Source organism: Lentzea alba (assembly GCF_011067745.1).
GTDB classification, from domain to species: domain Bacteria; phylum Actinomycetota; class Actinomycetes; order Mycobacteriales; family Pseudonocardiaceae; genus Lentzea; species Lentzea alba.
The window spans coordinates 287279-344949 of record NZ_JAAMPJ010000012.1 but is presented as its reverse complement, the minus strand read 5'-3'; the positions used below and the strand labels follow the sequence as shown (position 1 = coordinate 344949).

Annotated in this window: 45 protein-coding genes (2 of these 45 running past the window's edge); 34 read left to right on the top strand and 11 right to left on the bottom strand. The window is 69.6% G+C overall.

The genetic code is table 11. The features are described from left to right. Window positions 1-1429: the 3' portion of an MDR family MFS transporter gene (locus tag G7043_RS36410; RefSeq protein ID WP_166053203.1), read on the top strand. It extends 17 nt beyond the left edge of the window; the window shows 1429 of its 1446 coding nt (coding positions 18-1446); the start codon falls outside the window, past its left edge; the stop codon is at window positions 1427-1429. On the opposite strand, the gene G7043_RS48825 is transcribed toward G7043_RS36410, so the two are convergent. The 3 genes from G7043_RS48825 to G7043_RS36390 all read right to left on the bottom strand — a co-directional run bounded on the left by G7043_RS48825 (window position 1391) and on the right by G7043_RS36390 (window position 10578). Continuing rightward, a complete protein-coding gene (locus G7043_RS48825; RefSeq protein ID WP_313888242.1) occupies window positions 1391-7816 on the bottom strand; it encodes a polyketide synthase in 6426 nt (2141 codons plus the stop codon). The genes G7043_RS36410 and G7043_RS48825 overlap by 39 nt on opposite strands. Continuing rightward, on the bottom strand, window positions 7813-9531 hold the full coding sequence (locus G7043_RS36395) for a fatty acyl-AMP ligase (RefSeq protein ID WP_166053202.1): 1719 nt from the start codon (window positions 9529-9531) through the stop codon (window positions 7813-7815). Before G7043_RS36395 ends, G7043_RS48825 begins: the two co-directional genes overlap by 4 nt. 180 nt (window positions 9532-9711) lie before the next feature. Continuing rightward, window positions 9712-10578 (bottom strand): alpha/beta hydrolase, encoded by an 867-nt coding sequence (locus tag G7043_RS36390; protein ID WP_166053201.1) that lies wholly within the window; start codon window positions 10576-10578, stop codon window positions 9712-9714. 92 nt (window positions 10579-10670) lie between these two features. Between G7043_RS36390 and G7043_RS36385 the strand changes: the two genes are divergently transcribed. After that, window positions 10671-11942 (top strand): MFS transporter, encoded by a 1272-nt coding sequence (locus tag G7043_RS36385; RefSeq protein ID WP_313888241.1) that lies wholly within the window; start codon window positions 10671-10673, stop codon window positions 11940-11942. Here G7043_RS36385 and G7043_RS36380 read toward each other — a convergent pair. Further along, on the bottom strand, window positions 11862-13880 hold the full coding sequence (locus G7043_RS36380) for an MMPL family transporter (RefSeq protein WP_166053262.1): 2019 nt from the start codon (window positions 13878-13880) through the stop codon (window positions 11862-11864). The two genes, G7043_RS36385 and G7043_RS36380, sit on opposite strands and share 81 nt — an antisense overlap. A 349-nt stretch (window positions 13881-14229) precedes the next feature. Here G7043_RS36380 and G7043_RS36375 point away from each other — a divergent pair, with 349 nt between their 5' ends. The 6 genes from G7043_RS36375 (at window position 14230) to G7043_RS50125 (ending at window position 20642) form a co-directional block, all read left to right on the top strand. Next, complete coding sequence (locus G7043_RS36375; protein ID WP_166053199.1) at window positions 14230-14886, top strand: cutinase family protein; 657 nt, start codon at window positions 14230-14232, stop codon at window positions 14884-14886. Window positions 14887-15165: 279 nt separating this feature from the next. Further along, window positions 15166-16311 (top strand): PucR family transcriptional regulator, encoded by a 1146-nt coding sequence (locus tag G7043_RS36370; RefSeq protein ID WP_166053198.1) that lies wholly within the window; start codon window positions 15166-15168, stop codon window positions 16309-16311. 34 nt (window positions 16312-16345) lie between these two features. Next, on the top strand, window positions 16346-17050 hold the full coding sequence (locus tag G7043_RS36365) for a response regulator transcription factor (RefSeq protein WP_166053197.1): 705 nt from the start codon (window positions 16346-16348) through the stop codon (window positions 17048-17050). Then, entirely contained in the window at window positions 17040-18764 is a 1725-nt protein-coding gene (locus tag G7043_RS50130) for a sensor histidine kinase (protein ID WP_166053196.1), read from the top strand. Before G7043_RS36365 ends, G7043_RS50130 begins: the two co-directional genes overlap by 11 nt. 124 nt (window positions 18765-18888) lie before the next feature. Next, window positions 18889-19623 (top strand): M23 family metallopeptidase, encoded by a 735-nt coding sequence (locus G7043_RS36355; protein WP_207312188.1) that lies wholly within the window; start codon window positions 18889-18891, stop codon window positions 19621-19623. A gap of 32 nt (window positions 19624-19655) precedes the next feature. Next, a complete protein-coding gene (locus G7043_RS50125; protein WP_166053195.1) occupies window positions 19656-20642 on the top strand; it encodes a C40 family peptidase in 987 nt (328 codons plus the stop codon). A gap of 65 nt (window positions 20643-20707) precedes the next feature. On the opposite strand, the gene G7043_RS36345 is transcribed toward G7043_RS50125, so the two are convergent. Together G7043_RS36345 and G7043_RS36340 are read right to left on the bottom strand one after the other, a co-directional pair. Further along, complete coding sequence (locus G7043_RS36345) at window positions 20708-21160, bottom strand: hypothetical protein (RefSeq protein ID WP_207312187.1); 453 nt, start codon at window positions 21158-21160, stop codon at window positions 20708-20710. Window positions 21161-21245: 85 nt separating this feature from the next. Then, complete coding sequence (locus tag G7043_RS36340; RefSeq protein WP_166053194.1) at window positions 21246-24680, bottom strand: nSTAND1 domain-containing NTPase; 3435 nt, start codon at window positions 24678-24680, stop codon at window positions 21246-21248. 85 nt (window positions 24681-24765) lie between these two features. On the opposite strand from G7043_RS36340, the gene G7043_RS36335 reads away from it, so the two are divergent. The 3 genes from G7043_RS36335 to G7043_RS36325 all read left to right on the top strand — a co-directional run bounded on the left by G7043_RS36335 (window position 24766) and on the right by G7043_RS36325 (window position 28794). Beyond that, complete coding sequence (locus G7043_RS36335) at window positions 24766-26019, top strand: hypothetical protein (RefSeq protein ID WP_166053193.1); 1254 nt, start codon at window positions 24766-24768, stop codon at window positions 26017-26019. Between the two features lie 223 nt (window positions 26020-26242). After that, window positions 26243-26833: a TetR/AcrR family transcriptional regulator gene (locus G7043_RS36330; RefSeq protein WP_166053192.1), complete on the top strand. Its 591-nt coding sequence runs from the start codon at window positions 26243-26245 to the stop codon at window positions 26831-26833. A 14-nt stretch (window positions 26834-26847) separates the two neighbouring features. Then, window positions 26848-28794, top strand: a complete 1947-nt coding sequence (locus tag G7043_RS36325) for an ABC transporter ATP-binding protein (RefSeq protein WP_166053259.1) — start codon at window positions 26848-26850, stop codon at window positions 28792-28794. A gap of 169 nt (window positions 28795-28963) precedes the next feature. On the opposite strand, the gene G7043_RS36320 is transcribed toward G7043_RS36325, so the two are convergent. After that, window positions 28964-29737: a FadR/GntR family transcriptional regulator gene (locus tag G7043_RS36320; protein ID WP_166053191.1), complete on the bottom strand. Its 774-nt coding sequence runs from the start codon at window positions 29735-29737 to the stop codon at window positions 28964-28966. Between the two features lie 156 nt (window positions 29738-29893). Here G7043_RS36320 and G7043_RS36315 point away from each other — a divergent pair, with 156 nt between their 5' ends. The 5 genes from G7043_RS36315 to G7043_RS36295 all read left to right on the top strand — a co-directional run bounded on the left by G7043_RS36315 (window position 29894) and on the right by G7043_RS36295 (window position 34446). Further along, window positions 29894-31165 carry an ABC transporter substrate-binding protein gene (locus G7043_RS36315; RefSeq protein ID WP_166053190.1) on the top strand — a complete coding sequence of 424 codons (1272 nt, stop codon included), beginning with the start codon at window positions 29894-29896 and terminating at the stop codon, window positions 31163-31165. 5 nt (window positions 31166-31170) lie between these two features. Then, window positions 31171-32130, top strand: coding sequence for a carbohydrate ABC transporter permease (locus G7043_RS36310; RefSeq protein WP_166053189.1), 960 nt, complete (start codon window positions 31171-31173; stop codon window positions 32128-32130). Continuing rightward, window positions 32130-32957, top strand: a complete 828-nt coding sequence (locus G7043_RS36305; RefSeq protein ID WP_166053188.1) for a carbohydrate ABC transporter permease — start codon at window positions 32130-32132, stop codon at window positions 32955-32957. The genes G7043_RS36310 and G7043_RS36305 overlap by 1 nt, the downstream gene beginning before the upstream one ends. Before the next feature lies 1 nt (window position 32958). After that, the gene (locus G7043_RS36300) at window positions 32959-34140 is read left to right on the top strand and encodes a mandelate racemase/muconate lactonizing enzyme family protein (protein ID WP_166053187.1); all 1182 of its coding nucleotides are present in this window, start codon (window positions 32959-32961) and stop codon (window positions 34138-34140) included. A 66-nt stretch (window positions 34141-34206) separates the two neighbouring features. Beyond that, the gene (locus tag G7043_RS36295) at window positions 34207-34446 is read left to right on the top strand and encodes an RICIN domain-containing protein (protein WP_166053186.1); all 240 of its coding nucleotides are present in this window, start codon (window positions 34207-34209) and stop codon (window positions 34444-34446) included. Between the two features lie 48 nt (window positions 34447-34494). On the opposite strand, the gene G7043_RS36290 is transcribed toward G7043_RS36295, so the two are convergent. Continuing rightward, on the bottom strand, window positions 34495-35766 hold the full coding sequence (locus G7043_RS36290) for a M14 family metallopeptidase (RefSeq protein WP_166053185.1): 1272 nt from the start codon (window positions 35764-35766) through the stop codon (window positions 34495-34497). A gap of 161 nt (window positions 35767-35927) precedes the next feature. On the opposite strand from G7043_RS36290, the gene G7043_RS36285 reads away from it, so the two are divergent. Continuing rightward, the gene (locus G7043_RS36285; RefSeq protein ID WP_166053184.1) at window positions 35928-36914 is read left to right on the top strand and encodes a hypothetical protein; all 987 of its coding nucleotides are present in this window, start codon (window positions 35928-35930) and stop codon (window positions 36912-36914) included. Between the two features lie 55 nt (window positions 36915-36969). Here the strand turns inward: G7043_RS36285 and G7043_RS36280 are convergent, their stop codons facing one another. Both G7043_RS36280 and G7043_RS36275 read right to left on the bottom strand, forming a co-directional pair. Then, window positions 36970-37812 carry a glycoside hydrolase family 16 protein gene (locus G7043_RS36280; protein ID WP_166053183.1) on the bottom strand — a complete coding sequence of 281 codons (843 nt, stop codon included), beginning with the start codon at window positions 37810-37812 and terminating at the stop codon, window positions 36970-36972. A 109-nt stretch (window positions 37813-37921) separates the two neighbouring features. After that, on the bottom strand, window positions 37922-38509 hold the full coding sequence (locus G7043_RS36275) for a TetR/AcrR family transcriptional regulator (RefSeq protein ID WP_166053182.1): 588 nt from the start codon (window positions 38507-38509) through the stop codon (window positions 37922-37924). Between the two features lie 162 nt (window positions 38510-38671). On the opposite strand from G7043_RS36275, the gene G7043_RS36270 reads away from it, so the two are divergent. From G7043_RS36270 to G7043_RS36225, 10 genes are all read left to right on the top strand, one after another. Next, window positions 38672-39493, top strand: coding sequence for an SDR family NAD(P)-dependent oxidoreductase (locus G7043_RS36270; RefSeq protein ID WP_166053181.1), 822 nt, complete (start codon window positions 38672-38674; stop codon window positions 39491-39493). Window positions 39494-39647: 154 nt separating this feature from the next. Then, window positions 39648-40322, top strand: a complete 675-nt coding sequence (locus G7043_RS36265) for a helix-turn-helix domain-containing protein (RefSeq protein ID WP_166053180.1) — start codon at window positions 39648-39650, stop codon at window positions 40320-40322. Window positions 40323-40421: 99 nt separating this feature from the next. Further along, entirely contained in the window at window positions 40422-41639 is a 1218-nt protein-coding gene (locus G7043_RS36260) for a hypothetical protein (protein WP_166053179.1), read from the top strand. A 98-nt stretch (window positions 41640-41737) separates the two neighbouring features. Beyond that, the gene (locus G7043_RS36255) at window positions 41738-42103 is read left to right on the top strand and encodes a hypothetical protein (protein ID WP_207312186.1); all 366 of its coding nucleotides are present in this window, start codon (window positions 41738-41740) and stop codon (window positions 42101-42103) included. Next, window positions 42100-42948 (top strand): WXG100 family type VII secretion target, encoded by an 849-nt coding sequence (locus G7043_RS36250; RefSeq protein ID WP_166053178.1) that lies wholly within the window; start codon window positions 42100-42102, stop codon window positions 42946-42948. Before G7043_RS36255 ends, G7043_RS36250 begins: the two co-directional genes overlap by 4 nt. A 36-nt stretch (window positions 42949-42984) precedes the next feature. Further along, complete coding sequence (locus G7043_RS36245) at window positions 42985-43428, top strand: hypothetical protein (protein ID WP_166053177.1); 444 nt, start codon at window positions 42985-42987, stop codon at window positions 43426-43428. A 120-nt stretch (window positions 43429-43548) separates the two neighbouring features. After that, on the top strand, window positions 43549-45174 hold the full coding sequence (locus tag G7043_RS36240; protein WP_166053176.1) for an NPCBM/NEW2 domain-containing protein: 1626 nt from the start codon (window positions 43549-43551) through the stop codon (window positions 45172-45174). A 170-nt stretch (window positions 45175-45344) separates the two neighbouring features. After that, window positions 45345-46664: a helix-turn-helix domain-containing protein gene (locus tag G7043_RS36235; RefSeq protein WP_166053175.1), complete on the top strand. Its 1320-nt coding sequence runs from the start codon at window positions 45345-45347 to the stop codon at window positions 46662-46664. 155 nt (window positions 46665-46819) lie between these two features. Then, entirely contained in the window at window positions 46820-48226 is a 1407-nt protein-coding gene (locus tag G7043_RS36230; RefSeq protein WP_166053174.1) for a glycoside hydrolase family 30 protein, read from the top strand. A 140-nt stretch (window positions 48227-48366) separates the two neighbouring features. Continuing rightward, on the top strand, window positions 48367-49344 hold the full coding sequence (locus G7043_RS36225) for a pectinesterase family protein (protein ID WP_166053173.1): 978 nt from the start codon (window positions 48367-48369) through the stop codon (window positions 49342-49344). Between the two features lie 72 nt (window positions 49345-49416). On the opposite strand, the gene G7043_RS36220 is transcribed toward G7043_RS36225, so the two are convergent. Then, complete coding sequence (locus G7043_RS36220) at window positions 49417-49914, bottom strand: hypothetical protein (protein ID WP_207312185.1); 498 nt, start codon at window positions 49912-49914, stop codon at window positions 49417-49419. 337 nt (window positions 49915-50251) lie between these two features. Here G7043_RS36220 and G7043_RS36215 point away from each other — a divergent pair, with 337 nt between their 5' ends. The 7 genes from G7043_RS36215 to G7043_RS36185 all read left to right on the top strand — a co-directional run. Continuing rightward, a complete protein-coding gene (locus tag G7043_RS36215) occupies window positions 50252-51262 on the top strand; it encodes a glycosyl hydrolase 53 family protein (RefSeq protein ID WP_166053172.1) in 1011 nt (336 codons plus the stop codon). Window positions 51263-51273: 11 nt separating this feature from the next. Then, window positions 51274-52305, top strand: coding sequence for a rhamnogalacturonan acetylesterase (locus tag G7043_RS36210; protein WP_166053171.1), 1032 nt, complete (start codon window positions 51274-51276; stop codon window positions 52303-52305). Between the two features lie 78 nt (window positions 52306-52383). Beyond that, window positions 52384-53382, top strand: a complete 999-nt coding sequence (locus G7043_RS36205; protein ID WP_166053170.1) for a family 43 glycosylhydrolase — start codon at window positions 52384-52386, stop codon at window positions 53380-53382. 181 nt (window positions 53383-53563) lie between these two features. After that, window positions 53564-54901, top strand: coding sequence for a glycoside hydrolase family 43 protein (locus G7043_RS36200; protein WP_166053169.1), 1338 nt, complete (start codon window positions 53564-53566; stop codon window positions 54899-54901). A gap of 74 nt (window positions 54902-54975) precedes the next feature. Further along, window positions 54976-55893, top strand: coding sequence for an arabinan endo-1,5-alpha-L-arabinosidase (locus tag G7043_RS36195; protein ID WP_166053258.1), 918 nt, complete (start codon window positions 54976-54978; stop codon window positions 55891-55893). A 78-nt stretch (window positions 55894-55971) separates the two neighbouring features. Further along, on the top strand, window positions 55972-57327 hold the full coding sequence (locus G7043_RS36190; RefSeq protein ID WP_166053168.1) for a family 43 glycosylhydrolase: 1356 nt from the start codon (window positions 55972-55974) through the stop codon (window positions 57325-57327). A 122-nt stretch (window positions 57328-57449) separates the two neighbouring features. Continuing rightward, window positions 57450-57671, top strand: the 5' end (the start) of a protein-coding gene (locus tag G7043_RS36185) for an alpha/beta hydrolase family protein (RefSeq protein ID WP_207312184.1). Its footprint extends 660 nt past the window's final position; only the first 222 of its 882 coding nucleotides appear in the window; the start codon lies at window positions 57450-57452; its stop codon lies off the right edge, out of view.

Genomic DNA, 57671 nt, shown 5'->3' with positions numbered 1-57671 from the left:
CCCGCCCAGCCGGGCGATCCTGAAGGCACTCACCGGCCTGCTGCTCGCGCTGTTCGTCTCCACGCTGAGCAGCACCGTGGTGGCGACCGCGCTGCCCAGGATGCTGGGTGACCTGCACGGCTCCCCCACCCAGTACACCTGGGTCGTCACGGCCACCCTGCTCGCCGCGACCGTCACCACCCCGATCTGGGGCAAACTCGCGGACCTCTACGACAAGAAGACCCTCGTCCAGGCCGCCGCCGTGGTCTTCATCGCCGGCTCGGTCGCCGCGGGCGTGGCCCAGGACGCCGGTCAGCTCATCGCCGCGCGCGGCCTGCAGGGCATCGGGGTCGGCGGCCTGCAAGCCCTCGTCCAGATCGCCATCGCGGCGATGATCCCGCCCCGCGAGCGGGGCCGCTACGCCGGTTACCAGAGCAGCGTCACCGCCCTGTCGACGATCGGCGGGCCGCTGCTGGGCGGGTTCATCGTCGACACCTCGTGGCTCGGCTGGCGCTGGTGCTTCTTCATCGGTGTCCCCGTCGCACTGGCCGCGCTGGTCCTGCTGCAGCTCACGTTGTGTCTTCCCGTCCTGCGCAGGGAGAACGTCCGCATCGACTACTGGGGCGCGACCCTGCTCACCGGCGGGGTCAGCCTGCTGCTGATCTGGATCTCGTTCGTCGACGACGCCTTCGCCTGGCTCTCCTGGCAGACCGCGGCCATGGTCGGGGGCAGCGTGCTCCTGCTCGTCCTCGCGGCGTGGGTGGAGACCAGGGTCGCGGAACCGATCGTGCCGCCCGGCATCATCACGCAACGCACCACCGCGCTCGCCGTCCTCGGCAGCCTCGCCGCGGGCACGGCCATGTTCGGCGCCGCCGTCTTCCTCAGCCAGTACTTCCAGGTCAGCCGCGGCCACACGCCGACGGAGGCGGGCGTGCTCACCATCCCCATGATGGCGGGCATCCTGATCTCGTCGATCGTGGCCGGCCGCCTGCTCAGCCGCACCGGCCGCGTCAAGCCGTTCCTCGTCATCGGCTCGCTGTGCCTCGCCGCCGGCTTCGCCTGCCTCGGGTTCCTCGACGAGTTCACCCCGCTGGTGCTCATCGCGGTGCCCATGCTGCTCATCGGCACGGGCGTCGGCATGACGCTGCAGAACTTCGTCCTCGTCGTGCAGAACGCCGTCCCGCTCGCCGACATCGGCGCCGCCAGCGCCACCGTGTCGTTCTTCCGCTCCCTCGGCGGCACCATCGGCGTCACCGTCCTCGGCGCCGTGCTCGCTCGTCAGGTCGCCCACCACACGGCCGCGGGCCTTCCGGTTCCGGCGGCCTACGGCGAGGCCACCGGAACCGTCTTCGCGCTCTCCGCCGGTGTCGCGCTGCTGGGCGTCCTCGCCGCTGTCCTGCTCAGGCCGGTCTCACTGCGCACCAGCCTCGACGTGACCAAGGACGACTGACCTCCGTGCGCTGAGCACGCCGGCCAGGTGCTCGGCGATCACGTCGACGTTGGGCGGGTCCAGCAGGGACAGGTGATGTCCGGGCACGGTCACGACTTCCAGGTCGTCGCACACCTCGTCCCAGCCGCGGGCCGGGTCCACGCGGTCGAACCGCGCGTCCCGCAGTCCGCCGGGAACAGCGGACTGCGCGCTGTAGAACACCACCGGGCCGTGGTACGGCTTCGGCTCGTACCGCTCCAGCAGCCGGGCGTCCAGGAAGGACGCTCGCTGGTGGGCCAGGATCGCACCGCTGACGTGCTCGTTGATCAACCCGGCCGAGAGGATCGTCGAGATGAGCAGATCCGCCTGTTCCTCTTCGCCCAGCGCGGCCAGTTCCTGGTAGGGCAGCGTGATCCGGCTGCCGTAGCTGCTTTCCAGGAACTCGCCGAACCGCTGGAACCGCGCTTCCAGCAGTTCGAGCTCGGTCAGCACTTCGTCGTGCGGCAACGGCAGGATCGGGTCGATCAGCGCGAGCACGTCGACGTCCTCGCCCGCGGCCGAAAGTCGTTGCGCCATCTCGTAAGCCAGAAAGCCGCCGAAGGACCAGCCCGCCAACCGGTAGGGACCGGCCGGCTGGATCGCCCGCAGCTCCGGCAGCAACCGCTCGACCCTCGCCTCGACGGTCCTGGTGTCGTCGATCCGGTCGAACCCGCAGGCAGGGACGCCGAGCAGGTCGACGAGTTGCCGGAACACCGCCGTGTCGCCACCGCCGGGGTGGAAGAAGAACAACGGGTCGGCACCGGCTCGGAGCACCCGGACCGGTCCGGTCACGCGATCCGCGGCGCGCACGAGGTTCGCCATCAGTTCGACGGTCGGTCGCGCGAACAGGACGGACTTGCTGAACTCCTGCCCGGCCCGCTCCGTCAACAGCGCCGCGACCTGCTCGGCCTGTCGTTCGTCACCGGGAAACTCGTGGGTCACGCCGACCGGAACGCCGAGCACGTCGCGCCACACCGAGGTGACCAGCCGCTCGGCCGCGTCCCGGGGCGGCACCAGGACCGCGGGCGCCGACGACGACCTCGTGACCTCCGCGATGCCGGCCTCGGTGCACGCACGGGCGCACAACTGCTCCAGCGTGACGCCGGTGAGCAGCACCGACACCGGCAGGCTGATCTCGAGGTCGTGCTGGAGCGCGTTGCGAATCCGCATGGCGAGCAACGAGTCCACGCCGAGGCTCGTCAGCGGCAGGTCGTCGGCGAGAGCGTCGCTCGCCAGGCCCGTGACCGATGCCACCCGGAACCGGACCTGGTCGTGCACGAATCGGCGCGCCCGCGTCGGATCGGCCGCGCGAACGGCGGCGATGCCCGGCCAGTCATCGGGTTGTGCGATGGTGATCTGGTGCCGCGCGAGCAGTTCCGCGAAGAACGGAACGCCGGCCAGGTAGGGGAACTCGGCCACCAGCCGGGGCACGTCCAGCCGAACGGCCGCGAGCTGGGCTCCGCCGGAGGCGAGCACGTCCTCGATCAGCTCCAGTCCTTCCGCCGGGCTGACCGGGTGGATCCACGGGACGTCGAGGTCCGCGGCGGCACCGACCTCGGCCCAGGTGCCCCAGTTGACGGCGGCCGCGGGCAGACCGCTCGCCTGTCGCAGCGCGACGAGCGCGTCCAGGTAGGCGTTGGCGGAGGCGTAGGCGGGTTGCCCGGGAAGTCCGTGCAGGGCGGTGGACGAGGAGAAGCCGAGCCACCAGTCCAGGTCGTGTCGCAGGCTCGCGGTGTGCAACCGCCAGGCGCCGTCCGCCTTGGCCCGCCACGTCTTTCGCAGCACCTCTTCGTCCACAAGGGACACCGGCCGGTCGTCGAACACCGCCGCGGCGTGCGCGACACCGCGGAGCGTTCCAGCCGCTTCGAGCAGACGTTCGGCCACGCCGGGGGTCGCGACGTCACCCAGCACGATCTCGACCGTCGTGCCGTGGGACCGCAGTTCGTCGATGATCGCGGTGGCGGCGGGACCCGGCGGCTTCCGTCCGTTGAGGACCAGCTTGGCCGCGCCGCGATCGGCCAGCCACCCCGCGAACAGCAGGCCGAGACCACCGAGGCCGCCGGTGATCACGTAGCCGCCGTCGGGACGGACCGGTGGCACGGCCGGCACCGGCCGTGCAGCTGTCGTCAGGCGGGCGACGTGACGACGCCCGTCGCGCCAGGCCACCTCGTCGTCGGGTGCGTCGGCCGTCAACTCGGTGGCCAGAGCCGCGGCGTTGCCCACGCCGGTGTCGAGGTCGAGCCAGCCGGCCCGGAGACCGGGGTGCTCGTAGGACAGGACCCGGACGAGGCCGCGCAGTGACGCGGGACCAGGCCGGCCTCGCTCGCCGGGCAGGACCGTCGCGGCCGACGTGGTGACCAGCCAGAGTCTCGGCGGTTTGCCCGGCAGATCGGCCACGGCCCGCGCCCACGCCACGCCGTCGAGCACGGCCCGCACACCGGCCTCCGGCTCCTCGGGCTCGGGATCGTCGGACTCGTACTCGTCGCGCTTGGGCGGTGGGCAGAGCAACGCCACCACCGAGGGCCGCTCGTCTGCGAGCACTGCTGTGTCCGTTGTGGACACGAGTCGGCACAGCGCGCCGGCGGCTTCGACCGCGGCGACGGCCGCTTCCGCGTGAGGATGACCAGGTTCGGCCACCAGCAGCACCGCGCTCGGATCGGCGGCGGCCGGTGGGTCGAGCGGCTGCCAGACGCGGGTGAGCAGAGCGTCCCGCAGTGGCGCGGGCGACGGCGACCGGCCGACCTTGCGCAGGAATACACCAGTGATCTCGAGCAGGACCTGGTCGTCGCGGTCGACCAGGCGAACCTCGCTGGTCGACCCTCCCTCCACCGGCGTCACCGAGACGTGCGCCCACACACCGGCCGTCGGATCACCGAGCAGCCGTATCTCGCGGAACTCCATCGGCAGGTGACGAACGTGCGGCTCGACCTCCCGCACGGCCGCGGCGATGCCCTGAAGGCACGCGTCCAGCAGCGCCGGATGGATGAGGTAACCCGCTCGGGGTGCGGCCGCGGGCACGGACACCGTCACGACCGCGTGGCCGTCGCCCCGATGCGCCTCGACCACACCGGAGAACGCCGGCCCGTACTCGACCCCGGACGAGCGCAGCCGGTCGTACAGGTCGTCGACCCGCTCGGGACAGTGCTCGCCAGGACGCCACTCGGTGCCGTCCGCCTCGGTGATCGAAACACTGCAGTGCAACGCCCATTGGCCGTCCGAACCCTTGGTGTGGAAGCGAACCTCCTGGTTGGTGCACGTGGTGGTGACCCAGGTGTGGTCGGACAGCGGTAAGGGCTGGTGCAGGGTGAGATCGCGCAGACCGAGTTTCTCGGCGGGCCGGTCGAGGGCCGTCGCCGCGGCGGCGAAGGCCATCTCGACGTAGCAGGCGCCCGGCAGGATCGGCTGACCGTCGATCCGGTGGTCCGCCAGCCAGGGATGCCGCTGCGTCCCGAGGTCGGCTCGCCACAGGTGGGTGTCCTGCTCGGGAAGCTCGCAGTGCTGCCCGAGCAGCGGGTGGTCCCCGGCCGGCGCCGCCGCGGCGACGGGCGGTGCCCAGTGCTCCACGTGGTGCCAGGCCGTCCCCGGCAGGTCGACGAGACGTCCGGACGTCCGCGGTGACCGGTCGCTGTGCGCGAGCAGTGCACCGAGACTGGCGTGGAAGCTGTCCGGCTCCTCACGCCGCAGCGTGCCGAGGACGGTGGCACCGGGAACGATCTCGTCGATCGCGTGCCGCAGCACCGGATGCGGCGAGATCTCCAGGAACGTGGCGTAGCCGTCCCGGTGCGCGGCCTCGACGGCCTGGGCGAACCGGACGGGACGGCGGACGTTCGCGACCCAGTAGCCGGCGTCGAAACAGGTGCCGTCGAGCGCTGTCGGGTAGATCGGCACGACCGGTGTCAGACCCTCCACATCGGACAGTTCCGCGCGCAGCTCGTCGGTGATCGGCTCCACCAGCCGGGAATGGCCGGCCACGGTGGACTTGACCAGGCCGGTCGGCACGCCGCGGAGGTCCGCCTCGGCGATCACCCGCCGCACCTGGTCGAGCGGACCGGCCACGACGGTCTGCCGGGGAGCGTTGAACACGGCCAGATCCACGTCGGGGTACCTGGACAGCAGCTGAGTGACGTCCGCCGCGGACATCTCGAGCACGGCCATCGCGCCCTGCCCCGCCGTGGTGGCGAGCAGGCGGGATCGGGTCGTCACGATCCGCACCCCGTCCGCGAGGGAGACCGCCCCCGCCACGACCGCGGCGGCCACCTCGCCGAGCGAGTGCCCGATCACCGCGTCGGGCCGCATCCCGTGGTGCTGCCACAACCGCGCGAGAGCCACCTGGAGACCGAACAACACCGGCTGCAGCTCCTCGAACGCCTCCGGCACGATCCCGTTCGCGAGAAAGTGGCGCAGAGGTATCCCGGCCTGGTCCAGCTCGGCCACCGCGTCGGCGAACGCGGGTTCCTCGGCGAGCAGCTGCTGCCCCATCCCCGCCCACTGGGCTCCTTGGCCGGAGAAGACCCACACGACACCGTTGCCCGTGCTCCGCCGGCCCACCGCGACGTCGGGAGCCGTCGTGCCCGCGGCGAGCGAGCGCAGTCCGGACACCAGTTCTCGCCGATCCCGCGCGGTGACGACACCCCGGATCCGGCCGCTCGCCCGGCGCGCGAGCGTGTGCTCGACGTCGGCGAGCACTTTGTGTGCTCCCGGCCCGGACAACCAGTCCGCGAGCCGCTCAGCCGCCTGCCGGACGCGTCCCTGCGTGTTCCCGGCGATGAGGAACTGGCCACGTCCAGGCCGTTGGCGTCCTCCACCGTGCGTGCTCGCGGGCGCCTGTTCGACGACGACGTGCGCGTTGGTCCCGCCGAAACCGAAGCCGGACACCCCGGCGACTCCCGGCCGCTTCCGGGTGGGCCAGGACCGTTGCCGCGCCGCCACCTCCAGTCGCAGCCGTTCGAACGGGATGTGCGGGTTGGGCTCGCTGAAGTGCAGGCTCTCCGGAATCCGCTGATGGCCGAGCGCCAGCACGACCTTGATCAACCCGGTGATCCCGGCGGCCGCCTCCAGGTGCCCCAGGTTGGTCTTGACCGACCCGATCACCAGCGGCCGCCGCCTGCCGGGTGCCTGCCCCAGCACCGCGCCGAGCGCGCCGGCCTCGATGGGGTCTCCGAGCAACGTGCCGGTGCCGTGCGCCTCCACGTAGTCCACGTCCGCGGGATCCACGCCCGCCGAGGCGTACGCCGCACGCAGCAAGGCCTGCTGTGCCTCGGGATTGGGCGCGGTCAGCCCGTTGGACCGGCCGTCGGAGTTCACCGCCGACCCGCGCAGGACGGCCAGCACCCGGTCCTGGTCCCGCAGCGCGGCCGACAACGGCTTCAGCACGACCACCGCCGCGCCCTCCGCCCGGCCGATGCCGTTCGCGGACGCGTCGAACGCCTTGCACAGGCCGTCCGGCGCGGACACGCCCATCTCGTCGAAGGTCGCCGTGACACCAGGCCCCAGCAGGAGGTTGGCACCCGCGGCGAGGGCGATCTCGCTTTCGCCGGTGCGCAGGCTCTGCACGGCCAGGTGGACCGCCACCAACGAGGACGAGCACGCGGTGTCCACCGCGACGCTGGGCCCGCGCAGGTCGAAGACGTACGACAGGCGGTTCGCCGCGACGCTCAACGCCGATCCCGTGGCGGTCCACGGGTCCACGCGGCTGACGTCGCCGAGGGTGAGCCGGCTGTACTCGTTGCCGCTGATCCCGGCGAACACACCGGTTCTGCTGCCGCGCAACCGGTCCGGCGCGATCCCGGCGTGCTCCAGCGCTTCCTGGGTCACCTCCAGCAACAACCGCTGCTGCGGGTCCATCACCACCGCCTCCCGCGGCGTGATCCCGAAGAAGTCCGCGTCGAACCCGGCGACGTCGGTCAGGAACCCGCCCCAGGACGTGGTCCGCGCCAGCCGCTCGGCCTCCTCGGGCGAGTCGTGGCCGAACTGCTCCCATCGCCCGTCCGGCACCTGGGTGATCGCACACCCGCCATCGAGCAACAGGTCCCACAACCGATCCGGGCCGGTGACGCCACCGGGCAGCCGGCAGCCGATGCCCACCACGGCGATCGGTTCGCCGACGACGGCCGGGGCCGCCGCCGGTACCTCGGTGGCTTCGCCCGTCAGCTCGGCGACCAGCGCGGAGATGCTCGAGTGCTGCCACACCAGGGTGGCCGGCAACTCTCGATCGAGCGCCTCCGCCAGCTCACTCGCGAGCTGGACCGCTTCCCTGGAGGTCAGGCCGTATTCCAGCAGCGGCCGGTCGGCGTCCACTTCGGACGGATCCAGGTGGCACGTCCTGGCGATCGCGTCGGTGAGCAGGTCTCGCAGTGCAGCCGTGTTCACCTCAGGTCTCCGTCCAGGTAACGACGGCGTGTCGCCGAACGCGCGATCTTCCCGCTGGACGTGCGCGACACCGTGCCGGGTGGCACCAGCACGACGTCCAGCAGTCTCAGGTCGTGTCGCCGCGAGACGGCCACCCGCACCACGCGGGTGATCTCGGCGGCCAGGTCGTCGTTCATCGTGATGTGCGCGGCGTGTTCCGCGACGACCACCGGTCCTTCCTGGCCGTCGCGCTCGACGCCGAACACCGCCAGCCGGTCGCGCCGCAGCGCCGGATGTGCCTCCTGCACGGTCACTTCGACGTCCTGCGGGTAGTGGTTCGTCCCGTCGACAATGATCAGGTCCTTCAGCCGCCCGGTGACGTACAGGTCGCCCTCGTGGAGCACGCCGAGGTCCCCGGTGCGCAGCCAGCCCGTGGCGGGCGTGCCCTCCTTCAGGCGCCCGCCGAATGTCTCCGCCGAACGATCCGGCTGCCGCCAGTAGCCGTGTGCCACGTTCGGGCCGTGCACCCAGATCTCCCCCACGACGCCGCTGGGCACCTCGTGGTGATCGGTCACGAGTCGCAGCTCCTGGCCGACCGGCTGACCGACTGCCACCAGCCTCACCGCCTGGTCGGAGTCGTCGGGCACCACGACGGCACGCTCGCCCGGTCCCAGCCGGGTCAGGTCGAACGTCGTGGTCCTCAGCGTCGTGCCCGCCTTGGTCGTGCTGACGAACACCGTCGCTTCGGCCAGCCCGTACGACGGGCGGTGCGCGGCCGCCGGGAAGCCCAGCGACCCGGCGACGGCCAGGAAGTTCTCCACCGTCTCGGCCCGGATCGGCTCAGCGCCGTTGATGACCACCTCGACCCGGCTGAGGTCCAGTCCCGCTCTGTCCTGTTCGGACAGAGCGGTGACCGCGTAGTCGAAGGCGAAGTTCGGCGCTGCGGTGATCACGTCGGGATGGTCGGACAGCATCCGCAGCCAGCGCACGGGTTTGCGGATGAACGCGAACGGCGTGGTGAACACCGAACGGCAGCCGACCGCGACCGGCAACGCCACCAGGTTGACCAGACCCATGTCGTGGAAGAACGGCAACCAGCCCGCGCAGGTCGACTCCTCGTCCGCGCCGAAGGCCGCCACCGCCTGCCGCACGTTGGCGGCGAGCGCGCCGTGGGTGATGACGGCTCCGGCCGGGTTCCTGGTCGATCCCGAGGTGTACTGCAGGTACGCGGGTTGCTCCGCGGACACCTCCAGCGGTTCGAAGTCGCTGTCCGGCAAGGAATCCACCGCGATCAGCTGCTTCGGCCGGGGCACCGGGAGCCGGTCCGGCAGCTCGTCGAGCGCCTCGACGGTGGCCTGGGACGTCAGCCACACCTCGGGATCGCAGTCGGCGAGCGCGCCGACCAGTCGATCGGCGTGCGAGCTCACCTCGGGGGCGAACAGCGGAACCGCGATCATGCCGGCGTAGAGGGCGCCGAAGAACCCGGCGACGTAGTCGAGGTTCTGCGGGCAGAGCAGCGCGACCCGTTCGCCCGGCGCACTGACCTCGGTGAGCCGGGCCGCGACCGCCCGCGCCCGGCGGTCGAGCTCGGACCAGCTGAGGGTGTGCTCGACCCCGTCCAGACCGTGGCGGTAGTCGACGAACGTGAAAGCAGGGCCGTTGTCGCCGGCACGCCGGGCGAGCGCCTCACTCAGTGACTCGAACCCGTTCGAGGGCGCATTACTTCGATCAGACATGGTGATCCCAACCGTGCGATCAGCCGCAGCGAAACCGGGAGCGGCGAAAGGATGCCAGGCAGGCTAGCCGGGGCGGAATTCCGCTCACAACAAATCATCCGGGTGACTCAGATCACGAGCCGATTCTTTGTCACGATTCTTCAGTCCCGGAGTGCGCGAATTGAACGATCGCACACATTTCTAACCCTCCGTGAGCGCCCCCGTCAGAAATACCCACGATCGGTCCAGCTCGCGCTGCCACGACGGCCAGTCGTGCGTGCCGGGCCGGAAACTCGTGCGTACGGGCGAACCGAGCGCGGCCATCCGCTCGGCGAAGTCGTGGCTCGTCGGCCCGATCAGCCGCTCCAGCAACCGGTCGCCCGGCGCCGGCGGATCCCCCGCCACCCTGGTGCCATCACCCGCCGCGACGTACAGGGGCGTGCCGATCAACCGCGGGGCCAGCCGGTACGGGTCGTTGCCGGCCCAGAGCGCGCGCCGCCACCACCGAGGCCCCCACATCGCGCTCATCCGTTCGCCGACACTGCGCAGGAAGTAGCGCAGCAGCAAGGGAACTCCCCGCCGGGTGGTGTGCAGAAGGCCGCTGTAGGAGGCCACGGCCAGGAACATCCCCGGGTTGCGCGCGGCGTACATGACGGCGCCGTAGCCGCCCATGGACACGCCCGCGATGGCCCGGGAAGAGCCTGCGCCGTAACGAGATTCGAGCAGGGACCTGAGCTCCACCGTGTGAAACCTGTGCCAGGCGGGCGAAAGCGGGTGCCGCCAATCGGTGTAGAACCCGGCGCGGCCACCCTCGGGGAGCACGACGAGCACACCACCCGGATGTGCCCGAGCCCGGTGCGCGACGTCGGTCCGGTCGAGCCAGCAGGACGGACCGTCGTCACCGCCGTGCAGCAGGTACAGCACCGGCCAGGTGCGCCGAGCACCCGGCGCCCAGCCGGGCGGAGTGATCAGCATGACCGTGGCCGACGCGTTCAACGCCGGCGAATGGACCTCCAGCTGATACACCCCCGGCCGGACAAAACGTTCCGAAACGACCTGAATGTCCATCGAACCTCGCTATTGATGTCCGCGCGTCCGCTCTATTACCGTCGACGCTCATCATGATGAGATTCAATCTGAGCCGGCCTTCTCTCACCCTGGTGACGGTATCGCTCGGCGGCGTGATGGTCGGTCTCGACGGCACCGCGCTCACCATTGCCGGGCCGGATGTCGCGCGCACGGCGAACGCTTCACTGGCCGAGCTGCAATGGATCGCCAACGCCTATCTGGTGGCACTGGCCGTCGCGCTGTTCCCGGCCGGCCGGCTGGCCGACCGGATCGGCAGGCGGCGCGTGTTCGTGGCCGGGGTGGCGGGCTTCGGGGTGATCTCGGTGCTCATCGCGGCGAGCTCGGCCGCCTGGCTGCTGATCGTGCTGCGCGCGGGCCAGGGAGTGTGCGGCGCGTTGCTGCAGCCCGCCGCGCTCGCCCTGCTGCGGGCGAGTTTCTCCGGCAAACGCCTCGACGTCGCCCTCGGTGTGTGGGGCGGGGCGGGAGCGCTGTCCATCGCGGCGGGACCGGTCGTCGCCGGACTGATCGTCCAGCACCTCGGGTGGCCGATGGTGTTCCTCGTCAACGGGCCGATCGCCGCCGTCACCGTCCTGCTCGCGTTGTCCGCCGTCGGCGAGTCACGCGCGGAGGGACCGCCCGGACGTCCACGAGACCTCATCCGCGCTCCCGGTGTCGCACTCGGCACTGTCCTCACTGGACTGAGCTACTTCTCCCTGTACGGCTTGCTGTTCTTCCTCACGCTGTACCTGCGCAACGTGCGCGGGCTCGATCCGGTCGGCGCGGCGGAATGGCTGCTGCCGCTCACCGCCGTCCTCGTGCTCAGCGCGCCGATCGGTGGCGCCCTCACCGCGCGGTTCGGGCCCCGCCTGCCGATCGTCGGCGGCCTGGTCCTGGTTCTGGTGGGAATGCTCGGGTTCCTGGCACTCGAACCGGCGAGCGCGCAAGCCAAGATCCTGCCGGCGGCGCTGGTGCTCGGGTGCGGCACCGGGGTGGCGTTGATCGCCGCGACCCAGGTCGTCATCGCGGGCGCCCCGGTGTCGATGTCGGCTCTCGCCTCCGCGCTGCAGCAGGTGGCCACCCAGGTCGGCGGGGTGGCCGGGATCCTCGTGCTCGGCCTGGTCATGTCGTGGCGGGTCGGCACGCTGGTCCCGGCCGGAACCGACGTGGGCGAGGCGGCGCAGGGCCTCGGTTCCGGCGCCGCCGCGTTCATCCCCGGCTTCCACGCGGCCATCGCCGCCGCCGCGGTCGTGATCGCGGCCGGGGCCGTGCTCGCCACCCGCACGTCACACCGCCTCCCGGCGCAGCCGGCCGGGCCACCAGATGCCGCGTCCGATGTGGACGGTGAGCGCCGGCACCAGCAGTGACCGCACCAGCAGGGTGTCCAGCAGCACTCCGAACGCCACCAGGAACGCGATCTGGACCATGAACAGGATCGGCAGCACGGCCAGCGCCGCGAAGGTCGCGGCCAGCACCACGCCGGCGGACGTGATCACGCCACCGGTCACCGTCAGCCCGCGGAGAGTTCCCGCCCTGGTCCCCTCCCGGCGCGCCTCCTCGCGCACCCGCGTCATCAGGAAGATGTTGTAGTCCACCCCGAGGGCGACCAGGAACACGAACGCGTAGAGCGGCACGGACGGATCCGAACCCGGGAACTTCCACACCTCGTTGAACATCAGCGCGCCGGCGCCGAGCGCGGCGACGAACGACAGCACGACCGTCCCGATCAGCACCAGGGGTGCCAGCACCGACCTCAGCAGCAGCGCCAGTACGAGGAACACGACCACCAGCACCGCCGGAATGATCACCCGCCGATCCCGTTCGGCCGCCGCGATGATCTCCTGCTGGATCGCCGTCTGCCCACCCACCCACACCTCCGCTCCAGGAACCTTGCGCACCGCGTTCCTGATGTCCGCCAAGGTCTTCCGCGCCTCTGGCGACTCGGCGGGCGCCGTGATGGTCGCGTCGATCTGCACCAGGCCGCCGCCCGGCTGGCCGACCTTCACCGCGGCCACCCCCTCGACCTTCGCCTCCTGCGCCACCTCGGCCGCGTACCGGGGTCTGGCGATGATCACCACCGGATCACCGGCACCGGCCGGGAAGTGCTCGGCCAGCACCTCCTGTCCGGTCACCGCCTCCACCCGGTCCAGGAAGACGTCGGACTGCTCCACGCCGTCCGAGCGCAGTGATGCGGCGAAGAGCGCGAACCAGGCCAGGACGAGCAGGCTGACCACCCAGACCGGTGTGTGGTAACGGCCGACGAGGTTCGCGACCCGGCCCCACAGCCGCGGCCGGGCTGCCGGGCGCGGCCGCAGCGGCCAGAAAGCCGTGCGCCCCAGCAGGATCAGGGCGGCGGGCAGGAACGTCAGCGACACCAGCAGCGACGCGCCGATCCCGATGGCCGCGACCGGGCCGAGGCCCTGGTTCGACGAGAGCTCGCTGAACAGCAGGCAGGTCAGGCCCAGGATCACGGTCCCGGCCGATGCCGCGATGGACTCGAACGACGCCCGCACCGCCGCCGTCACCGCCTGCCGCGGGCTCGCGGCGGTCGCCAGCTCTTCGCGATGCCGGGCGATCAGCAGCAACGCGTAGTCGGTGGACGCACCGAACACCAGGATGAACAGGATTCCCTGGCTCTGCCCGCTGAGCGTGAGCACGTCGTGCGCGGCCAGCGGACGGATCAGCAGCGCCGAGACGATCAGCGCCAGGCCCGCCGACACCAGCACCACCACGGGCAGCAACGGACTGCGGTAGACCAGCACCAGGACCAGTGCGACCACGAGAGCCGTGACGACCAGCAGCCGCCCGTCGATCCCGGCGAACGCCGCGCCGAAGTCCGCGGTGAACCCCGCCGGCCCGGTCACGTGCACCGACAGGCCGGCGGGAAGATCCGCGCGGACGACGTCGCGCATCCGCTGCACCGTCCGCCCGGCCTCGAACCCGTCCGCGCCGGACACCGGCACGCTGACCAGCACCGCTTTGCCGTCCTGAGCCGGCACGGGCGCCGAGAGCGGACCGGTCAGCCCGGTGAGCCGGGAAACCTCGGCCGATCGCGCCGTCACCGCCGCGAGATCGGTTTCGGTGACGCCGGACGGTCTGGTGAACACCACCAGCGCGGGCTGGATCTTGCCGCCCGCGATCTGTTCCTGCAGCCGCACGACTTCCGTGGCTTCGGACTCCGCCGGCAGGAACGACTCGCCGTCGTTGCGCTGCACCTCGGTCAGCCCGCCGGGTGCCGTGCCGCCGACCGCGCCCAGGACGAGCCACGCGATCAGCACCAGGGCGGGGAACAGACGTCCCTTCATCCCGCTGTGCCCGGAAACCGGCGGCAATCGGGCGGGGAGATCGACTCGCATCAGGCAATCCGCCTCTCGGGACAGGCCAATGTCCCGACACCTAACTCAAGGCGGAAACCTGCTGCAACACCTCGCGGAAAATCGAGAACCAGCACACATCGCCCGGCCCGGATTGCTCAACTTCGTGACAAACAGCGGCCCCGGCTTGCTCACGTTCGTGACTTCCACGCTCGATCACGGGCTCGTTATGGTGATGCACCTGCCAGTTCGCGACTTTCTGCGCGATTCCGCCGAATACGCGGCGCGGTATTTCCCTCGGAAGTCTTCTTCCACCGTCGATACGAAGAGGTGTCGAGACATGTTCAGATCTCCGTTCCGTTCACTCGCTCCCGTCGTGGCCGCCACGGCCACGCTGCTCACCAGTGGAGCGGTCGCCGCCGCCGCGCCCGCCGCCGCGGCTCCGTGCGCGGACATCGACGTGGTCTCCGCGCGTGGCACGTTCGAACCCGGCACGCTGGGCGTCATCGTCGGCGACCCGGTGTTCTCGTCCGTCCAGCGGAAGCTGACCGGCAGGTCGACGACCAGCTACGCGGTGAACTACCCGGCCAACCTCGACCTGATGTCGGCGACCAAGGGCAACATCGACGTGGTCAACCACGTCACCGCCCAGGCCAGGTCCTGTCCCAACCAGCGCTTCGTGCTCGTCGGCTACTCGCAGGGCGCCAACGTGATCGGCAACGCGATCGGCGTGAGCAGCGCCGGTGCCGCCGTCGGCGCCCCGATCGCGGCGACCATCCCGGCGTCGATCGAGCCGCGGGTCGCCGCCGTCGTGGTGTTCGGACCGCCCATCGGGGCGCAGGGCAGGCACATCACCGGCACGTACCAGAGCCGGACGAAGGAATACTGCGTGAAGACCGACCCGGTCTGCGTGAACGGCGCGACCGACGTCCTGTCGCACCTGAGCTACTTCCTCAACGCCGACGACGCCGCGACGTTCATCGCCGGAAAAGTCTGAGAATTCACCCCTGGGTGTGACCGATGCCGGACGTGTTCCGTGACGACAATTGTCCGTGGACGTCATCGCCGGCATCGGTCGCATCCCGGATCGGCGAGAAAGTGCCGGACCGACAACCGCCTGATGGAGGACAGCATGGAAGTCGCCGTCCAGCGGAATCCACCCCCGAACCCTTCGGCACCGGATGCATCGCTTCGAGTTCGATCCAGAGGCCGCGCGGCGCGCCAGCGGGTTGCTCACCACACATCAGTTCAGCGATGTCCGCGCGACAATGCCGCCATGACACCGATTCCTGCCGGTCTCGCCCAACGATTACGCGACGACCTCCCGTCCGTGGCCGACGAGGTGGAACGGGAAGTCCGCCGGCAGGTACCCGAGTTCGCCCAGCCCGACGGCGGCAACCTGCGCACCGGCGTGGTCCAGGCGTTGACCTTCTTCATCGAACACGTCGCCGACCCGAACCGCTCGGGGGAGGCGATCACGGCGACGTACTACGAGCTGGGCTGGAACACGGCACTCGCGGGTCGCAGCCTGGAGACGCTGCAGTCCGCGTTGCGGGTCGGAGGTCTGCAGGCCTGGCGCCTGCTGGGCCGGACGGTGGAGAAACTCGGGCTGGACTCAGCCGTCATGTCGAAGCTGGGCGAGCTCTCGTTCCGAACCGTCCACGAGGTCGCGGAGGCCGCCGCGGCCGGGTACGCGGAAGCGCGGCTGCGCGACTCGCACGAGCTGGAGCGCCGGCGGCGGCGCCTGCTCGACCTGCTGCTCGGCGACCAGCCCGCGCCACCGGAGGCCGTGCGGGAACTGGCCCACCGAGCACAGTGGACCGTGCCGGACCAGGTCGCCGTCGTCGTGTTCGCGACCGCTTCGGACCACCCCGCCGAGGAGGACCCGCCGCCGACGCCGATGGGCGCCCTGGTCGACCTGGAGGCGCACCCGCCGCGGCTGCTCCTGCCCGCGCCCGACGGCTCCGGCCACTTCAGCGACCAGTCGCTCGCCCTCGCGTTGCGCGACCGCCCGGCGGCACTCGGCCCGACCGTCGCGCTGACCGAGGCCGGGCGATCCCTGCGCTGGGCCACTCGCGCCCTTCGCCTCGCGGAAAGCGGCGTCCTGCCCCGGCGCAAGCTGCTCCGGTGCGCCGACCACCTGCCCGTCCTCCTGCTGCACAGCGACCAGGAGCTCCTGGAGCACCTCCGCGCACGTGCCCTCGGCCCGCTGGAGGCCGTGCCGGAGAAGCAACGCGAACGACTCCGCGAGACGCTGCTGGCCTGGCTGCTCAGCGGAACCAACGTCCCGGACACGGCCGCGCGCCTGCACGTTCATCCGCAGACGGTGCGCTACCGGATGCGGCAGCTCGAAACGCTCTTCGGTGACGCCATGCACGACCCCGCCACCCGCCTGGAGCTCGTGCTGGCCCTGCACTCGTGATCACCGGAACTCCCCGGCTGGCATCATGGCCGCCATGTGCGCCTACGTCCTGGTGGCCGAAGACGAACCGAGACAGGCGGAGCTGATCGGGCGCTTTCTCGCTCGGGAGAACCACACGTTCCAGCTGGTCGACGACGGCCGCAAGGCGCTCGACGAGATCAGGGGCCGGCGCCCGGACCTGCTGGTGCTGGACCTGATGCTGCCGGGTGTGGACGGGTGGGACGTCTGCCGGGCGGTCCGGGCCGAGGACGCTGACCTGCCGGTGCTGATGATCAGCGCACGGGCGGAGGCCGACGACAAGCTGCTCGGGTTCGACCTCGGCGCGGACGACTACCTCGCCAAGCCCTACGACCCCCGTGAGCTGATGGCGCGGGTGCGGGTGTTGTTGCGGCGTTCCGGGGCGAACAGCGCACCGGCGCGGCGCGCACTGCGGGTCGGCGAGCTGGAACTGGAGCCGATGCGGCACGAGGTGCGGGTCGCCGGTCGGCTGGTCGCCTGCACGCCGGCCGAGTTCCGCATCCTCGCGGTGCTGGCCGCCGAGCCGGGGCGGGTGTTCAGCCGGGCGCAGCTGCTCGAAGGCGCGTACGGGCTGGACGGGTTCATCACCGAGCGCACGATCGACGTGCACGTGCGCAACCTGCGGCGCAAGCTGGAGTCCGACCCGGCCGCACCGGCGTATCTGCTCACCGTCTACGGGATCGGCTACAAGATCGCCGACGGGAGCGACCGTGGCCAGTAGGCCTCGCCGGCTGCGACTGCTGTTGTTGGCGGGCACGGTGCTGGTGTCCGCGTGTTCGATCGCGGCGACGGCGTGGCTGTCCGTGCAGAGCACGACGCGGACGTTGCGCGCCGAGCAAGGTCGCGAGCAGGCCGAACTGGCCCGCGTCTACGACGCCGTGCTCGGGTACGGGGCCGCCCACCCGAACTGGTCGGGCATCACGCCGCTGCTCGAGGACCTCAGCCGCGAGACCGGGTTGCACGTCCAGCTCACCACGACGGAGCGGACCCTGATCGGCGGCACGTTCGACGCGGACGACCAGCAGGCGGCCAACCAGCCGGCCGCGGTGGTCGATCCGCTCAACGTCGACCTCGATCTGCGACCGGACGCTCCGCAGGACCGCATCGACCCGCGCGCGGTGGGTCCGTTCCTGCTCACCGCCGAGGAACAGCGGTCGTCGCGCGCGGGAGCCGACGCCGACGCCGCCTGCGCCCGTCGTCAGGGGGTCGCGGCCGAGGTTCGGACGAGCGCGGCCGGGCGCTCGTACTCCTGGCCGTACACCGACGGCTGCCAGTCGCTGGCGTTGAACACGAGCACTGAGCAAAGTGCTCTCCGCCAGCTCAACCAGCACATGCTGCAGTGCCAGCTCGGCAACGGGGTGCCGTACAACCCGGCGTATCTCGGTGCGGACGGTGTGCTGAGGATGGTGGCGCCCACGCACACGAGGCCGGAGCACGAGAAGTGCCTGGAGTCTTCTCGGCGCGCGGTGCTCACGTCCTCCGTGGCGCCGGCCGCGTTCCTGTTCGTCGAGCAACCGGTGGTCCGCCACACCGTCGTGGGCCTGCCCGCCGCCGGGATCGCCCAGATCGCGTTGGCCGCCTCGCTGGTGCTGGTGCTCGCGATCGCCGTGAGCTTCCTGCTGGCGGGCCGCGTGCTGCGGCCGCTGACCGTGCTCACCGAGGCGGCCCGGCGGATGCGCGCGGGCGAAGTGTCGGCGCGGGCGGAGGTCACGGCGCGCTGGGAGGTCGCCGAGGTCGCGGCGGCGTTCAACGACATGTCCGAGCACCTCGCGCGGGCGGAGACGTTGCGCAAGAACATGGTCAACGACCTGTCGCACGAGCTGCGCACGCCGTTGGGCACGATGCGCGGCTGGGTGGTCGCCGCGCAGGAGGGCGTCGTCGATCTGGACGCGGATCTGCTGGACCTGCTGCTGCAGGAGACGCTGGTGTTGCAACAGCTGGTCGAGGACCTGCAGGAGCTGGCCGCCGCCGACGCGGGTGCGCTGACGCTGCGGCCGGAGCCGGTGGACGCAGCGGTTCTGCTGGCCGGGATCGCCGCCGCCCACCAGGTGGTCCTCGACGTACCCGCCGGGGAGGAGCTGCGGCTGGTCGCGGACCCGGCACGGCTGCGGCAGGTCGTGCGCAACCTCGTGGTCAACGCCGTGCAGCACACCCCCGCGGACGGACGGGTCGTGGTCAGCGGCCGCCGTGAGGGCGATGAGGTCGTGCTCACCGTCTCCGACACGGGGCACGGCATCGCGGCGGAGGACCTGCCACACGTGTTCGACCGGTTCTGGCGGGCCGACCGTTCCCGTGCGCGTGCCACCGGCGGACGTGGCCTCGGTCTGGCGATCGCGAAGCACTACGTCCTGGCGCACAAGGGAACGATCACCGCGACGAGCGAGCTGGGAGAGGGCACGACGTTCACGATCCGGCTGCCCCGCGAAGGAACCTGAACATCATCTACTCGAGTTCTTAACACGGTGCCCCGATCTTGGCGGCCATGCGAACCCCGCGCGCCATCGCGCTCAGGTGGGCGGCGACCGCCGATCAGACCCCTCGACAGCGGAGGGGCGGGTTTTGAACCACCACCGCACCACAACGCGCACGATCACCTCGCACCGCCTCCCTCCGCCTCCGTCTGCGCTGCGCGGACGCATCGTCGTCGCCGCCGTCGCGGTGGGCGCGTTCGCCACGGCGGGCGCGGGCCAGGCCCTGCAACCCGCCGCCGGCAACAACGTCCAGCTCGCGAACCGCACGGACGGCACCGCGACGTTCGACGGAACGGGCGGTGACACCGCCTCCGCCCCGCGGCTCCTCACGACCTCGCGGAAGACGGCGTCGGAAGGTGCCGTGGAAGCTGCCAAACTCCTGCGCAGTCAGCAGATCATGACGCGGCGCGAGGCGGCGGAGGCCGAGCAGAAGCGCCCGAAGTTCGCCCGCCCCGCCGTCGGGGACTTCACCTCCGCCTACGGCGCCCGCTGGGGCAGGGCGCACCTCGGCATCGACATCGCCGGTCCGATCGGCACCCCGATCCTCGCCGCCGCCGACGGTGTCGTGAAGGACGCGGGCCCCATTTCCGGCTTCGGCCAATGGGTCCGCCTGGTGCACCCCGACGGGACCATCACCGTCTACGGCCACGTCGACAGCTACAACGTCCGCGTGGGCCAACGGGTCCAGGCCGGCCAGCAGATCGCCCGCATGGGCAACCGCGGCGAGTCCACCGGCCCCCACCTCCACTTCGAGGTCTGGAACCCGGACGGCCAGAAGATCAACCCACTCTCCTGGCTCAACGATCGAGGCGTCACCGTCTGAGCGCGCCAGGCACACCGAAGGAGAACCGCGACGTGGTGTCGCACCCCTCACGCCGCGTCGTGCGTGGAGCATTCGCAACGACGGCGGCAGTCGTCGCGGCCGTGCTCCCCACGACGCCGGGCAACGCACAGCCTTCCGCCGCGGACGCGCTCACGAAGTACAACGAGCTGTCCCAGAAGGCCGCGCAGCTCAACCAGGACAAGCTGAAGGCGCAGGTCGACCTGGCTGCCAAGCAGGGTGAACTGGACAGGGCCAAGGGCGACCTGGCCACCGCGCGCAAGGCCGCGGAGTCCCAGCGCGACCAGGTGGACCTCCTCACCGAGGTCACCTACTCGGGCGCGCGCTTCAGCCAGCTCTCCGCACTGCTCGTGAGCGACTCGCAGCAGGACTTCCTCAACCGCATGTCGGCCATCAACATCCTCGCGGCCGACAACGCCGAGGCGCTGCAACGGCTCACCGACGCCGTCACCGCCGCGGACGCCGCCACCAGGACGGCCGACGAGGCGAGGGAGGCGTCGGGGAAGCTGCTCGCCGAGATCGATCAGAAGAGCGCCGACCTGCAGAAGCAGCTGAACGAAGCCCGCACCCAGTACAACTCGCTCAGCGCCTCGACCAGGAACGCCCTGAAGAACGCCGGCGACCTGTCGCCGATCCAGGCCCCGCCCGGAACCGCCGGCAAGGCGCTGCAGTTCGCGCTCGAGCAGCGCGGTGACAGGTACGTCCACGGCGCCAACGGCCCGGACGAGTGGGACTGCTCCTCGCTCGTCCAGGCCGCGTACCGCTACGCGAACGTGTCCATCGGCCGCACCAGCTACGCCCAGGCCAAGGAGGGGCGCGCGGTCAGCCGCGGCGAGGTCAAGGCCGGCGACATCATCGTCTACTACTCCGGCCAGTCCCACGTGGCCATGGCCGTGGACGGCGTGCGCGCCGTGCACGCGTCGACCGAGGGGGTGCCGGTGAAGATCGCCGACATCGACTCGATCGGCCCGATCAGCGTGATCCGCCGCATCTCCGACTGAACCCGCCGCTGCCCAACCCTCGTGAGTGTTCCCCGGTGAGGAGAACACTCACGAGGTGGTTCACATCAGGCGCTGCCCCTGACCCCCGGCGAGCAGACCGGGGAGCTGCCGGACTTCACCAGGCAGACCCGGATGGCGACCGGGGTGTTCTCCGCGATGTTGCCGCTCTTCCAGCCACTGCAGTACGGCGACGCGTGGCCGCGGGTGTTGACCGCGCGGTCGGTGTCCCAGCTGGAGCCCGGGTTGACGTCCAGCTGCGTCTCGATGCCCCAGCCGTCCGCGTCCCAGTCGCAGGCCTGGATCGAGTCGCCGGGGATGTCACCGGACGGGTCGGCCCTGAACGTGCCGGTGCCCACCAGCACGCCGCCGTCGTAGAGGTCGTACACGATGCCCTGCGACTGGATGCTGACCTCGACTCTCGGCTGGGGCTCCGGGGCGGCGGCGTTGGCCTGACCGCCCACGAGCACCAGGCCCAACGTGGTGGCGAGGCCCGCGAGTACCGCGAAGGTGCGCTTCATCCGTTTCCTTCCCTCGAATGGGTTGTGCGTTGCCATTCGTAGGGGGTCACGATGTTGTCCAGCAGCAGGTCAGCGCCCTGGACAATCAACACCGGCCAACCCGTGCGCCGCAGATGCGGGCGATCACGGCGTCCGGGTCGAGATCCCACCTGATCACGCGGGGGTCGGCGCCGGTGGACGCCAGTGTGCTGCCGTGGAAGGCCACGGCGTTGACCGGACCGGAGTGGCCGGCCAAAGTGGCGACCTGATCGCGGGTGCCGGTGTCCCACAACGTGATCACGGTGTCGCTGCCGGCAACGGCGAGCAGCGAACCGGCGCTGTTGAGCGCGAGTGCCCGCACGGCACCGCGTTGGCCGGGCAGGGTCGCGCTCTGGCGACGAGCGGCGACGTCCCAGAAGATCACCGCGCCGCTGGCGTCACCGGTGATCAGCGTCCGGCCGTCGGGGGTGAACGCGATGTCCCGCAACGCGTTCCCGAGCTCACCGAGCACCGCGAGCTGACGGGAGTGCTGGACGTCCCAGAGGATGATCCGCCCGTCGTTGCCTCCCGAGGCCAGGACGGCGCCGTCCGGGCTGAAGGCCAACGCCTCCACGGCGGCGGTGTGCGCGACGGGAAGATTGCGTTGCGGCGCATCGGAAGCCGGATCGAACAGTCTGATCGTGCGATCGGCACCGCCGGAGGCGACCACGCTGCCGGTCAGGGCCAGGCTGGTGACCGGACCGTCGTGTCCGGCGATGGCGCGCACCGGTCTGCGCGACGCCGGATCCCACACCGTGACCGCGCCGTCCTCCCCCGCGGCCAACAGGGTTCCGTTGGGGTGGAAGGCAACCGACTTCACCTTCGCCGGCGCGGCCAGCTCGGCGATCCGCGTCCCGGACGGGTCCCAGATCGTGATCGACCTGTCCGCGCCGCCGGTCGCGATCCGTCCATCGGGTGCCAGGGCGACGCCGAGCGGCGGAACGGCATGTCCGGTGAACGCGGGCAAAGCGACCTGCCACACGCTCACGCTGTCGTCGCCGCCCGCGGCCAGCTGGGTCCCGTCCGCGCTCAGCCCGGCCGCGAAGAACGCGCCGGTGCGGGAGATCAGCCCGGTCAGCCAGCCGCCGTCGGGCACCGACCACCACCGCACGGTGCCGTCGTCGGCCGCGGACATCAGCATCCGCCCGTCCGGGCTGAACTCGACGGACCTGATCCCCGCGGTGTGCCGCCGCAGGAAACCCGGCTCTCCCCCGGCCCGCAACACCACCTGGCTGTCCGCACCGCCGCTGGCCACCGAGCGGCCGTCCCGGCTCAGCGCCACCGTGAGCACCGGACCGCGATGGTCCTGGAACACCTGCTGCGCGCCGGTGACCCGGTTGTGCACCAGCACACCGTTCTGTCCGGCCAACGCGACCAGGTCACCGCCCAGCGACACGTCGTGGACCTCGCCGAGAGAATGCGGAACCCGCGACACCTCCCGAGCCCCGTCCCACAGGATGACCGTGCCGTCCTGCGAAGCGGACGCCATCAGACCGTCAGCGTTGTGGGAGATGCTGTTGATCCGGCCGTGCGGCACGGAAACGACCTGCGCGGCGGCGTGCGTGGTCAAGTCCCACAACACGATCTGCTCGTCGTCACCACCAGAAGCGAGCACCGGCGCGGAAGGGTGGAACGCCAGTGCACGCACCGGCTTCGCGTGATGGGTCAACGCGATCGGCGGAGCCGCCCCGGCGGGCGAGCGGACCAGCACGGACCGGTCGTCCCCGGCGGTGGCCAGCAGCGTGCCGTCCTGGCTGAACGCGACCGCCCGCACCGCGCCACGATGGTCCTTCAACAGCACCCGCGGCGGCTTGTAGGCGGCGGTGCTCAGCAACGCGCCGCGTGCCTCGGTCGTCGGTGACGTGCGGAAAGCCTGCACGGCAAGGACTTCGGCCGCGTCCGGCCAGGACGCGCTGAGGTCCTCGGCACGCAGGGCGAGCTGACGGGACAACGCGACCTGTTGCCCGGCAACGGCGGCACGGCGCTGAAACACGGCGACACCGGTGATCACCAGGCACGCCACCAGCAACACGGCCAGGGCTTTGACGAGGTGACGCAGCCGACGGGCGCCCCGTCGAGCGCCTGCCCGTTCGGCGGTGTCGTGCGCTTCACTCGCCGAGAGGAACTCCCGCTCCAACGGCGACAACGCGACCGGCGAGTCCGCGGCGAGCGACCGCGCGACCTCCAGCCGCACACCTCGGTACAACGCACCGGAATCGCGGTCGACCGTGTCCCAGGCGAGGGCGGCCGTGGTGAGGTCCTGGTGCTGCTGCAGGCGTTCGCGGTCCTCTTCGATCCACGCCCGCAGTCGCGGCCAAGCCCTGGTCAACGCCTCGTGCGCCAACTCCACGCTGCCGTCGGCGACCACCACGAGCCGCGCGGCGACCAGGGCGTTCAACTCCGAGCCCATCACCTCGTCCAGCGCGACCCGCCGCCGCAGGTCGTAGGCACCGTGGTCGGTCTGCACCAACCGGAGCAGCAGCGAACGAGCAGCGGCCTGACCGGTGGCGTCGAGCTCCGTGAACGCCTGCTCGGCGGTGGCGGCGATCGCGCCGGACACCCCGCCGCTGGCCTGGTAACCGGCCAGGGTGAGCTTGCTGTTCTCCCGTCTTCGCCACGTCTCCAGCAAGGCGTGCGACAGCAACGGCAAAGCGCCCGGCTGGCCGTGGGCGTCGAGCACCGCTGCCGCGACCATCTCCGGCTCGACCTTGAGACCGGCGGCGCAAGCAGGCTCGACGATCGCCCGGCGCAACTCGTCGGGTGCCATCGGCCCGACCAGCACCTGCGCGTCGCGCAGGGCGGTGAGCAGCGACGGTATCGCCGCGCACCGGTCCAGGAAGTCGATCCGGCAGCCGATGACGACCTTGGCGTCGGACGACAGCAAGGCGGCGACGAAACAGGCGCGCTCGTCCGGATCGGCGCACAGCGTGAACGTCTCCTCGAACTGGTCCACGACGATCAGCTCAGGCTGGTCCGCGGTCTTGGCCGTCAGCTCCCGCATCGGACGGGCGGTCGGCGTCAGCACGGCCGAGGACAGCGACATCGACGGCACCAGACCGGCCCGGAGCAGTGACGATTTTCCCGATCCGGACGCCCCGAACACCCCCAGGAACGACCGTTTCCCCACCTCCCCCACCAGATGCGCGACGAGCTCCTCGCGGCCTCGGAAGAGCGCCGCGTCCGAGGGCTGGAACGCCGCGAGCCCGAGATAGGGAGCGCTCTCGTCGCCGGGCGCGAGCACCGAGGCGACCACCTCCCGCCACTGCTGTTCCCAGAACGAGGTGTCGCCCTCGCAGGCCTCGACGTACCCGAGCGTCACGGCGAGCGTCGGCAACTGGCTGCCGCCCGCCGCCTCGGACAACGCCGTGGACGAGAAATGGGCCTTTCTGGACAACTCCCGGTAGCTCGGCGATCCGGCCTTCTCGCGCAGCCTGCGCAACTCCCAGGCGAAGCGCTGGACCGGGCCTTCCATCGGGTCGAGCGGACGTTCAGGACGTCCCACCACACCTCCCCAGATCGACAGCGGATGATTGTCCAGGCTGCTCAGGCGTTGCTGGACAACCCTCCACCGCATAGAAGTTGTTGCCGTGAAACAACTCGGGTTCATCATCGCGATGCTGCTGGCAACAGCCGCGCCGGCCACCGCAGCGCCCAACCAGATCACCGCACGGGACGGCTCCGCCTTCGCGCTGACCGCGGACTGGTCGCTCGACACGCAGGCCGCGGGGCTGGCGTCCACGCTCGGTTCGCGCCTGCCCGTGTCGGACGTGCTGGCCGCGGCGAACCGGTCCACCAACGACTGCTCCGCGAGCCGCGAGCAGGCCCAGCCGGAGTTCTACGACCGCACGGACATCCCGTTGCAGCCCAGCCAGATCCTGCACAGCAGCGCCCGGTTCTGCTGGGACGACGCCGACAGCACGGTGTCCTACTGGGTGCCGCAGGGCGTCACCGGATCATCCGACGCGGACGACGACGGCCAGTGGGGATCGAACAAGGTCATGGCCGTGAGCTGGCACTACGACACCGCCAAGGCCGGGACGTCGAAGGACCACGGCGCTCGGGTGTCCCTGGTCGACCGCGTCACCGGCAAGTACCGGCACGTGCTGCTGGTGGAACCGACCAGCTCGTCGAACTTCAAGGCGGTGCCGATCCACGCGGGCGGCATGGCCTGGCTGGGGCGCTATCTGTACGTCGCCGACACCTCCCGCGGCCTGCGCGTGTTCGACCTGGAGCGCGTGCTCGAGGTGGCCACCGACCAGGCCGACGAGATCGGCAAGATCGGTACCAGGTACCACGCCTACGGCTACCGCTATGTCGTGCCCCAGGTGGCCACCTACCGCCAAGCCACCACGCCACCCTCGCCGTGCGTGCCCCAGCCGAACGCGCTGTGCTTCTCGTCGCTGGCCCTCGACCGCAGCACGACCCCGGACACACTGGTCGTCGGCGAGTACCGGGACGGCCGCAGCACGGACCTGTCCATCGACGGCGGTCGCGTCGTGCACTACAACGTCGACGCCTCCACCCGCAAGCTCACGACCACTTCCGGCAAGGCCGTGCCGAGCAAGGCGGTGACCACGCCGAAGAGCAACGTCCAGGGCGCACAAACCTGGCAGGGCAACTACTACCTCGGCCGCAGTTCGGCGGACAAGCACAGCTTCCTGTTCGCCGGGGCCGCGGACATGAACACCTACAGCTGGGCGGTCGGCGGCGAGGACCTGTACTACGAGCACGGCAACGGTCTGTTGTGGACGGCCACCGAGCACGCCTTCAACGCCGCGGGCACGCTGATCGACAAGCGGATCGTGTTCGCGGTCCCGCTCGCCGGGATCACCCCGCGATGAGTCCGCCCGAGCGGCTGGACTGACCTGGGGCGGCGCATCCAGGAATTCTTCAACCTGACCTCCCGCACTTCACTCCGAGTGCATTGCCCGCACACCGTCCGTCACCGCGCTTCGGTTCCGCTTCGGTTCCGCTTCCACCGGAACTCATTTGACGGAGTGAGCACTCACTCCGCAATATGGGTAGGTGACACCAGCATCCGAAACCCGGCGGAGAGCGCCGAGCATGAGCGCCGAGGACCGGCGGGCCATGATCGTGCACGCGGTGCTGCCGCTCCTGATGGAGCACGGCGCGAACGTGACGAGCAGCCAGATCGCCCGTGCCGCCGGCATCGGCGAGGGCACCATCTTCCGCGCGTTCAAGGACAAGGACGAACTGTTCGACGCCTGCACGGCCGAGGCGTTGAGGCCTGATCACGTGCTCGACGCGATCGCCGAGATCGCCGTCGACCAGCCCTTGGCCGACCGGCTCGTCGAAGCCGCCGAAGCGCTCGGCGCGCACCTGGAGCGGATGGGCGCGCTGATGAGCGCGCTGCACGCGTCCGGCCGGGTCAAGCACCGCGACCCCGACCAGCGCCTCAAGGGCCAGAGCGGCACGTGGAAGGGCGGGCGCCGCGAGTCGATGGCCGCCATCCGAACAGCGATGGTCGAGCTGTTCACGCCGGAGAGGGATCGGCTGCGGCTGCCGCCCGAGCAGCTCGCCGCCCTGTTCCTGACCTTGTTGTTCGGCGGCCGCCGGCTGGCGCCGGACGTCGACCCGCCCAGCACGCGTCAGATGATCGACTTCTTCCTCCACGGCGCCGTGGAGGCCGGATGATCCCGGGCGGTGGCCTGGAGTTCGTGCTGGGCCGGCGCGGCCGTCGGCGGCGCGCCTCGACGGTGCCGGACAGCGGGCTCACCGGACCGGTCGACATTCCCGAACCGACGCAGGACGACGAACCGAAGGACCTGCGCTCCCGGCTGAAGCGCGCGAGGACGTCCGTGGCGGGCACCGTCCGCGGTCTGCCGAAGGTCGCGAAGCTGACGTGGCAGGCCAGCCCGGTCCTGACCGTCCTCCTGACGCTGATCACGGTCCTGTCGGGGCTCCTGCCGACCGCGACCGCGTACATCGCGAAGCTGCTGCTGGACTCCGTCGTCGCGGCGATCCAGCACACCGGCACCACGGGCGACATCGCGAGAGTCGCGTTGTTCCAGTTCGGCGTGCTCGCCGCGAGCGCGGTCAGCAGCGCGCTGACGTCGATCGCGCAGTCGCTGCTGCAGGAGCGCATGACGCTGACCATCCGCCACCAGGTGATGGCGCACGCCAGCGAACTACACCTCGCGTACTTCGAAGGCTCGACGTCGTACGACATGCTGCGTCAGGCCGCGCAGGAAGCGCCGACGCGGCCGCTGTCGATGATGAACTCCGCGCTCGGGCTCCTGCGGACGCTGATCACGTTCGGCAGCATGATCGCGCTGCTCGTCTCGATCAGCCCGCTGCTCGCCCTGGTCGCGCTGATGGCGCCGATCCCGGCGTTCATCTCGCAGTCGAAGTACGGCTCGCGCGCGTTCTGGCTGACCTTCATGATGTCGCCGATCAAGCGGCGGATGGACTATCTGTCCTCTTTGGTCACGACCGACACCTACGCCAAGGAGACGAAGCTGTTCGGGCTCGGCCCGTACTTCGTCGACCGGTTCCGCCGGCTCGGCACCGTCTCCTACGAACGCCAGCGGAAGCTGACGATCAACCGCAACATCAGCTCGACGTCCTGGGGGCTGCTGAGCACGCTCGCCGGTTCGGCGATCACGTTGTACATCGCGCTGGAAGCGGTCGGCGGCCGGCTCACGCTCGGAGACCTGGCGCTGTACACGGCCGCGGCGGCGTCCGTGCAAGCGTCGGTGTCCGGCCTGTTCACGGCGTTTTCGGGGATGTACGAGAACAACCTCTACCTCGACACGCTGTACCGGTTCCTGGACACGAAACCGGAGATCACGGCGCCGGCGTCACCGCGGCCGATGCCGTCCACAGTGGAGGGACACATCGAGTTCGACTCGGTGACCTTCACCTACCCCGGCGCCGAGGAACCCGCGCTGGACGACGTCAGCTTCGAGATCCGGCCCGGCGAGACGGTGGCGGTGGTCGGCCGCAACGGCGCGGGCAAGTCGACGTTGTTCAAGCTGCTCTGCCGGCTCTACGACCCGACCAGCGGCCGCATCCTGCTCGACGGCGTCGACCTCCGCGAGTACGACCCCGTCGAACTGCGCACGCGGATCAGCGCGATGTTCCAGGACTACGTGACGTACCAGGGCACGGCCGCGGAGAACATCGGCCTCGGCGACCTGGCGCGGCTCGAAGACCGGCCGCACATCGAGGACTCGGCCCGCCGCGCCGGCGCCGACGAGCGGATCGAACGACTGCCCCGCGGCTACGACAGCCCGCTCGGCCGCTGGTTCGACCAGGGGGTCAGCCTGTCCGGCGGTGAGTGGCAGAAGATCGCGCTGGCCAGGGCGTTCCAGCGGGAGGCGCCGATCCTGGTGCTCGACGAACCGACGTCGGCGCTGGACGCACGGGCCGAGCACGACCTGTTTTCGCGGCTGCGGGAGCTGTCGGAAGGCCGGACGACGCTGTACATCTCGCACCGGTTCTCGACCGTGCGGCAGGCGGAGCGGATCTTGTTGCTGGAGCACGGGAAGGTCGCCGAATACGGGACGCACGAGGAGCTGATGGCGGCCGAGGCCGGGTACGCCGAACTGTTCACGCTGCAGGCGCAGGCGTACCTGGACGACGTGCCCGGCTGAGCCGCCCACGGCACAGGGGTCAGACCGCTGAGATCGTCCAGTGGTTGTTGGTGCTGCTGTTGGGAGCCACAGGATCGTCGTGGAGCCGGAGGCCACGTTGCCGCCGCCGTCGAGCGCGGTTCCGGTGCCCCGGTTACGGCAAGGCTTGTTCATCTGATGTCTGACTGATCTAGCGTTCGAGCCTGGTCGGATCTCCCGCGTCGGCGCGCCGCACGACCCAGGCCTCGGTGATGTGGTTGAACATGGCCTCGCCGGCACCGGCCGCGTCCTTCGCCGCGATCCGTTCGCAGATGCGGCGGTGCCCCTGGTTCGAGGCCGTGCACAGCTCGCGATCATTGCGGCCGGTGTAGCGAGCGGTGTGGTAGACCTGGCTCTCGAGCGCGCGCACCACGCCCCGCGCGATGCGGTTGCCGGAGGCCTGCATGATCCGGTCGTGGAAGATCCGATCCTGCTCGCGATAGGCGATCGGATCACCCACCAGCTCGTCCATGAGGTCCACGACTTCGCGCAACGCCGCGACGGTGGCCTCGTCGGCGGTGCGGGCGGCGACCTGGGCCATGTCCGACTCGAGCAGTCGCCGGGTGACCACCAGGTCGTCCAGCACCGCCAGCGTCTCGTCCTCGGTGACGATCGCGCCGAGCACGAGCTCGTCGAGCACGTTCCACATCGACGGCGGGGTGACCTGCGTGCCCGCGCCCTGCCGCACCTGCACCAAACCCTTCTCCTGCAGGACCTTCATCGCTTCGCGGATCACCGTCCTGCTCACCGAGAAGGTCTCGCACAGCGCCGGTTCCGGCGGCAGTGACGAGCCGGAGGGGTGCTCGCCGCGCACGATGCGCCCCACGAGCTCGTCGGTGACCGCCCTGGCCAGGTTCGCCGGCCGTCGCGCCCAGTCCGGAGCGGCGGACGCCTTCGTGGTCGGTCGCTGGCGTGATGCCGTCATCTGTCCTCCGGATGTGCCCCCACCGACGCGCTGGGGAACGTGCCGACGAGTGTACCGACAAACGGACGTTGACGTGATACGTCATACGAATTACGTTAGCGCCACCTCGCCGGGCCGTTCGCCGTCCGGCGCCACCGTCTCGAGGAGTGAGCAGCAATGAAGCAGCGCACACTATGGCCGGCCGTCCTCGTGGTGGGGCTGACGTTGAGCGCGGGGTGCGGAAGTGCCGCGGGACCGGGCTCCTCGTCCGGCGGTTCCGGCGACAAGCTCGTGGTCTGGGACTGGAAGTCCGGTGACGCGAAGGGCGCCGGTTACGTGGCGAAGGCCAAGGCCGACTTCGCGAAGAAGCATCCCGGCGTGAACGTCGAGTTCGTGGCCCAGCCGTTCGACCAGTACTACACGCTGCTCGGCACGGCCATCCAGTCCGGCAAGGGCCCTGACGTCATCATGTTCAACGGTGGCGGCAAGATTCGCGACCGGGCCGACGCGCTCGCCCCGCTCGACGAGTACGTGGCGCAGGACAGGCAACGGCTGGCGGGCTGGGACGCGTTCGCCAAGGACGGGAAGATCTACGCCGAGCCGGTCACCCTGCAGGGGCATCCGATCTACTACAACAAGGACCTCTACCAGAAGGCCGGCCTCGACCCCGCCGGCCCGCCGAAGACGTTCGACGAGTTCGTCAAGAACTGCGGTGTCATCACCGCGAAGACCGGGGCGAAGTGCCTGGCGCTGGGCAACAAGGAAGGCATCGGCATCCAGTTCTGGTTGTCCGCCCTGGGATCGGCGGTCCTGACGCCGCGGGAGTACGACGACTGGATCGCCGGCAAGCGCGACTGGTCGTCCGCGAACGTCAAGAAGGTCTTCGAGCTCTGGAAGCAGGCCGGTGACTCAGGTCTGAACAGCGACGGCGCCAACTCCACCGCGATGTTCAACGACGCGTTCGGGATCTTCAACTCCGGCAAGGCGGCCAACGTCATCGGCCTGATGTCCGACGTCGGGCACTGGAAGGACTTCGCCGAGTTCCTCACCCCGGAGAAGGTCGGCGTCATGGTGGCGCCCGCGGTCACCCCTGGGGCGTTGCCGAGCCTGCCCTACGACGGCGGCATCGGCTACGCGGTCGCGAAGTGGACCAAGGACCCGAAGCTCGCCGCGGACCTGGTGCGTTCGCTGACGTCGTCCGACGCCCTCAAGTCGTTCTACGCCGACAGCGGCGCGATCGCGTCCGATACGACGATCGACGTCTCCGCGGGTGGCCCGGCCGTCAAGACCATCGTCTCGGAGCTCAAGTCCGGCAAGCCCGCCCTGCACGTCGCCCTGCCGTCCAAGACCGTCGACCTCATGGGCCGTCTCTCCCAGGAACTGCTCAGCGGCTCGACCACGGTGGACGACGTGGTGCGGCAGCTGGCCGCCTCCGACAAGACGGGCTGATCGACGTGACCGCACAGTCGCTGTCCCCGGCGAGGCCGGCCCCGGCCGGACCTGCCGGGGGCGCCCGGCCCGCGGGCCCGTCCCGGCGCAACCGCGCCGGGTCGCGGGCCGAGCGCCTCGCACCCCTGGTCCTGCTCGCGCCGGCTCTCCTGATCATCGTCGGGCTGCGGTTGTGGCCGCTGGTGCTGGGCGTCAACTTCTCCTTCACCGGTGACGGCGACCGCAACGGAATGATGGTCGGCTTCGAGAACTACGCGACGCTGTTCGGCGATCCGCTCTTCCGCACCGCGTTGCGCAACGTCGGCCTGCTCGTGCTGCTGCTGCCGGTGGCGGTGGCGATCCCCGGCCTGCTCGCCACGTTCATCTACCTGCGGGTGCCCGGACACCGGCTCTACCGCGGCGTCTACTTCTTCCCGGCCGTGCTCTCCCCGGTGATCGTCGGCGCGATCTTCAACCTGTTGCTGGCGTTCGACGGTCCGCTCAACAAGCTCCTCGGCGGTCTGGGCATCGGGCCGGTCGACTGGCTCGGCGATCCCTCCGTCGCGATCTTCGCGGTGGTCGGCGTCCACGTCTGGGCGACGTTCGGCATGGCACTGGTCGTCTTCCTCGCCGGGTTCGCCACTCTCGACTCGTCGTTGCTGGACGCGGCCGAAGTGGACGGTGCGTCGTTGCCGCAGACCATCCGGCACGTCATCGTCCCCAGCCTGACCCGCACCATCCAGTTCGTCTTCGTCACCACCATGATCGGCATGCTGACGTCGATGTTCGGTCTGCTGTACGTGATGACGACCGGTGGTCCGGCCGGGTCGACGTACCTGCCCGAGTACTACATCTGGATCCAGCAGGGCCAGCTGAACCAGCCCGCGCTCGCCTCCGCGGCCTCGACCGCGCTGTTCCTGATCATGCTCGTCGTGGGGCTGGCCCAGATCGGCATCCTGCGACGCTCCGCGGGCAAGGAGGACTGATGTCAGGCATCCGGCTGACGAGGTGGGTCGTCGCCGTCCCGATGGCCGCGCTCGCGCTGGCCACCGTCTACCCGCTGGTGTTCACCACGAACGTCGCGATGAAGACCCGCCGCGAGTACGTCCTCGACCGGTTCTCCCTCGCCGATTCGCTGAACTGGGACAACATCGTCAAGGCGTGGACGTCCGTCGGGATGTCCCGCTACTTCCTGAACTCGGTGATCGTCGTGGCGATCTCGGTGGCGCTGCTGCTGTTGTTCGGGTCGATGGCGGGCTTCGCGCTCGCCCGGCTGCGCTTCCGCGGCTCGTCCGCGCTCTTCCTGGGCATCCTCGCGGCCCTGTTCGTGCCCTTCCAGGTGATCATGGTGCCGCTGGCCCGGATCATGGCGGACACGGGTCTGATGGACACCTATCCCGGACTGGTCCTCGCGTACGTGGCGCAGTTCCTGCCGTTCACGATCTTCCTGCTGACCAGCTACTACGCGACCGTGCCACCGGAAATCGTGGACGCCGCCCGCATCGACGGCAACACCGTCTACGGCGTCTACTGGCGGATCATGCTCCCGATCGGCGCCCCGGCGCTGCTGTCCGTCGGTGTGCTCAACGCGTTGTTCTGCTGGAACGACGTGCTCATCTCCCTGCTGATGATGCCGTCCGCCGAGCACCGCACGCTCATGGTCGGCGTCACCTCGTTGCGCGGTCAGTACTCCGACGACATCCCGACGTTCGCCTCCGGTGTGCTGATCGCCGCCGTCCCGGTCCTGGTCGTCTACCTGTTCCTGCAACGCCAGATCGCCGACGGTGTCACCGCCGGGTCCACGAAGGGCTGACATGCGCATCACTGGCTACCGGACCCTCACCACGGTCCACGACTGGGGCAGGCCGGTCGGTGACGCCAACGGCGTCTACGCCGACGGCCTCGTCCGGGTCCCGATCGTCGTCGTCGAGACCGACGAGGGCATCACCGGCGTCGGACTCGGCCCGCACGTCGAGATCGAAAGTCTCTTCGGCACCATCGAGGGCGAGGATCCTCGCAGCGTCACCGCCCTCTACGACAAGATGCTGCGCCGGACGTTCAAAGCCGGTCACGCCGGCACGGTGTTCGGCACCATCGGCGCCCTCGACACCGCGCTGTGGGACATCAAGGCCCAGGCGGCGGGAGAACCGCTGTGGCGGCTGCTCGGCGGCCGCGACCGCCGGGTGCCCGCCTACGCCTCCGGCCTCGACATCGCCCTGGACGACGAGGAGTTCGTCGCGGTGTACCAGGCCTACGCCGACCTCGGGCTGCGCGCGGCCAAGATCAAGGGTGGTCTCGACGTCGAGCACGACAGGCACCGCCTGACCCTGGTCCGCGACGTCCTCGGCAAGGCCTGCCGCGGCGCCCGGCCGAGCCTGATGCTCGACGTCAACGAGACCTGGACGCGCAAGCAGGCGGTCCGGCACGTCAGCGAGCTCGAACGCACCCTCGATCTGACGTGGATCGAGGAACCGGTCCGGCGCTGGGACGCGGAAGGGCACGCGGTCGTGGGCCGCGGCGTCCGCGCCTCGGTCGCCACCGGGGAGAACCTCACCGGGCTGGAACAACACCGCCCGCTCATCACGGCCGGCGCCGTCGACATCGTCCAAACCGCCGCGGTCTGGGGCATCACCCACTTCCTCCGGGTCGCCACCCTCGCCCACGCGCACGACCTGCCCGTCAGCCCCATCGGCACCACACCGATCGGTCTGCTGCACGCCGCCACCTCGGTCCCCAACCACCTGGTGAGCGAACTGCAGGACCTCCGGCCGCCGCTCGGCGTCTCCGTCGACCTGCACGTCGAGGACGGCGCCTACGTCCTCGGCGGCACTCCCGGCCTGGGCGTGCGCATCGACGAGAAGGCCATCGCCGCGTCGAACCACCTGCTCCCCCACCCGACGTACGGCGGTTCGCACATCCGGCCAGAACGCGCCGGCCATCGCCTGCACCCGGTCGCGGTCGGCCACGAAACCGAGAACGCCGTCCTGAAGGTGTGAACACACGTACCTGAAGTCCTGATCGGACTGTCCGAATCACTGTCGATTGGGAGCTCAACGTGCCACATGGTTTCCCTGCACCACGAACGTCCGGCCGGCTCCGGCACGGCGTGCTCGTCCGCCCAGCCGTGTTCGATCACCCAGGCCCAGGCGAAGGTGCGCACGATCGTGCCGGCGATGACCGGTGACGTCGTGGTCCAGCTCGCGGGCGGGACCTACGCGTTGAGCTCGCCGGCGAACGGCGAACAGCCCCAGTTGTGGGACTGCTCCGGCAGCACGAACCAGGAATGGAGCCTGTTTCCCTGACGACGCTCCGGGGCCAGGCCACCACACCTGGCCCCGGTCGCCGATCGGTCAGCAGTACTGCGCCTCCTTGCCGATCGCCTCGTACGGGCAGTCGGCGCGGTCGAGCAACTGCAGCACCGCCTCCTTGTTGCGCGAGGTCTGCGCCGGGATCACCTCGTCGGGCGGGTAGAACCCTCCCCCGCTGCCGGACGAGCCCGGATACATCTCGAACGTGTAGGAGAACACGCCCTGTGAGCCCCACAGCCAGTCGCGGATCGAGCCGTCCGTGATGTAGAGGTCGCTGGCCTGCTGGGGCGTGTACCCGTTGGTGCCGGCCATGGACTGCCCGATCGTCGCGAACGTGTCCCGCTGGTCCTTCGTCATCCCGGGCGCGACGTCGTCGTAGGTCCAGCCGAACGGCCACATCACGAGCTCGCTGAAGGTGTGGAAGTCGATCGACGCCTTGATCTGCTGCTTCCCGCCGACCACCCGGCCACGCACGAAGTCGGCGACCACCTTCACCTCAGGCGCGGACTCGGCCCGCGCGCCGCGGTACGTGTCACTGCTCGGGCTGCCTGACGAACCACCGCAGCAGCCCCACTTGAAGGCCCAGTTGCGGTTGAGGTCCGTGCCGATCGCCGAGGAACCGGTGTTGGGTTGCCGGTTCTTGCGCCAGCTGCGGTAGTTGCCGGTCGCGATGTCGTACTCCCCGCCATCGGGGTTGACGTCGGGCACGATCCAGATCTCCCGCGAGTCGACCAGCGCCTTCACCCGTGGTTCGGCCTGTTCGGTGAACAGCTTCACCAGGTACAGCGCCATCTCGACGGTCAGATGCTCCCGCGCGTGCTGGTGGGCGGTGAACAGGACCTCCGGCTCGTTCTCGTCGACGGCGACGTTGTCGCTGATCTTGAGTGCGACGATCTCGCGGTTCTGGTACGACCGGCCGATGACCCGTTTGCTGATCACACCGGGATAGCGGGCGACCGCCTGGTCGATCTCGGCGGTCATCTCCGCGTAGTTGTGGTAGTTCGCGTCGTTCGCGGGGAAGTCGAACGGTCCGACCGCCGCGCCGTCCCGCGTGCGTCCGGGAACCTCCTCCACGCCGAACCCTTGTGCTTTCATGGCACGGACTTCGGCCTTGGTCGCGGTGACCACGACTGTTCCGTGCTCCTCGATCTCGTCGATGGCGGCACCGATCCGCGCGATCTGGCTGCGCTGCTCGACAGTGCGCACGCCGCTCACGGCGTAGGCCGCCGTGCCGGTCTCGACCGGTGCCGCGACCGACGGGGTGGCGATCGCCGCCAGGGCGATGGTGAAGACCAGGACTCTTCGTTTACCCATGCCACAGCACGGTCCCAGGATCGGCCCGGGACAGGCAGAGCCGATCGGGGGGACACAAACGGTCTAGCCACGTGTTCATCTGCGGACGTTCCGTTGGTCAACAACGATCTCCTCTCACTAGGTTCCTGCGAGCTGGGCTTACCAACTCCTGGGGGAACGAGATGAGCCGAAGAGTTTCTTTTGCCCTGTCCACGGCACTTCTGGCAGCCGCCGTCGTCACGACACCGGCGCACGCGGCTCCGACGAGCACCGACCTCGGCGGGTTGCCGGGCGCCGCGACGCACGTGGCCACGTCGGTCAACGACGCGGGCGTCGCGGTCGGAGGTGCGCACAGCAACGGCCTTCCGAGCCGCGGGGTGAGGTACGACGGCAACGGCACCGCCGCTGAACTCGCCGGACCGGCCGGGGCCAGTACCACCGTGGAGGCGATCAACAGCGGCGGCAGCGCGGTGGGTACCGCCTCCGACTCGTCGGGCAGCAGGGCCCTCCGGTTCAACCCGGACGGCACGCACGTGGTGCTGTCCGTGCCGTCCGGCTTCACCAGCGCGATCGGTCAGGCGATCAGCGACTCCGGCACCGTGTACGGCGTCGCCACCGACGTGACCCGCCGCCAGGTCCCGGTGAGCTGGAGCCCGGCCGGCGTCGTCACCACGCTGGCGCTGCCGGCGGGCGCGACCTGGGCCAACCTGAAGAGCGCCGCGGCGAACGGGTACGTGGCCGGGTACGTCACCGGTCCCAGCATCGCGACCACGGCGGTGCGCTGGAACCCCGACGGCAGCGTGACCGTCCTCAATGGACTGGCGATCGACGCCACGACCGCGGCCACCGCGGTGAACCAGCTCGGCGAGGTGGTGGGCACCGCGGTGGCCGCCGACTTCCAGTCGTGGGGCGTGCGGTGGAACGCCGACGGTTCGCTGCACAAGTACGAGCAGAGGTTCGTCCCGAACAGCATCAACGACAACGGCACGGTGGTCGGCTCCGCCGTGGCCGGAAGCAACCAGGTGCCGGTCCTCTGGGAGAGGAGCGGCGAGCGGCTCGCCCTCGGGCTCCCCGCCGGTGTCACCAGTGCCGGTGCCTGGGACATCAACAACAACGGTGTGGTCGTCGGGGCCGCGGGCTCCCGGGCGGTGAAGTGGGTCGTCGGCTGAGCTGAGCCGGTCGGCTGGAACCTCGCGTCGCGCGGTTGGCGGCGCGAGGTTCTCACTATCTGCGGTACGCGCGGAAGTAGTCGACGACGAACTCCTTCGGCCTCGGGTCGTTGGGATCGACGTCTCCCGTCCACCCCGCGTTCTCGTAGATCCCCAGCAGGAAACCGGAAGCGTAGGACGGCGACTGGTTGACCGTCCTCGTCAGCCTGTTGTCGACGTAGAGCTTGATCTGCGTGGGCGTCCACTCCAGACCGTAGATGTGCATGCCACCCGCGAGGTCGAAGCCCTCCCCGACGGACTGGGTGACCTGCTGGATGTTCGGGTCGTTCCACTTGAACAGGTTGTAGTTGAAGTTCCGGGGAGTCCGTCCCGGATGCTCCATCACGTCGATCTCGGCGCTCTGCTGCGGCGTGTCCTGCTTGCCCACCGTCCAGAACGCGGCGTGCAGGCCGCTGCGCGCCGACGTCCTCCCCCGGATCTCGAAGTAGCCGTACTTGGGCGCGTACTTCCAGACCGTCGGGATCGCGTGGTCGTACGGCGAGGACTTGTGCAGCCCGGTCCGCTGCCCGGTCTGGATGCTGGAGACCTTCATCCGGTCGCCGCCTGCGTAGTAGGTCGGCTGGTCGTTGTCGATCCGCAGGACCAGGGCGTTGTTGCGGAACCCGTACCGCGCGCGTGACCGCCATTCCGGGGTCCGCGACTCGAGGTAGTTCGTGATCCACAGGCTCGGGTCGAGCGAACCGTTGAACTCGTCGTTGCGGTCGAGCACCCAGCCGGGCTTCTGCAGGGGGTTCGGCGGGACGTCCGCCGCCTGAGCCGCCGGTGTGCCTGCGGCGAGCGCGGCTGCCACCAGTGGCCAGACAGCGACGAACCTGGCCGAGCGCCGGGCTTTTCTCATGGCTTCCAGCTCCTCACGACACGCTGCAGGGCGAAGATCACCGTAGAAGCGCGAGGAGCCCGCGGACGCCATCGGGGACGCCGCCGTCAAGAACTGTCAAAGATCCCGATCAGTGCTCGAGCGGCGCGACGGCGTTCATGGCCTCGTCCACCAGTTCGCCGAGCGGCCGCTCGTTGTCCTCGGAGACCCACTCCGTCTGCGCCGACTCGAGACCCGCGAGCGCGGCACCGGCGAGCGCCACCGCGGCGACCCTGGCCGGTCCGCCGAGCCGCTGCTGGAGCACGTCGGCGAGCAGGGCCGCCCAATGCGCGTGCTTGTGCAGGTGGCTGGCGTGCAACGCCGGGGTGTTCAGCATCATGCGGGTCATGACCAGCGACTCCGGCCGGGCGCTCAGGGCTTCCACCAGACCGTCGAAGCACCGGCGCAGCGCGTACCACGGGGGTTCCCCCGCGGGCCGTGCCTCGAGTTCCGCGGCGATCTTCTGACCCATCTCGGCGAACCACTGGGCGAGCACGTCCTCCTTGCCGGCGAAGTACCGGTGGAAGCTGCGGCGGGACAACCCGGTCGCGGCGGCGATCTGCTCGACCGTCGTCGCCTCGAAACCCTGTTCCACGAACAGCTTCACGGCAGTCTGCCCCAGCTGCGCGCGCACCGCGTTGCGCGTGCGCTCCCGCAGTCCCACCTTCGGCTCGTCCACGAGATGAGCGTACCTCAGCTGTCACGACAGGCCTGAATATTCCCTCAAAGCCAAACTTGACACAGTGAGACGCGTTAGGCGTACTGTGAAGGAGTCACGACACCGCCACCGGGCGGCGTCACCTCACCGCCGGCTTCCAGCCGGTCCCAGAAGGGATCTGCCATGTCCAAGACGTGGTTCATCACCGGCGCTTCCCGCGGTTTCGGCCGTGCCTGGACCACCGCCGCACTGGAGCGCGGCGACCGGGTCGCCGCCACCGCCCGCGACACGACCACGCTGACCGACCTGGCCGACCGGTTCGGCGACGCGCTCCTGCCGATCGAGCTCGACGTCGACGACCGGGTCGCGGGCATGGCCGCCGTCCGCGCCGCGCACCAGCACTTCGGCCGCCTCGACGTGGTCGTCAACAACGCGGGCTACGGCCACTTCGGCACCGTGGAGGAGCTGACCGAGGAGCAGGCCCGCGCGCAGATGGAGACGAACTTCTTCGGCGCGCTGTGGATCACCCAGGCCGCGCTCCCGTTGCTGCGCGAGCAGGGCGGCGGCCACATCGTGCAGGTGTCGAGCATCGGCGGCGTCGTGGCGTTCCCCGGCCTCGGCGTCTACAACGCCTCCAAGTGGGCGCTGGAAGGGCTCACCGAGGCCCTGGCGCAGGAGGTCGCCACGTTCGGCATCAAGACCACTTTGATCGAGCCGGCCGGCTTCGCGACCGAGTGGGCGACGTCCTCCGCGGCGCACTCCGAGCCCCACCCCGCGTACCAGTTCCTGCGGGACGAGCAGCGTGACTGGGGCACGATTCCCACGGCGGAGGACAGCGTCGAGGCGCTATTCGCGGCCGTCGACGCGGTCGAACCGCCCACGCGCCTGCTGCTCGCCTCGTCCGGCTACGACCTGGTGCTGGCGCTGCACGAAGGGCGCATGGCCACCTGGCGGGCGTGGGAGAAGGTCAGCCGCTCCGCGGATCCCAAACGAGACGCTGCCTGACGACGCCCACTCCGAAGTCACCAGCGGGCCCTTAGGGTTCACGACGCCGACCTCGACCGGTCCCGGTGCTCACCGGGCTCGTCGCGGTCGGCGTCCGCGTTTCCGCCCGTGCCCCCACCACCAACCGGAGAGTGCAGATGTCGTCCGAGCAGCGTTGCGCGACCAGCCACCGTCCACATCGGACCGCCAGGCCGAGCTCAAGGACTTCCCGCGGTCGCGCCGGGCCCGCGTCAAACCCGAGGACGTCGGCCTGCCGTCGAGCGGGCGGCGCCGGGTACCCGGACTGCGGCGCGAGGAACTGGCCCAGCTGGCGGGCGTGTCGTTCACCTACTACGCCCGGCTCGAACAGGGATACAGCGACGGCATCTCCACCTCGGTGCTCGACGCCGTCGCACGCGCCCTCAGGCTGACCGGGGAAGAGCACGGCCACCTCCTCCAGCTCGCCCAGCCCACCCGCGCGGGCTCACCGGAGCCGGACGTCGAGCAGGTACGACCTGGAGTCCGGAACCTGCTCGACGCACTCGGCGCTCCCGGGATCGTCGTCGGCCGCCGCAGGAACGTCCTCGGCTGGAACCGGCTCGCCACCGCCGTCTTCGGCGATCTCTCCCACCTGCCGCCGCACCAGCACAACTGGGCCAGGCAGGTGTTCCTGTGCCCTGCGACGCGCGAGCGGTTCGTCGATCTGGGACAGCGGTCTGGCACGTCGCCAGCCCCACCGGGTCGTTCGCCCGGCAGATCCGCCGTGAAGCGGTCGAACCCGGCATGGCCCTGGCGCCCACCCGGGCTGATCTTGCGGCAGAGCACCGCAGAACCCCGCCGCGTTCGTTGACGCAGAGCGCTCGTTCTGCGCGTCCGCTGTTCAGCGGTGCCAGGTGACGTGCGGTGGGCATAGAACAGGACTTCTCCACGGCCACCGGGAGGGGACCCGATGACGATCCGCGTGGTGCTCGCGCTGCTCGGCGTCGCAGCCCTCGTGGCGGCGACCGGAGTGCTGACCTTCTTCGCCATCGCCACGTTCAACCGGCTGTGGCGACGGGCGCAGGGCAAGGGTTACACCGGCCCGATCACGTCGATCGTGCTCATGACAACCGGCTTCACCGGGCTGATGGGCGGGATCGTCCTCGGGGTCCTGGTGGCCCTGCTCGAACTCGGTGCCGCCACCAAGGTCGTCGCCGTCGGCCTCGCCGTCGTGTTCGGCGGCGTGGCGACGTTGGGCGGGCTCGCGCTGGCTGTGCGCCTGCTGCCCGCACGACCTGTCCGGTCCGGCAGGCGACGGCGACCACGAACACCGTTCCGGGTGCTGGGAAACCTGGCGGCGGCCACCCCACCGCTGGTGATGGTGACGCTGGCGGTGACCGGCTTTCCCACGACGGTCGGCATTCAGCTGCTGCTGCCGATGGCGACGGTGTCGATCCTGTGCCACACCGCGGCGCGGCGAGCGGACCGCATCGACGCCCTGCCACCGATCGACCCGCGCCCGGCCGTGGTGTGGATCCGGGGTTTCGGCAACGAACGGCGGTTGTTCGGCTTCCGGCGGCGCGATCAGGAGGAGATGCGCGACCGACCGGAACTGAGGAAGGTCTTCAACCGCCGCCCGGACCCCATGTCGTTCGAGGAGTACTTCGCCCCCGCGATCGCCGGGGACCTCGGACGCGGCTACGGCCTGGGCAATCCGCGCGACTACCTTCCGCCGGACGGGATCGACCGGCACTACGCCACCGACGACTCGTGGCGCGACCAGTTCGCCGAACTGGTCGCCGGGTCCCGGTGCGTGATCATGACGCCGGGCGTCTGGCCCGAGCTGCGCTACGAGTTCCGGGTGATCAGGAACCTGGGCGCGCACCGCAGGCTGTTCGTCTTCACACCGCCCGCGGGCAAAGCCCGCCTCATCCGGCGCGCGAACCGGCTCAAGGGGTTCCGCCACGAGACCTGGGAGGACTTCAGGATCGCGCTGGGAGACGAGGCCGGTTATCTCCTCGGCCAGGACCCGGGCCCCGGCGCGGTGGTGACGTTCGAGACGGACGGGTCTGCCGTCGTGCTCGCCCGCGACGCCGAAGGGGCCGCCGACTACATCACCGCCGTCCGGCGCCACCTCGCCGACGTCGAGCAGCACGACCGGATCGATGGTCCACAGCGGACAGACTGATCGGGCCGCCGCGCGGTCCACCGGCAGTTGCGGACGAACGTGATTCGAGTTGCCTATTGGGCCGAATGCGACGGAACCGCCCGTCGGGGCCGGGCGTCATGACCGCCATGGGAGAGAAGTTCCACGTCGTGCCGGATGAGCTGCGCGGCTACAGCGGACTCCTCGAACGTCAGGCCGAGCACTTCCTGACGATCCGGGAGCACGCGATCGACAAGGGTGGGGACACGTCCGGGTTCACCGGGTTGCTGTCGCTGCTCGACCCCGTCGTGACCGGGGTCGCGCAGCTCTACGGCGAGACGCTCGAGGCCGCCAACAAGAAGATGGGCCAGGACGCCGAGGCGTTGGTCAAGTCGGCCCGCGCCTACGAGAAGGCGGACGAGGTCGGGGTCTGCCTGATCGACACCGCGGCCGGCAGGATGGAGGCCCCGTCCTGGCTGGGGCGGTTCCTGGGGGCGCGCGAATGACCGGCGGAGTCTGCAACGGCTACCAGGACATCGAAGATCCGAATGTCGCGCTGCGCGCCGTGCCGGAGGACCGGCCCGGCCGGCAGACCGTCAAGGAGCTGATCGAGGCCGCCGGGTGGAAGATCCAGGGCGTCAACTGGATCTACCAGCAGGTCACCGGCGACGACCTGGTGCGCGACCTGATCATGCCGCTGGCGGGCGACTTCGAGAAGATCGACGCGAACGCCGCCGCGTGGGACCGGATCGCCAAGGCGCTGGACAACGTGCGCCACAACGTCAACAACGGCATCGAGGAGCTCGCGCCGAGCTGGGACGGCGGCGCCGCGCAGAGCTTCGAGAACCGCATGCGCCGCACGTGGACGACGGCGATCGAGTGGGACTCGCAGGTCGCGAAGTTCATCGGCGACCGGTTCAAGAACATGGCGAGCTCCTGCCGGTCGGCGGCGAAGCTCGCGCTGACCCTGCTCGACAAGATCTGCGACAAGCTGATGAAGGCCGCGATGACCGCGTGGATCCCGCTCGTCGGCTGGGGTCGCGCGGTGTGGATGGTCTACGACGTGGTCAACATCGTCGACCAGGTGCGCAAGCTCATCCTGTCCATGCAGACGCTCATCGAGGGCGTCAAGGGCGTGATCAACGGCCTCAAGCTGATGGGCACCGCGCTGTCCAGGATCCCCGACGTGCGGGACGTCAACGACTTCTTCGACGTGGTCGACACGTGGCAGGACGGCCAGGAGAAGCTGGGCGACGGCATGTCCGCCGTGGGCAGCGGCGCGTGGGGCGCCGCCAAGGGCGCGTACAAGGCGAACAGCGCGCACGACAAGGCGTTGAAGTTCGAGCGCTAGCCGGAGAAGACCACTTCCAGTTCAGGCGGTGAGGAATTGACGTTCCCGTACGACAGCGCCCGGCAACAGTTGCAGGCGTGGCAACAGGATCTCGACGCCAGGGGCGCGCAGTTGGAGAAGGTCGCTCTGGAAGCGTCCAGGGTGCAGACCCGCGGCACCGACCTGTCGCCCGCGGACATCGCCGAGATCGAGAAGTTCGCGCGGTCGAAGGACGCGCCGAACGCGTTGAAGGACCTGCAGCGCAAGGTCGACTCGGGCCAGATCTCCTGGCAGGACATCACGTCCGGCAAGGCCATCAACGATCCCGACGTGCACCGCGCGATGCAGACCAGCATGCCGGCGCTGAAGCGGGCGCACACGGCGATCAAGGAGGGGCAGAACCTCGACGAGATCGTCGCCGCGGGTCAGCAGCGCACCAGGCGGTCGCACGGCGACTTCGACGACGACGCGCCGAGCGACTTCACCGAGGACGCCTTCTGACCACTTGCCAGAAGTCTTGTTTGACAGTTCGTTGACGTTCCGCCGTCACGCCTCCCGTGTCCGGGCTCTCCGTGGTTGCCTGCACTTTGCCGCCGCATTTCTCGGACAGGGAGGCAAGGCATGAACAAGCTCCTTCCCGCGATGCTGGTGCTGGCCGCGGCGGTGATCGCCCCCACCCAGACCGCCCAGGCCACCGAGACCGCGGCGATCACCGCGCCGGTGATGGGCTGGAACAGCTGGAACCGGTTCGGCTGCAACATCAACGAGAGCCTCATCCGCGCCACCGCCGACGCGATCGTCGCCAACGACCTCGACGACCTCGGCTACCGGTACGTCAACATCGACGACTGCTGGATGGCGTCCACAAGAGACGGTCAGGGGCGCCTGCAACCGCACCCGACCCGGTTCCCGGCGGGGATCAAGGCGCTCGCTGACTACGTGCACGCACGCGGGCTCAAGCTCGGCATCTACTCCTCCGCCGGCACGCGCACCTGTCAGGGCTATCCGGCGAGCCTCGACCACGAAACCGTTGACGCGCAGACGTTCGCGGCGTGGGGCGTCGACCTGCTGAAGTACGACAACTGCAACAACGAGGGCCGTCCGACCGTCGAGCGCTACAAGAAGATGGGCGACGCGCTCAAGGCCACCGGACGGCCGATCGTCTACAGCATCTGCAACTGGGGCGAGGACTCGCCCTGGGTGTTCGGGCCGCAGGTGGGCGGCGACTACTGGCGCACCACCGGTGACATCTCCGACAACTGGAACAGCGCGATGAGCCTGCTCGACCAGCAGGCCGGGCGGGAACCGTTCGCGCGCAAAGGCGCCTACAACGATCCCGACATGCTCGAGGTCGGCAACGGCGGCATGACCACCACCGAGTACGTCTCGCACTTCAGCCTCTGGTCGCTGCTGTCGTCGCCGCTCCTGCTCGGCAACGACCTGCGGTCGATGAACAGCACCACCCTGGGCATCATCCGCAACAAGGACGTGATCGACGTCAACCAGGACTGGGGCGGTTCGCAGGGCCGCAGGATCCGGGACGACGGCACCGGTGAGATCTGGGCCAAGCCCATGTCCGACGGCTCGGTCGCGGTGGTCCTGTTCAACCGCGGCTCGGCGGCCGCGACGATCAGCACGTCCGCCGCGGAGCTGGGGCTGGCGGGCTCCTCGTCGTACGGGCTGCGCAACCTGTGGACCGGCGGCACTTCCAGCAGCACCGGCGCCATCTCGGCCTCCGTCGCCGCGCACGGCGTGGTCATGTACCGGGTCTCCAGGACGGGCACCCTCGCCGCCGGACCGGCCGCGGGCACGCACCAGGCCGGCGACATGACCTGGCAGGCGTCCTCCAACGGCTGGGGTCCCGCCGAGCGCAACAGGTCCAACGGCGAGCAGGCGGCCGGGGACGGGCGCACGCTGACCATCAACGGAACCACCTACAGCCAGGGCATCGGCGTCCACGCGGACTCGGCGGTGCACCTCTACCTCGGGCGGGCGTGCGGTCGCTTCACCGCGCAGGTCGGGGTCGACGACGAGGTGACCAACGGTTCGGCGTCGGTCAGGTTCCTGGTCTACGGGGACGGGACGCTGCTGGCCGACAGCGGGGTGAAGACCGCCAGTCAGGGACCGTCCACCCTCACCGTGCCGACCACCGGCCACGCCACGCTGGAGCTGAGGGTCACCGACGCGCGCAACGGCATTTCCTACGATCACGCCGACTGGGGAGCGCCCACGCTGACCTGCGGTTGACCGAACCACCGGAAAATCATCGAATTCGATTCGAACAATGTCGCCGGCGACAAACCGGCAACCGTTCGGAGTGCTGACACCACCCCCATTTGTCGTTAACGTTCAGCGCGCCGGTCGCGACCAGACCGCGTTCCGGCGCCGGAACTGATGAGCGCGGGGGTACCGGGCACATGGCGACGTCGGGCAGTGAAGAGTTCGGGCTGCGACTGCGCCGCCTGCGTGAGGAGGCGGGCCTCACCCAGGTCCAGCTGGCGGCCCGCCTCGGCTACCACCACACCTACGTTTCGAAGATCGAGAGCGGCGCCCGCGAGCCGCGCATCGCGTTCGCCAGCAGTGCGGACGACGTGCTGGCGGCCGGTGGCACCCTGCTCGCCCTGGCCACGAAGGTCCGCGCGCGACTCCGCGCGAACCTCTGCGTCCCGATCGGCACCGCCGCGATTCCGTTGCCCCGCGCACCCCGTGGCGACGGTCCGCCGCGGACGTCCCAGGCCCGGCAGGTCCAGCTGCCCGCGTTCGGCATCACCTGCCCCTCGCACGGCTCGTCCGGCTGCGCGGCACCGGTGCCCGCCGGGATCGCGGACGTGCCCGGCATCGGCAGTCGCACCGTGGGAACCGAGACGCTGCACGGTTTCGCGGCGCTGCTCACGACCTACGTCGAGGCCGACATCAGCGCGTCCGACGGCGACCTCGCGCTTCCCGTCGAACAGGCGTTGCGCACGATCATGGCCGTGGTCCCGAAGGCACGCGGTGACCACGCGGACGGTCTGCTGCAGCTGGCCGCGCGCTACGCCGACCTGGCCGGATGGCTGCGGGTGAAGCGAGGCCAGCACGGCATCGCCATGACGTGGCTGCAGCACAGCGTGGAGTGGGCACTCGCCTCCGACGGCCTGCCGACCGCCTGCGAGGCACTGAGCAGCATGAGCGTGATCGCACTGATCGAGGGCGACGCCCCGACCGCGCTCGAGTACGCCAGGGCGGCCGCGTCGGTGGACCGGAGCCGGCGGTGGACCACCGTGCTGGCGAAGCTCGACCAGGCCCGCGCGCACGCGCTGCTCGGCGACCACCGCACGTTCACCACCCTGTCGCACGCCGCGCGGCGCGGCGCCGAGCGGCTCGGTGAGCGGGACCGGACCGAGGCACCGTGGCTGACCGGCGCGGAGGGCGAGACCTTCATCGCCTCGCACCTGGCCGGTGGCCTGCGTGATCTGGCGGAGGTCACCGGACGGCCGGAGATCGCCGACCGCGCGGTGGCGTTCGCGGAGACCTCACTGCTCCACGTGCCCTCCCGGATGCACGGCAGCAAACTGCTGCTGACCCTGCGCCTCGCCGACAGCGAGGCGTGCCGCGGCGACCTCGACGCCGCCGTCAACGTCGCCCGGCCGGTCATGCCGGCGGTGACCGCGGCGTTCAACACCCAGCTGAGCCACGAGCTCGGGAGACTGCGTCTCCGGCTCGGCATCCGGTTCGACGAGCTCTTTGACAGTCTTTGACACTTCCACTTTCCCCGAGCCGGACCGACCGCCGAGAATTTATCTTTTCACCTGTCGGCGCCGGTGTCGGGTAATTCGACGGGATCATTCGTCTGAAGCAATTTCCGTGTGCGCGCGGCCTGTTCCGGGGTCGCCACCGAGCGGATGGGGTTTCCATGATCGCAAGACTCCGCGCACTGGCCGCCACCGCTGTTCTCGGACTCGGCCTGCTCGTCGTCGGCCCACCCTCGGCCACGGCGGCCGCGACCGCCACGGTGGACGGCGCGCGCACGCATCAGCAGATCGACGGGTTCGGGTTCTCCGAAGCCTTCGGGCGTGCGCAGATCATGCACGGTTCCCAGGGCCTGTCCGCGGCGAAGCAGCGCGAGATAGTCGACCTGCTCCTGTCGCGTTCCGCGGGCGCCGGCCTGTCCATCCTGCGGCTGCACATCGGATCGACGACGGGCTCGTCCATCCAGCCGGCGAACCCCGGCGGACCGAACGCGACGCCGCGCTACGTCTGGGACCGCGACGACGAGAGCCAGGTCTGGCTGGCCCAGCAGGCCAAGGCGTACGGGGTGAACCGCTTCTACGCCAACGCGTGGAGCGCGCCCGGTTACATGAAGACCAACGGCGACGAGGCGCACGGCGGCAGCCTGTGCGGGTTGTCCGGAGCCTCCTGCGCGAGCGGCGACTGGCGGCGCGCGTACGCGAACTACCTGGTGCAGTACGCCAAGTTCTACGCCCAGGAAGGCATCACCATCAACGACATCGGGTTCACCAACGAACCCGACTACACCACCGACTACTCCTCGATGCGGTTCACCCCGGCGCAGGCCGTGGAGTTCGCCAAGGTGCTCGGCCCGATCGCGGCGACCGCAGGGCTGAAGGTCGCCTGCTGCGACTCGTTCGGCTGGAACCAGCAGAAGACGTACTCCAGCGCGATCGAGGCGGACGCGACCGCGCGCGGCATCGTGGCGACGCACACCGGCCACACCTACGCGAGCCAGATCACGGGCCCGCTGCCGACGTCGAAGCGCACCTGGATGTCGGAGTGGAACCCGAGCGGCACCACCTGGAACGAGGCCTGGGACGACGGCGGCGGCTACGACGGCCTCACCATCGCCAAGGCCGTGCACACCGCGCTCACCACGGGCAACGTCAACGCCTACGTGTACTGGTACGGCGCCTCGACCGGCGCCACTCGCGGTCTGATCCAGATGAACGGTGACGGCTACCGGGTGTCCAAGCGGCTGTGGGCGCTCGCGGGCTACAGCCGGTTCATCCGCCCGAACGCCACCAGGATCGGCACGACGGCCTCGGACGGCAACCTGATGCTCTCCGCCTTCCGCAACACCGACGGCACCCTCACCGTCGTGGCGCTCAACAACGGCTCCAGCGCCAACTCCGTCACCTACGCGCTGAGGAACACCGGCATCACCACTGGAACCGCGACGCCGTACCTGACCAACACGACCGGCAACATGGCGGCGCAGGCCACCGCGCGCATCAGCGGTGGCGCGTTCACCGCCACCGTGCCGGCGCGCTCGCTCGTCACCTACCGGATCACACAGTCCACTTGAGACCAGTCCACAGTGGTCGCACGATCTGTTCGACCATCGATTCGAACGTCGAACGGACAAAGCCACCGCGCTGTCGCGAACGACGCATCGACCGGGCACTCGCCGCCGACGAAACCCCCGTCGCACGAGGAGAGGTTCACATGGTGAACAGCAGAGTCGCGAGCACAACCGCCGCGGTCACCGCCGCACTCGTGGGGGCGGTGGTCACCGCGACACCACCGGCGGCGGCCGCGGCCACGCTCACGGTGGCAGCCGACGGCACCGCCCAGTACCGCACCGTCCAGGCCGCGATCAACGCGGCACCGGCCAACAGCTCCGCCCGCACACTGATCACGATCAAGGCGGGCACCTACCGCGAGGTCGTGCGCGTGCCTGCCAACAAGCCCGCGATCACCTTGCAGGGACTGGGTTCCACGCCGGCGCAGACCGTCCTCGTGTTCAACAACAGCGCCACCAGCCACGGCACGTTCAACAGCGCCAGCATGTTCGTCGACGGCCGTGACTTCGGCGCCACCAACCTCACCATCTCCAACGACTACGTCGAGAAGCCCGGCTCCGAGGGGAACCAGGCGGTCGCGCTGCACCTCAACGCCGACCGCGCCGTGTTCCGCAACGTCCGGCTGCTCGGCGACCAGGACACGTTCCTGGTGAACGAGAAGACCCGCGCCTACATGGCCGACTCCTACGTCGAAGGCACCGTCGACTTCATCTTCGGCGGCGGCACCATGGTCTTCGAACGCACCACGGTGCACGAGAAGCGCACGACCGGCGGTCCGATCACCGCCGCCAGCACCCCGGCCACCAGGAAGTACGGCCTGCTCTTCTACCGCTGCACCGTCACCGCCACGACGAACAACACGACCCAGCTGGGCCGGCCGTGGCGCCCCGCGGGCCAGGTCCTCTTCCGCGAGTCCACCCTGACCGCGGCGATCAGGACCGCCCAGCCCTGGATCGACATGAGCACCAACTCGTGGAAGAACGCCCGGTTCTCCGAGTACAACAACACCGGTCCCGGCGCCACGAAGAACTCCAACCGGCCCCAGTTGCCGGAGTCCCAGGCCGCCGACCACACCCCGCAGAAGTACCTGGCCGGCAACGACGGCTGGAACCCTCGCTGAGCCTGCCTGACCGGTGACGCCCGTGGTCGCCGTGGCGAACCCGCCACGGCGACCAGAGCTGGTCCAGAACCCTCAGGCGGAGGTGCGGACCAGGGAGAGGGCGTCTGCGTGGAGGAAGCCGTTGCCGCTTGCCGTCCGGATGGTGACGGTGGCGGCACCGGCGGCCAGCGGGATGTTCGCGAGCTCACGCCGCGTCCAGCCGCTCGACGCCGGGATGGTCAGTGTGCGCGTGCCACCGGCCGCGTCGGTGACGATCACCTGCGCCGCGCTGAGCGATCCGGAGGTCTTGGCGGACAACGCCAGCTTGTACGTGCCGGCCGGCACGGTGACCCGTTGCCGCACCCCGCCCGCGTAGGACGAGGACGCGCCGATCTGCAGGCCGAAGCGGCTGCCGTTCGCGCCACCGTTCACGTTGGTCACGATGCTGCTCGGGCCGGAGTGAAACTGCGGCCGGGCACCGGTCCTGGTCACGGGCATCCACTGGTTGTAGCCGATGCCGTTCCAGGCGAAGTCCGACCAGCGGTCACCCGCGAAGATCACGGTGTTCTGCTTGGTGCCTTTGACCGTCACGAAGAACCCGGTACGTTCTGGAACGACTGGAAAGCACTTTCCAGACTGGGTGGCCCAGTCTCGCGAGAGCGTCGGGACGTGTCAATCACGAACGGACACGGCGGTCGAACCGTTCGACAGCAGGCATTGGATCACTGCGAGCCCACTTGACAGTTCTTGCCAGTTTCGAGCAGTTCGACGCAAATTCGACTGTGCACGTTCACAGCATTCGACATTCCATCTCTTGCAACAATCTCTCAATTGCGGTTCTATCAATGCAGAACGTGCATCGAATCCTGTGCACGTGCACAAGATCCGAGTTCTCTTTCGTCGTCCCTGCCGAGGAAGAGGTAAGCCCATGACCGGAATCTCCCGCCGCAGCCTGATGATCGGCGCGGCCGCCGGAGCAGGTGCCCTCGCGCTGGGCAGCGCTTCGCAGGCGTCCGCGGCGACGTTCGTCAAGGGCGCGGACATCAGCTGGATGCCGCAGATGGAGGCCAACGGCTATTACTGGCTCAACAAGTCCGGTGTGCGGCAGGACCTGTTCACGATTCTCAAGAGCTACGGCATCACCGCGATCAGTCTGCGCACGTGGGTCAACCCGTCCAACAGTCCCACCGACGGGCATTGCAGCATCCAGGAAACCGTGAGGATGGCCCAGCGTTGCCGGGATGCGGGGATGCAGGTGTTGCTGGGCTTCCACTTCGGTGACACGTGGAACTCCGTCGGCGTGCAGAAGCCGCCCAGGGCATGGGCGAACATGAGCTATGCGCAGATGCGTGACGCCCTGCGCAGGTACGTCGACGATTCGTTGCAGCTGCTCAAGGCCGGTGGTGTGACGCCGGGCTGGGTGAAGATCGGCAACGAGCAGAACAGCGGTATCTGCTCCCCTGTCGGCAGTGTCAGCAAACCGTCCCAGATGACCGGTCTGCTCAACGGCGCCTACGACGTGTCCAAACAGGTCTTCCCGGCCACGCCGGTCATGGTGCACCTGGCCCAGCCGCAGAAGATGGACAGCATCCAGCGGTTCTTCAACGCCTACCGCGGCAACGGCGGCAAGTGGGACATCACCGGGCTGTCGTCCTACGCCCAGGGCGGCAACGTCCAGCCGATCATCGGCAACATGCGGACGATCCAGTCCACCTACGGCAAGCCGATCATGCACGTCGAGTACGGCGGGCCGCGCGGCAAGGCGAACACGGTGCGCGACGGGCTGCGGCAGTTCATCAGCGGTACCAAGGGTTTCGGCGGCCTGGGCACCTTTTTCTGGGAGCCGGCGGGCTATCCGCCGTTCACCGGCTACGACATGACCGCCTGGGACAGCAACCGGCGTCCGACCGCGGCCATGGACGGTTTCCTCAACGTGTGACAGGAGAATCCGTGTCTCTCAAGCGTCTCGCACTCCTCACCTCTGCTTTGAGCGCGGCCGTGCTGGTCCCGGTGCCCTCGGCGGCCGCGTTGCCGCCGCAGTGCTCCGGCTCGGCGCCGATCAAGTGCAGCTTCAACGTCGCTCCCGGCAACTACGACGTCACGGTGGAGTTCGGCAGCACCACCAAGGCAGCCAACACCTCCATGTCGGTGGAAGCCCGCAGGCAGGTCATCAACGCCGTCTCCACCACCTCGGGCCAGGTCGTCCGGATGAAGGCGACGGTCAACGTCCGCAACCCGGAGGGGCAACCCACCGGCCAGGGCGGCACCGGCACGCCGGGCCTGCAGATCACGTTCGCCGGCAACGCTCCCGCGATCGGCACGCTGACCGTCACCCCGGCCAAGGCCCCGCTGGCGGTCTACCTCGCCGGTGACTCGACCGTCTGCGACCAGCCGGTCGCGCCGTACACCGGCTGGGGCCAGTACCTGCCGGCGCGGGTCCGCGACGGTGCCGTGGTCGCGAACTACGGCGACTCCGGTGAGAGCTCCGGCAGCTTCCTGTCCAACCGCGCGTTGTTCCCGACGATGAAACCGCTGATCAAGAGCAAGGACCTGGTGTTCATCCAGCTCGGGCACAACGACAAGCAGACCAGCGCGACCACCTTCCGCGACAACCTCACCCGGCTGGTCAACGGCGTCCGGGAACGCGGCGGTGTCCCGGTGCTGATGACCCCGCCGGTGCGCAGGCAGTTCAACGGCAACCGCCTCACCAGCACGGCGTTGCACGTCAACGGCGTCGGCGCCGACCTGCCCGCGGTGATCAGGGCACTGGGCCGCAGCGCGGGCGTGCCGGTGATCGACCTGACCGCGAAGAGCAAGGCCCTCGTGGAGTCGATGGGGCCGTCGGCCTCCCAGGCGCTGTACCTGACTCGCGAAACGGGCGACAACACCCACTTCTCCGCGCAAGGCGGCGCGGAGATGGCTGGACTCGTCGTGCAAGGCGTGCGTGAGCTGAACCTGCCGTTGGCCGGCCACCTGCGCTGAGCGCCCCCAGCCGCTGGCCCTGGCGTGGCGGCGCCAGGGCCAGTCTCCACTCTCGAGAGTTCACCTGAAGGACCCGCGATGCCACGACTACCTGGTGTTGCCCTGCTCGTGTGTGCGCTGCTCACCGTCCCGCTCACCGCGTCGGCCGCTCCGGTGACGGTGACCAACGGGACCCAGTTCACCGACACGTCCGGCAAGGTCGTGCACGCCCACGGCGGCGGCATGATCAAGGTCGATGCGTACTACTACTGGTTCGGCGAGAACCGCAATCCCGACAACACCTTCAAGGCGGTGTCGGTCTACCGCTCGACGGACCTGAAGACGTGGGAGTTCCGCAACAACGTCCTCACGAACTCGTCCGCAGCCGAGCTCCGCGTGGCGAACATCGAACGACCGAAGGTCATCTACAACAGCACCACCCGCCAGTTCGTCATGTGGATGCACAAGGAGAACGGCCGGGACTACAGCGAGGCCCGAGCCGCCGTCGCCACCTCGTCCACTGTGGACGGCAACTACACCTGGCGCGGCAGCTTCCGCCCGTTCGGTCAGCACATGTCCCGCGACATCACGTTGTTCAAGGACGACGACGGGACCGCCTACATGGCCTCCGCCGCGCGCGAGAACGCCGACCTCCACCTGTACCGGCTCAACGCCGACTACACGCAGGTCAGCACGCTGGTGCGGGTGCTGTGGCGAGGCGTTTCCCGTGAATCCCCCGCCTTCTTCAAACGAAACGGCGTCTACTTCCTGGTCACCTCCGGGGCGACCTACTGGAACCCCAACCAGCAGAAGTACGCGACCGCGACCAGCATGACCGGCACGTGGAGCGGGCTCGCGAACGTGGGTGACTCCACCGGCTACCGCAGCCAGACCGCGTTCGTGGTGCCCGTGCAGGGATCGGAGACCACCTCGTACATCTATCTCGGCGATCGCTGGGCGGGCGCGTGGAACCGCCCGGTCAACGAGTCGCAGTACGTGTGGCTGCCGCTGACGTTCCCCACGTCCCGCACCGTCACCATGAGGTGGCACCAGCGGATCAGCATCGACACCGCCACCGGCGTCGTGAACGGTCTCTGAGCGGGGCCTCCGCGTCCAGTACGGCGCCACGATTGTTAACGCTAATTTGGCCACATCCGACCGCTCTGTGCTGTTCCAGAGCAGGCCAGTGAAGATTTGGCCATTGCCATGCGCGCGGGCGTAGCCACATAGTGTTAGCGCTCACCATCCGGTGCCTCCCACTGTCGCAAGGAGCCGGTTCATGCGTTCACCCCTGCTGATCGCTGTCACGACCGCCTTGGCCGTCGTGACCAGCGCCGTCGCCACCCAGCCGGTCGCGTCGGCCGCGGGCCCCGCGCCGCACTACCTGATGACCGCGTTCACCAACAGCAGCGAGTCGAACATGTACGTCTACGACTCGCCGAACGCGACCAGCTTCACCCAGGTCAGGGCCAACGCCTACACGCCTCCGTCGGGCCTGATCCGCGACCCCAGCGTCATCAGGCACACCGACGGCTACTACTACATCGTCTACACGACGAACTGGACAGGCGACACGATCGGTTTCGCCCGCAGCGCGGACTACGTGAACTGGACTTTCCTGCGCAACATCCGAGTCGGCCTCAACGGCGCCACCGGCAGCACGTGGGCGCCGGAGTGGTTCAAGGACTCCGACGGCAGCGTGCACGTGATCTTCTCCGCGTCCACGGCCGGGACGGCGGGACAGTTCCGCCCATACCGGATCACCGCGACGAACGGGGACCTGTCGGCGTGGACCAGCCCGGTCGCGCTCGGCATCCCGGCCAACTACATCGACAGCTTCGTGGTCAAGACCGGCACGACCTACCACAACTTCCTCAAGAACGAGACCACCAAGTACATCGAGCACGCCACCGCCACGTCGCTGAACGGACCGTGGACGTTCGTCGGCACCGGCAACTGGGCGGGCTGGGGCTCCGGCCTCGAGGGACCGGCGCTCGTGCGGCTGCCCGATGGCCGGTGGCGGATCTACTTCGACCAGTACGGCCAGAAGCGCTACTTCTACGCCGACAGCACGAACCTGAGCACCTTCGGCGCCAAGACCGAACTGGCCGGCCTGTCCGGCACCGCCCGGCACTTCACCGTGCTGCGGGAGGATTCCGGTGACAGCACCGCGGTGCCGACGGGCAGCCGGTCGTTGCGCTCGGTCAACTACCCCGACCGCTACCTCCGGCATCGCGACAACCTGGCCTACGTCGAGCCGGTGAGCTCCTCGAGCAGCGCCTCGGCCCGGCAGGACGCGACCTTCACCGTCGTGGCCGGTCTGGCGAACTCCGCCTGCTACTCGTTCCGCTCGGTGAACTTCCCCAACCGCTACCTGCGCCACTACGACTTCCGCGTCCGGCTGGACACCAACACCGGTGACGCGGTGTTCGCCCGCGACGCCACGTTCTGCGGCCGCGCCGGTCTCGCGGGCGGTGGCAGCACGTCGTTCGAGTCCTACTCCCACCCCGGACGCTACCTGCGCCACTACGGCTTCGAAGTGCGCGTCGACTGGCGCACGTCCGACACGGCGTTCGCCAATGACGCCTCGTTCACCGTGTCCGCGCCGCTGGCCTGACCGACCGGCGAGTTCGAGAATCGAGGAATCTCGTGGCCGCACTGAGGAAAGCCGCTCTCGCACTGCTGACGATCATGTCCGTCACCGTCGTGGCGGCACCACACGCGTCGGCCTATCCCGCGCCGGGCCGGGTGACCGGCGACTTCGGCGTGCACGACCCGAGCGCAGTCAGGCGGCCCGACGGCAGCTACCTGATCGCGCACACCGGCCGGGACATCGTGCTCCGGACCTCCACCGACCGGGTCGCGTTCCGCACCGCGGGTTCGGTGTTCCCCGGCGGCGCGTCGTGGACCACCCCCTACACCAACGGCGGCCGCGACCTCTGGGCACCGGATCTGTCCTATCACGACGGCAGATACCTGTTGTACTACTCGGCCTCGACCTTCGAGTCGAACAAGTCGGCGATCTTCCTGGCGACCAGTCCCAGCGGCAACCCCGGCACCTGGACCCATCGCGGCCTGGTCGTCGAGTCCCGCGCCTCGGACAACTTCAACGCCATCGACCCGGACCTCGTCGTGGACGACCGGGGCGGCTGGTGGCTGAGCTTCGGCTCGTTCTGGTCCGGCATCAAGATGATCGCGCTCAACCCCGCCACGGGCCTGCGGTCCGACTCCGTCCTGCGCTCGATCGCCGGCCGCAACGGCGGTCCGATCGAGGCGCCGAACATCGTCAAACGCGGTTCCTACTACTACCTCTTCGTCTCGTTCGACTTCTGCTGCCGGGGTGCCGCCAGCACGTACCGCGTGATGGTCGGCCGTTCGACGAACGTCACCGGCCCGTACGTCGCCCGCGACGGCACCGCCATGACGTCCGGTGGCGGGACGGAGATCCTGGCCGGCCAGGGCAGCGTCCACGGACCAGGGCACCAGGACGTCCTCGCGGACGGCAACGGCGACGTCCTCCTCTACCACTACTACACCGACAACGGCACGCCACGGCTCGGCATCAACCAGCTGAGCTACGACGCCGCGGGCTGGCCGGTCCTGCGCTGAGGACCGGATGAGACCCCTGATGACCCGCCGCCGCAACACCCACGACTGCGCATCGCGCGGAACGGAAGAGATCAGCCAGTGGAAAAACCGATCCACAGTGGACACGGCCGCCGCGGGCGAGCTCTGCTCGCCCTGTCCACACTCATCGGCGCCGCTCTGGTGAGCGGCGCGCAGCCGGCGAGTGCGGCCAATCCGATCATCCCCGACCGCTTCGTCGCGGATCCCTCCGCGCACGTGTTCAACGGACGGGTGCACCTCTACGTCACCGACGACCAGAAGAACAGCGGCACCTACTGGGACTCGAACTCGTGGCGGTCCTACTCCTCGTCGAACCTGGTGGACTGGACCGACCACGGTGACATCTTCTCGGTCGCGGGCTTCTCGTGGGCCAGCCAGTACGCCTGGGCTCCCGGCGCGACGGAGCGGAACGGCCGCTTCTACCTCTACCTGCCCGTGGACCGCACCAAGATCGGGGTGGCCGTCTCGTCGTCACCGCAGGGTCCCTTCACCGACGCCAGGGGCAGCGCCCTGATCGACAAGGCCCGCGACACCAACGTCGGCGACGAGCCCATCGATCCGATGATCTTCACCGACACCGACGGCTCGTCCTACATGTACTTCGGCACGCGCAAGCCCAAGGTGATCCGGCTGGGCGCGGACATGGTGTCCACCACCGGGCCGATCATCGACCTGAGTGTGACCGGCTCCACCCAGTACGGCGAGGCGCCGCACCTGCACAAGATCGGCAGCACCTACTACTTCTCGTACTCGACCGGCTGGCCGGGACAGATCCACTACGCCACCGGCTCGTCCCCGCTGGGCCCGTTCACCTACCGGGGCGTGATCCTCGACTACGTCAACGTCAGCACGAACCACCACTCGATCTTCGAGTACCAGGGACAGTCGTACATCGCGTATCACAAGAACGCTCGCGCCGGCGGCGGCGGGTACAAGAGGTCTGTCGTGATGGATCGCCTGCACTACAACGCGGACGGCACGATCCGCACGGTGACTCAGACGTCCGGCGGCGTGGGACCGTTCGCCACGTTCACCGCGCAGCACAGCGATCTGCGGCTCGACACCTCGGGATCCGCGGTCCAGCAGTCGACTCCGTCGGCCGCGCAGTCCCAGCACTGGCAGCTCCGCGCCAGGGCGGGCGACCGCGTCGAGGTGATCAACCGCGCCTCCGGCTCGTGTCTGGAGGTGCCAGGCACCGCGGATGGCGCGAGTGTCACCCAGTCGACGTGCACCGGCAGCACCAGTCAACAGTGGACAGTGCGCAGCGCCGACGCGACGACCGTGTCACTCGTCAACAGCGCCAGCGGCAAATGCCTCGACGTGCCCTCGTCCAGCAGGACGAGCGGAACTCGCCTCATCCAGTGGACCTGCAACGGTGGCGCGAACCAGCGTTGGCGCCGCACGGCGGTCCAATAGGGAGTGAGCACGACGAAGAAGTCGTTCGCGACCGCCACCGCGAACGCCTGAGAAGTGGAACGGCGACTGGGTGCGCCGTTCCACGCCAACCCATCGTCCCCCTGCAAGGAGTAGAAGTGTCCATGCAACGACGTACGTTCCTCAGGTTGAGCACGGTCGCCGCCGCGGCCGTGGGTGGCGCGACCCTGCTCGGCACCGGCCAGGCCCTGGCCACCGGCCCATTGGGCACGGCCCCGGCCAAGCCGTTCGCGGTCGGTGTGCGCCGGTACAACTGGACGCGCGGCAACCGGCCGTGCACCACCTACGTCTACTACCCCGCCACCGGCACCGCGGGCGGCAACCCG

Bases quoted from the DNA above. Each gene is read 5' to 3' on its own strand.
- G7043_RS36395 (WP_166053202.1), bottom strand. From the start codon at position 9,531: ATGTCTGATCGAAGTAATGCGCCCTCGAACGGGTTCGAGTCACTGAGT.
- G7043_RS36390 (WP_166053201.1), bottom strand. From the start codon at position 10,578: ATGGACATTCAGGTCGTTTCGGAACGTTTTGTCCGGCCGGGGGTGTAT.
- G7043_RS36380 (WP_166053262.1), bottom strand. From the start codon at position 13,880: ATGAAGGGACGTCTGTTCCCCGCCCTGGTGCTGATCGCGTGGCTCGTC.
- G7043_RS36375 (WP_166053199.1), top strand. From the start codon at position 14,230: ATGTTCAGATCTCCGTTCCGTTCACTCGCTCCCGTCGTGGCCGCCACG.
- G7043_RS36370 (WP_166053198.1), top strand. From the start codon at position 15,166: ATGACACCGATTCCTGCCGGTCTCGCCCAACGATTACGCGACGACCTC.
- G7043_RS36365 (WP_166053197.1), top strand. From the start codon at position 16,346: ATGTGCGCCTACGTCCTGGTGGCCGAAGACGAACCGAGACAGGCGGAG.
- G7043_RS36345 (WP_207312187.1), bottom strand. From the start codon at position 21,160: ATGAAGCGCACCTTCGCGGTACTCGCGGGCCTCGCCACCACGTTGGGC.
- G7043_RS36330 (WP_166053192.1), top strand. From the start codon at position 26,243: ATGAGCGCCGAGGACCGGCGGGCCATGATCGTGCACGCGGTGCTGCCG.
- G7043_RS36320 (WP_166053191.1), bottom strand. From the start codon at position 29,737: ATGACGGCATCACGCCAGCGACCGACCACGAAGGCGTCCGCCGCTCCG.
- G7043_RS36315 (WP_166053190.1), top strand. From the start codon at position 29,894: ATGAAGCAGCGCACACTATGGCCGGCCGTCCTCGTGGTGGGGCTGACG.
- G7043_RS36305 (WP_166053188.1), top strand. From the start codon at position 32,130: ATGTCAGGCATCCGGCTGACGAGGTGGGTCGTCGCCGTCCCGATGGCC.
- G7043_RS36300 (WP_166053187.1), top strand. From the start codon at position 32,959: ATGCGCATCACTGGCTACCGGACCCTCACCACGGTCCACGACTGGGGC.
- G7043_RS36295 (WP_166053186.1), top strand. From the start codon at position 34,207: ATGGTTTCCCTGCACCACGAACGTCCGGCCGGCTCCGGCACGGCGTGC.
- G7043_RS36290 (WP_166053185.1), bottom strand. From the start codon at position 35,766: ATGGGTAAACGAAGAGTCCTGGTCTTCACCATCGCCCTGGCGGCGATC.
- G7043_RS36285 (WP_166053184.1), top strand. From the start codon at position 35,928: ATGAGCCGAAGAGTTTCTTTTGCCCTGTCCACGGCACTTCTGGCAGCC.
- G7043_RS36280 (WP_166053183.1), bottom strand. From the start codon at position 37,812: ATGAGAAAAGCCCGGCGCTCGGCCAGGTTCGTCGCTGTCTGGCCACTG.
- G7043_RS36270 (WP_166053181.1), top strand. From the start codon at position 38,672: ATGTCCAAGACGTGGTTCATCACCGGCGCTTCCCGCGGTTTCGGCCGT.
- G7043_RS36260 (WP_166053179.1), top strand. From the start codon at position 40,422: ATGACGATCCGCGTGGTGCTCGCGCTGCTCGGCGTCGCAGCCCTCGTG.
- G7043_RS36255 (WP_207312186.1), top strand. From the start codon at position 41,738: ATGACCGCCATGGGAGAGAAGTTCCACGTCGTGCCGGATGAGCTGCGC.
- G7043_RS36250 (WP_166053178.1), top strand. From the start codon at position 42,100: ATGACCGGCGGAGTCTGCAACGGCTACCAGGACATCGAAGATCCGAAT.
- G7043_RS36240 (WP_166053176.1), top strand. From the start codon at position 43,549: ATGAACAAGCTCCTTCCCGCGATGCTGGTGCTGGCCGCGGCGGTGATC.
- G7043_RS36235 (WP_166053175.1), top strand. From the start codon at position 45,345: ATGGCGACGTCGGGCAGTGAAGAGTTCGGGCTGCGACTGCGCCGCCTG.
- G7043_RS36230 (WP_166053174.1), top strand. From the start codon at position 46,820: ATGATCGCAAGACTCCGCGCACTGGCCGCCACCGCTGTTCTCGGACTC.
- G7043_RS36225 (WP_166053173.1), top strand. From the start codon at position 48,367: ATGGTGAACAGCAGAGTCGCGAGCACAACCGCCGCGGTCACCGCCGCA.
- G7043_RS36215 (WP_166053172.1), top strand. From the start codon at position 50,252: ATGACCGGAATCTCCCGCCGCAGCCTGATGATCGGCGCGGCCGCCGGA.
- G7043_RS36205 (WP_166053170.1), top strand. From the start codon at position 52,384: ATGCCACGACTACCTGGTGTTGCCCTGCTCGTGTGTGCGCTGCTCACC.
- G7043_RS36200 (WP_166053169.1), top strand. From the start codon at position 53,564: ATGCGTTCACCCCTGCTGATCGCTGTCACGACCGCCTTGGCCGTCGTG.
- G7043_RS36195 (WP_166053258.1), top strand. From the start codon at position 54,976: ATGTCCGTCACCGTCGTGGCGGCACCACACGCGTCGGCCTATCCCGCG.